Annotated in this window: 50 protein-coding genes, 2 riboswitches and 1 other annotated feature (1 of these 53 running past the window's edge); of the genes, 39 read left to right on the forward strand and 11 right to left on the reverse strand. The window is 30.5% G+C overall.

Annotated elements, in window-relative coordinates; all coding sequences use genetic code 11:
• Nucleotides 1-108 precede the first annotated feature (108 nt).
• The 3 genes from AACQ14_RS05480 to AACQ14_RS05490 all read left to right on the forward strand — a co-directional run bounded on the left by AACQ14_RS05480 (nt 109) and on the right by AACQ14_RS05490 (nt 1388).
• The gene (locus AACQ14_RS05480; protein WP_193774740.1) at nt 109-273 is read left to right on the forward strand and encodes a hypothetical protein; all 165 of its coding nucleotides are present in this window, start codon (nt 109-111) and stop codon (nt 271-273) included.
• 185 nt (nt 274-458) lie between these two features.
• Nucleotides 459-1175, forward strand: a complete 717-nt coding sequence (locus AACQ14_RS05485) for an N-acetylmuramoyl-L-alanine amidase (RefSeq protein WP_339362572.1) — start codon at nt 459-461, stop codon at nt 1173-1175.
• A 3-nt stretch (nt 1176-1178) separates the two neighbouring features.
• Nucleotides 1179-1388 carry a hypothetical protein gene (locus AACQ14_RS05490; protein WP_339362573.1) on the forward strand — a complete coding sequence of 70 codons (210 nt, stop codon included), beginning with the start codon at nt 1179-1181 and terminating at the stop codon, nt 1386-1388.
• Nucleotides 1389-1465: 77 nt separating this feature from the next.
• Here the strand turns inward: AACQ14_RS05490 and AACQ14_RS05495 are convergent, their stop codons facing one another.
• Together AACQ14_RS05495 and AACQ14_RS05500 are read right to left on the reverse strand one after the other, a co-directional pair.
• Complete coding sequence (locus tag AACQ14_RS05495; protein WP_339362574.1) at nt 1466-1885, reverse strand: threonine/serine exporter family protein; 420 nt, start codon at nt 1883-1885, stop codon at nt 1466-1468.
• Nucleotides 1882-2658 (reverse strand): threonine/serine exporter family protein, encoded by a 777-nt coding sequence (locus AACQ14_RS05500; RefSeq protein ID WP_339362575.1) that lies wholly within the window; start codon nt 2656-2658, stop codon nt 1882-1884. The genes AACQ14_RS05495 and AACQ14_RS05500 overlap by 4 nt, the downstream gene beginning before the upstream one ends.
• A 421-nt stretch (nt 2659-3079) precedes the next feature.
• Between AACQ14_RS05500 and AACQ14_RS05505 the strand changes: the two genes are divergently transcribed.
• Both AACQ14_RS05505 and glyA read left to right on the forward strand, forming a co-directional pair.
• A complete protein-coding gene (locus tag AACQ14_RS05505; protein ID WP_339362576.1) occupies nt 3080-4441 on the forward strand; it encodes a sodium-dependent transporter in 1362 nt (453 codons plus the stop codon).
• Nucleotides 4442-4598: 157 nt separating this feature from the next.
• Entirely contained in the window at nt 4599-5831 is a 1233-nt protein-coding gene (glyA, locus tag AACQ14_RS05510) for a serine hydroxymethyltransferase (protein ID WP_339362577.1), read from the forward strand.
• A 287-nt stretch (nt 5832-6118) separates the two neighbouring features.
• On the opposite strand, the gene AACQ14_RS05515 is transcribed toward glyA, so the two are convergent.
• The 3 genes from AACQ14_RS05515 to AACQ14_RS05525 form a co-directional block, all read right to left on the reverse strand.
• Nucleotides 6119-7621 (reverse strand): TraB/GumN family protein, encoded by a 1503-nt coding sequence (locus tag AACQ14_RS05515; RefSeq protein WP_339362578.1) that lies wholly within the window; start codon nt 7619-7621, stop codon nt 6119-6121.
• Between the two features lie 132 nt (nt 7622-7753).
• On the reverse strand, nt 7754-8389 hold the full coding sequence (locus tag AACQ14_RS05520) for a lactate utilization protein (RefSeq protein WP_339362579.1): 636 nt from the start codon (nt 8387-8389) through the stop codon (nt 7754-7756).
• Between the two features lie 101 nt (nt 8390-8490).
• Nucleotides 8491-8658 (reverse strand): hypothetical protein, encoded by a 168-nt coding sequence (locus AACQ14_RS05525; RefSeq protein WP_339362580.1) that lies wholly within the window; start codon nt 8656-8658, stop codon nt 8491-8493.
• 204 nt (nt 8659-8862) lie between these two features.
• Between AACQ14_RS05525 and ku the strand changes: the two genes are divergently transcribed.
• From ku to AACQ14_RS05560, 7 genes are all read left to right on the forward strand, one after another.
• Nucleotides 8863-9693 (forward strand): non-homologous end joining protein Ku, encoded by an 831-nt coding sequence (ku, locus tag AACQ14_RS05530; protein WP_339362581.1) that lies wholly within the window; start codon nt 8863-8865, stop codon nt 9691-9693.
• 18 nt (nt 9694-9711) lie between these two features.
• Nucleotides 9712-10656 (forward strand): non-homologous end-joining DNA ligase, encoded by a 945-nt coding sequence (gene ligD, locus AACQ14_RS05535; RefSeq protein WP_339362582.1) that lies wholly within the window; start codon nt 9712-9714, stop codon nt 10654-10656.
• Nucleotides 10649-11542, forward strand: coding sequence for a non-homologous end-joining DNA ligase (ligD, locus tag AACQ14_RS05540; RefSeq protein WP_339362583.1), 894 nt, complete (start codon nt 10649-10651; stop codon nt 11540-11542). The genes ligD (AACQ14_RS05535) and ligD (AACQ14_RS05540) overlap by 8 nt, the downstream gene beginning before the upstream one ends.
• A 212-nt stretch (nt 11543-11754) precedes the next feature.
• The gene (locus AACQ14_RS05545; RefSeq protein ID WP_339362584.1) at nt 11755-13002 is read left to right on the forward strand and encodes an EAL domain-containing protein; all 1248 of its coding nucleotides are present in this window, start codon (nt 11755-11757) and stop codon (nt 13000-13002) included.
• 133 nt (nt 13003-13135) lie between these two features.
• Nucleotides 13136-14611, forward strand: a complete 1476-nt coding sequence (gene gltX / locus AACQ14_RS05550) for a glutamate--tRNA ligase (protein ID WP_339362585.1) — start codon at nt 13136-13138, stop codon at nt 14609-14611.
• 104 nt (nt 14612-14715) lie between these two features.
• Nucleotides 14716-14958, forward strand: a binding site (T-box leader).
• A 302-nt stretch (nt 14959-15260) separates the two neighbouring features.
• Nucleotides 15261-16937 carry a 2-isopropylmalate synthase gene (leuA, locus tag AACQ14_RS05555; RefSeq protein WP_339362586.1) on the forward strand — a complete coding sequence of 559 codons (1677 nt, stop codon included), beginning with the start codon at nt 15261-15263 and terminating at the stop codon, nt 16935-16937.
• Between the two features lie 207 nt (nt 16938-17144).
• On the forward strand, nt 17145-18215 hold the full coding sequence (locus AACQ14_RS05560; RefSeq protein WP_423247985.1) for an NAD(P)H-dependent flavin oxidoreductase: 1071 nt from the start codon (nt 17145-17147) through the stop codon (nt 18213-18215).
• Nucleotides 18216-18321: 106 nt separating this feature from the next.
• Here the strand turns inward: AACQ14_RS05560 and AACQ14_RS05565 are convergent, their stop codons facing one another.
• Nucleotides 18322-19650: a methyl-accepting chemotaxis protein gene (locus AACQ14_RS05565; protein WP_339362588.1), complete on the reverse strand. Its 1329-nt coding sequence runs from the start codon at nt 19648-19650 to the stop codon at nt 18322-18324.
• 235 nt (nt 19651-19885) lie between these two features.
• On the opposite strand from AACQ14_RS05565, the gene AACQ14_RS05570 reads away from it, so the two are divergent.
• Nucleotides 19886-20305 (forward strand): hypothetical protein, encoded by a 420-nt coding sequence (locus AACQ14_RS05570; protein ID WP_339362589.1) that lies wholly within the window; start codon nt 19886-19888, stop codon nt 20303-20305.
• A 96-nt stretch (nt 20306-20401) separates the two neighbouring features.
• Here the strand turns inward: AACQ14_RS05570 and AACQ14_RS05575 are convergent, their stop codons facing one another.
• Nucleotides 20402-20737, reverse strand: a complete 336-nt coding sequence (locus tag AACQ14_RS05575; RefSeq protein WP_339362590.1) for a YlbF/YmcA family competence regulator — start codon at nt 20735-20737, stop codon at nt 20402-20404.
• Nucleotides 20738-20908: 171 nt separating this feature from the next.
• Between AACQ14_RS05575 and AACQ14_RS05580 the strand changes: the two genes are divergently transcribed.
• Together AACQ14_RS05580 and AACQ14_RS05585 are read left to right on the forward strand one after the other, a co-directional pair.
• Nucleotides 20909-21169: a hypothetical protein gene (locus AACQ14_RS05580; protein ID WP_339362591.1), complete on the forward strand. Its 261-nt coding sequence runs from the start codon at nt 20909-20911 to the stop codon at nt 21167-21169.
• Between the two features lie 240 nt (nt 21170-21409).
• Nucleotides 21410-22117: an HAD family hydrolase gene (locus AACQ14_RS05585; RefSeq protein WP_339362592.1), complete on the forward strand. Its 708-nt coding sequence runs from the start codon at nt 21410-21412 to the stop codon at nt 22115-22117.
• A 154-nt stretch (nt 22118-22271) separates the two neighbouring features.
• On the opposite strand, the gene nrdJ is transcribed toward AACQ14_RS05585, so the two are convergent.
• The gene (gene nrdJ, locus AACQ14_RS05590; RefSeq protein ID WP_339362593.1) at nt 22272-24629 is read right to left on the reverse strand and encodes a ribonucleoside-triphosphate reductase, adenosylcobalamin-dependent; all 2358 of its coding nucleotides are present in this window, start codon (nt 24627-24629) and stop codon (nt 22272-22274) included.
• A gap of 383 nt (nt 24630-25012) precedes the next feature.
• Here nrdJ and AACQ14_RS05595 point away from each other — a divergent pair, with 383 nt between their 5' ends.
• The 6 genes from AACQ14_RS05595 (at nt 25013) to AACQ14_RS05620 (ending at nt 32657) form a co-directional block, all read left to right on the forward strand.
• Nucleotides 25013-25537 carry a hypothetical protein gene (locus AACQ14_RS05595; protein ID WP_339362594.1) on the forward strand — a complete coding sequence of 175 codons (525 nt, stop codon included), beginning with the start codon at nt 25013-25015 and terminating at the stop codon, nt 25535-25537.
• A gap of 95 nt (nt 25538-25632) precedes the next feature.
• The gene (locus AACQ14_RS05600; protein ID WP_339362595.1) at nt 25633-25779 is read left to right on the forward strand and encodes a hypothetical protein; all 147 of its coding nucleotides are present in this window, start codon (nt 25633-25635) and stop codon (nt 25777-25779) included.
• A 101-nt stretch (nt 25780-25880) separates the two neighbouring features.
• The gene (abc-f, locus tag AACQ14_RS05605; protein ID WP_339362596.1) at nt 25881-27809 is read left to right on the forward strand and encodes a ribosomal protection-like ABC-F family protein; all 1929 of its coding nucleotides are present in this window, start codon (nt 25881-25883) and stop codon (nt 27807-27809) included.
• A 260-nt stretch (nt 27810-28069) separates the two neighbouring features.
• On the forward strand, nt 28070-29581 hold the full coding sequence (locus tag AACQ14_RS05610) for an ABC transporter permease (protein WP_339362624.1): 1512 nt from the start codon (nt 28070-28072) through the stop codon (nt 29579-29581).
• A gap of 13 nt (nt 29582-29594) precedes the next feature.
• Nucleotides 29595-30269: an ABC transporter ATP-binding protein gene (locus tag AACQ14_RS05615; protein ID WP_339362597.1), complete on the forward strand. Its 675-nt coding sequence runs from the start codon at nt 29595-29597 to the stop codon at nt 30267-30269.
• A 3-nt stretch (nt 30270-30272) separates the two neighbouring features.
• Nucleotides 30273-32657, forward strand: a complete 2385-nt coding sequence (locus tag AACQ14_RS05620; protein WP_339362598.1) for a PASTA domain-containing protein — start codon at nt 30273-30275, stop codon at nt 32655-32657.
• Nucleotides 32658-32696: 39 nt separating this feature from the next.
• Here the strand turns inward: AACQ14_RS05620 and AACQ14_RS05625 are convergent, their stop codons facing one another.
• Nucleotides 32697-34058 (reverse strand): aminotransferase class V-fold PLP-dependent enzyme, encoded by a 1362-nt coding sequence (locus AACQ14_RS05625; RefSeq protein ID WP_339362599.1) that lies wholly within the window; start codon nt 34056-34058, stop codon nt 32697-32699.
• A 272-nt stretch (nt 34059-34330) separates the two neighbouring features.
• Here AACQ14_RS05625 and AACQ14_RS05630 point away from each other — a divergent pair, with 272 nt between their 5' ends.
• The 3 genes from AACQ14_RS05630 to AACQ14_RS05640 are packed head-to-tail and all read left to right on the forward strand — an operon-like array spanning nt 34331 to nt 36172.
• Complete coding sequence (locus AACQ14_RS05630; protein ID WP_339362600.1) at nt 34331-35035, forward strand: DUF421 domain-containing protein; 705 nt, start codon at nt 34331-34333, stop codon at nt 35033-35035.
• Between the two features lie 31 nt (nt 35036-35066).
• Nucleotides 35067-35432, forward strand: coding sequence for a DUF4363 family protein (locus AACQ14_RS05635; RefSeq protein ID WP_339362601.1), 366 nt, complete (start codon nt 35067-35069; stop codon nt 35430-35432).
• An 8-nt stretch (nt 35433-35440) separates the two neighbouring features.
• Nucleotides 35441-36172: a class I SAM-dependent methyltransferase gene (locus tag AACQ14_RS05640; RefSeq protein ID WP_339362602.1), complete on the forward strand. Its 732-nt coding sequence runs from the start codon at nt 35441-35443 to the stop codon at nt 36170-36172.
• A 30-nt stretch (nt 36173-36202) separates the two neighbouring features.
• On the opposite strand, the gene AACQ14_RS05645 is transcribed toward AACQ14_RS05640, so the two are convergent.
• Both AACQ14_RS05645 and AACQ14_RS05650 read right to left on the reverse strand, forming a co-directional pair.
• Nucleotides 36203-37654 carry a spore germination protein gene (locus AACQ14_RS05645; protein WP_339362603.1) on the reverse strand — a complete coding sequence of 484 codons (1452 nt, stop codon included), beginning with the start codon at nt 37652-37654 and terminating at the stop codon, nt 36203-36205.
• 9 nt (nt 37655-37663) lie between these two features.
• Nucleotides 37664-37972: a hypothetical protein gene (locus tag AACQ14_RS05650; protein WP_339362604.1), complete on the reverse strand. Its 309-nt coding sequence runs from the start codon at nt 37970-37972 to the stop codon at nt 37664-37666.
• A 255-nt stretch (nt 37973-38227) separates the two neighbouring features.
• On the opposite strand from AACQ14_RS05650, the gene AACQ14_RS05655 reads away from it, so the two are divergent.
• The 15 genes from AACQ14_RS05655 to AACQ14_RS05725 form a co-directional block, all read left to right on the forward strand.
• Complete coding sequence (locus tag AACQ14_RS05655) at nt 38228-40618, forward strand: glycoside hydrolase family 38 N-terminal domain-containing protein (RefSeq protein WP_339362605.1); 2391 nt, start codon at nt 38228-38230, stop codon at nt 40616-40618.
• A gap of 175 nt (nt 40619-40793) precedes the next feature.
• A riboswitch (glycine riboswitch) is annotated at nt 40794-40894 on the forward strand.
• A gap of 3 nt (nt 40895-40897) precedes the next feature.
• Nucleotides 40898-40972, forward strand: a riboswitch (glycine riboswitch).
• Nucleotides 40973-41361: 389 nt separating this feature from the next.
• Nucleotides 41362-42468, forward strand: coding sequence for a glycine cleavage system aminomethyltransferase GcvT (gene gcvT / locus AACQ14_RS05660; RefSeq protein WP_339362606.1), 1107 nt, complete (start codon nt 41362-41364; stop codon nt 42466-42468).
• A 71-nt stretch (nt 42469-42539) separates the two neighbouring features.
• Complete coding sequence (gene gcvH / locus AACQ14_RS05665; protein WP_339362607.1) at nt 42540-42917, forward strand: glycine cleavage system protein GcvH; 378 nt, start codon at nt 42540-42542, stop codon at nt 42915-42917.
• A 29-nt stretch (nt 42918-42946) separates the two neighbouring features.
• Nucleotides 42947-44287: an aminomethyl-transferring glycine dehydrogenase subunit GcvPA gene (gene gcvPA / locus AACQ14_RS05670; RefSeq protein WP_339362608.1), complete on the forward strand. Its 1341-nt coding sequence runs from the start codon at nt 42947-42949 to the stop codon at nt 44285-44287.
• Nucleotides 44288-45742 (forward strand): aminomethyl-transferring glycine dehydrogenase subunit GcvPB, encoded by a 1455-nt coding sequence (gene gcvPB / locus AACQ14_RS05675; RefSeq protein WP_339362609.1) that lies wholly within the window; start codon nt 44288-44290, stop codon nt 45740-45742. It abuts the gene before it with no gap.
• Nucleotides 45743-45766: 24 nt separating this feature from the next.
• Nucleotides 45767-47161, forward strand: a complete 1395-nt coding sequence (lpdA, locus tag AACQ14_RS05680; protein WP_339362610.1) for a dihydrolipoyl dehydrogenase — start codon at nt 45767-45769, stop codon at nt 47159-47161.
• A gap of 455 nt (nt 47162-47616) precedes the next feature.
• On the forward strand, nt 47617-48078 hold the full coding sequence (locus AACQ14_RS05685) for an Lrp/AsnC family transcriptional regulator (protein ID WP_339362611.1): 462 nt from the start codon (nt 47617-47619) through the stop codon (nt 48076-48078).
• A 105-nt stretch (nt 48079-48183) separates the two neighbouring features.
• Nucleotides 48184-49302, forward strand: coding sequence for an alanine dehydrogenase (gene ald / locus AACQ14_RS05690; RefSeq protein ID WP_339362612.1), 1119 nt, complete (start codon nt 48184-48186; stop codon nt 49300-49302).
• Nucleotides 49303-49556: 254 nt separating this feature from the next.
• On the forward strand, nt 49557-50123 hold the full coding sequence (locus AACQ14_RS05695) for a GNAT family N-acetyltransferase (protein WP_339362613.1): 567 nt from the start codon (nt 49557-49559) through the stop codon (nt 50121-50123).
• A gap of 103 nt (nt 50124-50226) precedes the next feature.
• On the forward strand, nt 50227-50844 hold the full coding sequence (locus tag AACQ14_RS05700) for a lactate utilization protein (protein WP_339362614.1): 618 nt from the start codon (nt 50227-50229) through the stop codon (nt 50842-50844).
• Nucleotides 50845-51051: 207 nt separating this feature from the next.
• Nucleotides 51052-52362 carry a xylose isomerase gene (gene xylA / locus AACQ14_RS05705; RefSeq protein WP_339362615.1) on the forward strand — a complete coding sequence of 437 codons (1311 nt, stop codon included), beginning with the start codon at nt 51052-51054 and terminating at the stop codon, nt 52360-52362.
• Between the two features lie 177 nt (nt 52363-52539).
• On the forward strand, nt 52540-53718 hold the full coding sequence (locus AACQ14_RS05710) for an ROK family transcriptional regulator (RefSeq protein WP_339362616.1): 1179 nt from the start codon (nt 52540-52542) through the stop codon (nt 53716-53718).
• Nucleotides 53719-53753: 35 nt separating this feature from the next.
• On the forward strand, nt 53754-55238 hold the full coding sequence (xylB, locus tag AACQ14_RS05715) for a xylulokinase (RefSeq protein WP_339362617.1): 1485 nt from the start codon (nt 53754-53756) through the stop codon (nt 55236-55238).
• Nucleotides 55239-55714: 476 nt separating this feature from the next.
• Nucleotides 55715-56521: a hypothetical protein gene (locus AACQ14_RS05720; RefSeq protein ID WP_339362618.1), complete on the forward strand. Its 807-nt coding sequence runs from the start codon at nt 55715-55717 to the stop codon at nt 56519-56521.
• 308 nt (nt 56522-56829) lie between these two features.
• Nucleotides 56830-57671 carry the beginning of a discoidin domain-containing protein gene (locus AACQ14_RS05725; protein WP_339362619.1) on the forward strand. Its footprint extends 1834 nt past the window's final position, so only the first 842 of its 2676 coding nucleotides appear in the window; its start codon is at nt 56830-56832; its stop codon lies beyond the right edge, outside the window.

A 57671-nucleotide genomic window follows, 5' to 3' on the forward strand; every position in this document is an offset into this window, starting at 1 on the left:
ATGGTAAAATATTATTTATAAGTAATATGTAAAAAGATAATTAGTTTAATAACGTCTAAAAAAGGACAAAATATATACTAGAATGATTGTCAGAAAGAGTGAGGAACAATGAAAAGTACGTATTACACAAGAAAATTAAAAGAATCTAGGAAAGAGCAGGGGTTGTGCATTGATTGCAGTAAACCACATAGTACAGGATATCTAAGATGTCAAGAATGTTTGGACAAACAAGCAGAGTATGCAAGAAAAAAAAGAAAGAAAGTAAATTCCTAGACTAAAAGGCAGTGTATGTAATTATTTATGTACAGTGCCTTTTTTTAGTATGAAAAAATATACAATTAATGCTATGGTATAAACGGAATTTCTTATAACGTTCACTTTCTCTTTTTCATAAGCATATAATGAATTAAGTACTATAAAACACTTAAGAAGAAGAATTAAGAAAGTGAGGTGAAAAAATGGCTAATTATAAAATTATTTGGAAAGGAAATGACAATACTAATAAGTCTACTAGGAGAGGACATGCCCCTAAAATAATTGTTAATCACATAACAGAAGGGTCAGCAAAATCTACTATAAATTGGTTTACTAGTTCCGGTAATACAGTATCATCAGCACATTTTCTTGTTACTAAATCAGGAGAGATATATCAATTTGTTAAGATCGAAGATAATGCATGGGCTAATGGAATTAGTTCACAAAACAGAAAATATTCTACTGCTTCTATTGTGAAAGAGATGGGAGTTAATCCTAATTGGTATTCAGTTTCTATAGAACATGAAGGAATACATAGGATGACACAAGGAAAATTGACAGATAAACAGCTGGCGGCAACCATTTGGTTACATCAATATATAATAGATTATGTTAAAAGAAAATGGAATGTTGATATACCTTTAGATAGAAAACATATACTCGGGCATTATGAAATTGACCCAAGAAGGAAACCAAATTGTCCAGGAGAAAAATACCCTTTTGATCAAATTATACAAGCATTGAATAATAAAAATACCTTAACTGATATTAAGGGGCATTGGGCAGAACAATATATAAATGAGGTTGTTTTACAAGGTATAATGTCTGGGTATCCAAATGGAGAGTTTAAACCTGATGAAAAAGTATCTAGAGGGGAACTAGCAACAGTTATAGCTAGATTACTTAAAAAGGAGGTGTAGTAGATGAAAAAAGAAATTCTACGAAGGTTAACAAATACCAAAGTAATTATTAGTATAGCTAGTACAATTGTTATGATACTTGTTGCGGCAGGTGTAAAAGTTCCTAATGAAAATGTGATGATTATTGTTGAAGGACTATGCACAATAGGGATTATACTAGGGGTACTTAATGATAAAGGAATGGAGACAGAAAAGTGGGACGACAAGGAATAATTATTGATAAATATTATATGGACATACTATAAAACTAATTATAATATATTGAACTTGAATTTATTAAGTTCAATATATTATTTTTTCATTCGTGGAGATTTTGTTACAGAAGCAACCAAAAAAACTGCTACAGCTATAGCACATGCCAGTTCAATAGCCTGTATACCATAGTATGTAGACATATCATAATCTTGAATAACAATATTATAGATTGCCTTATATAATATTGCTCCTGGAACCAAAGGGATGATACCTGCAATTAAATATACTGTAACTGGTGTTTTTCTTATTTTAGATAATATATGGGCTATAATACTAATAGTTAAAGCTCCAAGGAATGTTGAAAAAATAATGGAGTCTATATTTATTGTCAATAAATAAACAAGCCAACCTATAGCTCCGTTAATACCACAATAAAGTAATTGATTCTTTGAGATATTAAAAATTATTGAGAAAAACAAAGTTGCAAAAAAAGCTGCTATTACTTGAATAATCATATTGCTATACCTCCAGATAACAAATAATATAGTTTCAGAACTACTCCTACACCAGTTGCAATGGATGCTGCTACAATTAGAGCTTCAACACCTCTCGATATACCAGATAATAAATTACCTTCAATAGTATCTCTAATTGCATTGGTAAAAGCAACACCTGGAACCAAAGGCATGATGGAACCAATAATTATTAAGTCAAAATTTGTTCCTAGAGGAATAAATTTAGTAAATAAAATAGCAATCAGTGCAATTAAACAACCACCAACTATATCATAAAAGAATTTATATATATTCAACTTCTTGAATAATATATCTATAATAGCTAAGTTGGCACCGATAAAGGAAGATACAATAAAATCCTTAAGATTTCCACTGAAAACTGTTGTAAAAAAACCAGCTGCCAAACCAGTAGCTATGATTGTGAGCATATTTGAATAAGCTGGTTTTGATTTAACTTCAAGTAATTTTTCATAAGCTTCTTCTATAGTAAGTTGATTGGTACAATATTTTCTGGAAATATCGTTAGTAAGTTCTACTTTGGATAGATGGATAGTTCGTTTATTAACCCTTTTTACATATGTAATCATTTCAATTGTTGGATCGTCTAGAGTGGCAAATATTCCTGTCGGCGTAACAAAGGATTCAATAACCTGAAAATTAGTTGTTTTCAATATTCTATTTATAGTATCTTCAACTCTATAAGTTTCAGCACCATTTCTTAACATGATCTCTCCTGAAAGAATAGCTGATTTGAAAATTAGTTTATAGTTCATATGATCACCTTATAATTATTCCTTTATAATAAAAATTAGCTTATTTTTTGATATTTTATATACAATCCAGCTGTTAATCTAATCAAATACATTGTACACTATACTTAAGCGGGTATCAATTCAATATTCAAAATTATAATAAATAATATCTTTAATAGGAATTAACAATATTTAGTAAATCTTTTATAATGATAATTTAAATAAAATTAGTATTTTTTTTAACATAAATAGGATATACTTATTTTATCTTAGAATAAGTGTTTATATGTATCTTTTTTATATTACTATATTAATTACACTATTTACAAATGGTAAAAAAGCACTAATTGAATAGGCAAATATAACTAATTGACTTGCTTTTGTTTGTTATGTAAAATTCAAAAGACGTAACTTTATAATTGCAGAGAGGAAAGTGTATACATTGAAGGATAATAATGTTCAGAGAAGTCAATGGGGAAGTAAAATAGGTTTTATACTAGCAGCTGGAGGATCAGCTGTTGGTTTAGGAAATATATGGAGGTTTCCATATCTAGCTGGAGAAAATGGTGGAGGAGCTTTTGTACTTATTTATTTAATAACTGTAGCAATAATAGGGTTCACATTAATGCTTGCAGAATTTACTATTGGAAGATACTCTCAGAGTAATGCAGTTGGAGCTTTTAAAAATATTGATAAAAGATTTGGTTTTATAGGATTCATTGGTGTTATAGTTGCATTTTTGATTATGGGTTTTTATATGATTGTTGGTGGATGGTCATTAGCATATATTTTTAAGGCTATTACAGGAACAATTAGTTCAACAGACCCTAACTTTTTATCTAATTCATTTAATGAGTTGGTAGTTAATGACTTTCAACCAATTTTTTGGGGAGGCATATATATAATTCTTAATATTGTCATAGTTTCATCAGGTATAAATAAAGGAATTGAAAAGGCTAGTAAAATCCTTATGCCTGCATTATTTGTAATTATGATAATACTAACTTTTAAAAGTTTATCACTTGAAGGAGCTATGGCGGGTGTTGAATTTTTTATTAAGCCTAACTTTAGCGAGATAACACCAAAAGTAATACTTAACGCAGCGGGACAAGCATTTTTCTCTTTGAGCCTAGGTATGGCATGTATGGTTACTTACGGAAGTTACTTAAATAAAAGTGAAAATTTGGTTAAGAATGCAATAATAGTTCCATTGCTAGATACATCAGTAGCCATTATGGCTGGATTTGTTATTCTTCCAGCAGTTTTTGCATTTGGTTTTACACCAGAAGAAGGACCAAGTCTTGCATTTGTTACTATTCCAGCAGTATTCACTACAATGGGAACTAACCTTGGAATTATATTCTCAACATTATTCTTTATATTATTGACTATAGCTGCTATTACTTCGTCTATATCCCTATTAGAAATACCAGTTGCTTACTTAATAGAACAACGAAAATGGACCAGAAGAAAAGCCGTTATTATAACTAGCATAATTGTATTTGTAATGTGTATATTTTCGTCATTATCAAAAGGCAGCTTAAGCCATGTAATGATTGGTGGTAAAAGCATATTCGATCTATATGGTTTTCTAACTTCCAATATATTACAACCATTCGGTGGATTGATGATATGCTTATTTGTCGGTTGGATATTAGGTAAGAAAAAAGCATTGAATGAAGCTACTAACGAAGGTACTGTCAAATTTAGATTAGCTAACTTTTGGATCTTTTTATTGAAGTATATCATACCTGTACTAATTTTCCTTATATTCTTATCAGGGCTAGGTGTTTTCAATATTTAGATATTTTCTGATTACTATTAATGAATGTTAAGTTAGGTATTTCATAAATTCATAAAAAAAGGAAATAAATCAAATATACTAAATGCGTATTCCAATATAGATTAACTTATGCTATAATGATTTCATTGATTTACTAAGTAAAAATGGAGGTATGTAGATGTATACATTTGATGAAATTAAAAGCGTTGATCCAGAATTAGCTAGTGCACTGGACAAGGAAATAAACAGGCAAAGGGATAACATTGAACTTATAGCTTCAGAGAATTTTGTATCAAAAGCAGTATTAGCAGCAATGGGAAGCCAGTTAACTAATAAATATGCAGAAGGTTACCCAGGTAAAAGATATTATGGCGGTTGTGAATGCGTAGATATAGCGGAAGATCTAGCAAGAGACAGAGTAAAAGAATTATTTGGTGCAGAACATGCTAATGTTCAACCTCATTCTGGTGCTAATGCTAACTTAGCTGTTTATTTTGCAGTACTTAATCCTGGTGATACTATTATGGGTATGAATTTATCACATGGGGGACACTTAACACACGGAAGTCCAGTTAATATTTCAGGTAAACAATATAAAATCGTACCATATGGTGTAAACAAAGAGGGTTATATCGATTACGATGAACTAATGAAAATTGCAAAAGAAAGTAAACCAAAACTTATTGTAGCTGGAGCAAGTGCTTATGCTAGAACAATAGATTTCAAGAAATTTAGAGAAGTAGCTGATGAAGTTGGAGCTTATCTAATGGTAGATATGGCACATATTGCAGGATTAGTTGCTGCAGGACTTCACCCAAGCCCAGTACCATATGCGGACTTTGTAACATCTACAACTCATAAAACATTAAGAGGACCAAGAGGCGGACTTATCTTATGTCCTGAAAAATTTGCTAAGATAATTGATAAAGCTATATTCCCAGGTATCCAAGGTGGGCCTTTGATGCACGTTATAGCTGCAAAAGCAGTCAGCTTCAAGGAAGCCTTATCAGAAGACTTTAAAAAATATCAGCAACAAACAATCAACAATGCTAAAGCTTTAGCAGAAGGTCTAACTAAAAGAGGGTTTAATCTTGTATCAGGGGGAACAGATAACCATCTACTATTAGTTGACCTTCAAAATATGGACTTAACTGGTAAAGTTGCAGAAAAATTACTAGATGAAGTATCAGTAACATGCAACAAAAACACAGTACCATTTGACCCTAAGAGTCCATTTGTAACTAGCGGAATAAGACTCGGAACACCTGCTGTTACAACAAGAGGAATGAAAGAAGAAGATATGGATACCATCGCCGAAATCATATATCTAGCACTCAGCGATTTCGAAAACAACAAAGAAAAAGCACAGAACCTAGTAAAAGACCTAGTAAAAAAATATCCACTATACTAAAAATAAATAATATATAATATATCAAAAAGCTCAGTGCTAACCCCACTGAGCTTTTTTCTATTATGAAATACATATCAGTATTTCATAAACAAATCACTTATGAAAAATAGTTGACCATACACTCATGATATTAAAAAATAACGGGCATAAAAAAGTGGTATATGATTCGTTTTACACAGACCGTTCCTTTGGAGTAAGGCAAGTAAAACGAATCATATACCACTAATATAGCCATACGTTAGTCTCAAACCACAAAACTAACTATTTTTTATAACTCACAACAAAAGCTATTTTATCTGTTCAACACTATAACCTTCATCCTCTAACTTCTTAACTATCCCTGCATTAGTTACCATATGACCAGCTCCAACTATTACAAAATAAGTTTTTTCACTATCATCATTAAGATAACTTAATACACTTTCATACATATGATCATTTCTATCAATCCAGAATTTCTTAGTAAATTCATCAGTAGAATTTTCATCATATGCTACTGTTTCTTCTAATTCTCCAACATTTCCTGTTCTCCAAGATTCTAACATTCCAGCTATCGTATCAACATTGTCCATTGAATCAACAGCAGGATCAGTTTCTTCATTATCTTCTGCTTTTTCTTCAGGTTTAGTCAATACACTCTGTAAAAATTGTTCTTGGAACTCTGAATCAAATGATTCAAATAAATCAGTTTGGAATTTATAGCCTTCAATTTCAATTATTGGTTTTCTGAATAAAGCCTTGGACATAAAATAAACATCTACACCAAGTCCTGCTTGGATTGATTGTTCAGCAGCTTGTAGATTTTGAATAGTAAAGGCTGCACTCCAAGGTTTTAATAAATCATATTGCTCTTTTGTAACCACGCCAAAACTCTTCATTGCTTCTTCATAAGCTTCATAAGTTTCTTTTGAAACATGTTGGGCTATAGTAGTTCCATCAGAATATACCATTTTTTGCTGCATATAAGCAATTCCTTCTTGGCTATCTAATAAATTAACCTCAACAGCTAAAGCATCAGATGAATCAAAAGCTTCTAATATGTCATCATTCATTGGATAAATACTTGAATCTGCTATATGTATTGAACCTAGAAGATAAACTGTATTTTTTCCACCGCTAACTTTCCAAAAAGCACCTTTTGCAGCTCTATCAGATTTTTGAATAGCATAATAATAAGCTCTTCTTGTTAAGGACAAAAGTTGTTCTTTAGTACAATTATTTTCAAGTCCTAGCTTATTATTACCGATACCATTTAGAAGGTTATTAGAAACCAAGTATTTGACACCATTAAGATTATCATCCATTGATGAAATATCATCAAAAGAAAGTGAATAATCCAGTTCATAGTCGAAAGTTGGTTCAGCTTTTTTGATAACATTATATAGAACGTTTACAACATCTTTTCTTGTAACGACTACATTCATATTATCATCTAATAAAAATACGTTAAATAATTTGTAAGCAGCTTTTTGTAAAGCGATATCATCAATTGTTATATTTTCATCAGATACTGTTTCGCCAGTTAGTTTTTCATATAACTTAACACCTACAGTATATAATTCTCTATAAGTTACATTTGATTGATATTGCCCAAACATAGATATATCAATAATATCATAGATACTTAACATCTGAACATCTTCTAATGCCCATATGCTAGGTTGTTCAGGTTGCTGCTGCTTGATTGGTGCAGGATTTGCATAAGCTACTTGAAAATTGTAATTGATTGATACTAAACAAAGAACAAGTGACATACACAAAATAGTAAATAACTTTCTTGGTTGTTTCACAAAAATAACCACCTTTCTTATAATGCCTAGAATAACTATGTATATGTTTACTGATTGATATTATCATACATATATATCTATGTCAATATCTAGAAAGATTTCCAAAAAATATAAAAAAAGAATAAATATACATCAATATCCTAATTCTTCTCCAACAAGAATAACTTTAATTCTATTAGGTACTCGTGACATTCTTGTTATAACTGTTTGGCAACAGATACAATCATCACTAAGGCAATCACTGCATTTACCTGTGATTGAACATGGTGTATTCTTATTTAATCTAACTGTATTGATAGGTGAAGCTTCATTTCGGACTCTTTTTAATGCAGCTTCTTCATCTAAAACAACCTTATTCATTCCAGCAACAACAATTACATTACTAGGACCATATATCAAAGCAGCAAGCCTATTGCCATTACCATCTATATTGACTAATTTTCCATCAAGTGTAATAGCATTGGAACTCATAAGATAATAATCAGCAGATAGAGCCTGATGATAAATTTTGGCTGCTTCTTCATTATTATTGGCAGTACTTCTATCTAATAGATTATAATTACCATTTTTAAGAGAATCAAGTAAATCAATTTCATGTAAAGTCATTGAACCACCCCATGAAACTGTAGAACCATCATTTAATAATTCAAGAATTTTATCTTTTGCCAGTTGTTTGTTTTCACAATAATAAGCTTCAATCCTTCTTTTCTGAAATTGTTTTATCAGATTCTTACTTGTGTTTTCATAATATTTTTTTCTAGGTGTCATTACCTTCAACTCCTTAATATGTATTTTAATGACTTTTATTAATTGTAGTATACCATTTAAATCAGCAATAGTCATTATAAAATAGACTAAAAAGTATTTAATTACATATCAAGAATTTCTTTTATTTTATCATAATCAGGGAGAGTTTTTGCTTCTTCTTCGGTGATTCTTTTAAAGCCTAATTTCAGATAATAATCAAGTTGTTTTTCATTAGTCAGCATCAGTATTTTACCTTTTTCATCGTATACATATATTTCGTTATAAATCATACAAATCTCCTTTCTTTACAATATAAGTTAATAATCTATTATTAAATAATATGATTGAGATTGTATGAATTATTACATTAGCTTTTACAAATAATAAAGTAATCAACAATAGGAATATAGCATGATTTTCAATATAGAATATTGTTATCAGCTTATTAAAAATTATTATATTTTGAATAAAATTCTATGAAAGGAAGACGATAAATGCATACTATGTGGAAAGGGTCAATTAGTTTTGGCTTAGTTAATATACCAATCAAAATGTTTGCGGCTACTGAAAATAAAGATGTTAGATTTCGATATATTCATAAGGAGTGCAATACTCCTATTAAATATAAAAAAATTTGTCCCACATGTAACAAAGAGATTGCAGAAGAAGATATAGTAAAAGGATTTGAATATGAACCAGGTCATTTTGTAATTATAAGTGATGAAGATTTGAATTCTGTTAAAAATGAAATCAACAGTAAATCCATTGAAATAGTTGATTTTGTAAAACTTTCGGAGATAGATCCAATATATTTCAATAAAACATATTACCTTGCTCCACAAGATATAGTGGGAAAGGCTTATAAACTCCTTAGAAAAGCTATGGAAGAAACAGGGAAAATAGCTATTGCAACTATAACTATTAGAAATAAACAATCTTTAGCGGCTCTTAGAGTATACAAGAACGTACTTGTAATGGAAACTATATTCTATCCAGATGAAGTACGTCCCATTAGTCAGGTACCAGGTTTACCAGAAGATGAGCAAGTTGATGAAAAAGAACTTAATATAGCTAACCAGTTGATTGATAATCTAACAGCTAAGTTTGAACCAAATAAATACAAAGATGATTATAGAGAAGCTATGATTGAATTAATTAACAAGAAAATCTCCGGCAAAGAAATAAAAGTAACCAAAGAAGCTCCAGAGAGAAACGTAATAGATCTGATGGAAGCACTGCAAGCTAGTTTAAAAGAGACTAAGACTGGGAAAGTTAAACCACCTACAAAGAAGAAAAAAACTACAGCAAAGAAACAGACAAGTTAGTTAGAGAGGTTTTTGATTATGGAATTAATAAAACCCATGGAACCTATTTTATCTACAGAAATAATTGAGGATGATGACTTCATACATCAAATAAAATGGGATGGTATTAGAGGTATTACGTATATAGACAGTGGTGCTTACAAGGTTTTTACTAAGAATGGTAATGAAAGAACAGATTATTATCCTGAATTAAATGATATAAATCAACTTTTTAATGGTAAAAGAGGCATTATTGATGGTGAAATCATAGTTCTTGATGATAATTTACGCCCAACTTTTAATTATATACTTAATAGAGAAAGAGTAAGAAATCAGACTAAGATAAAATATTATGCAGATAAATATCCAATAAAATATATAGTTTTTGATATATTATTCTTAGATGGTAAAGACTTAAGAAGTCATCCCTTAGAAGATAGAATAGAGATTCTCCATAGAACATTAAGTAAAAGTAGTATAATAACGATAACGGATTCATTTGATGATGGAGAAAAATTATATAAATTGATGGAAGAGAAAAATTATGAAGGTATAGTATCCAAAAATATAAAGAGTAAATATATAGCTGGTAAAAAACATGATATGTGGTATAAAACTAAAATATTCAAAAAGATGTTGACAGCTATTGGCGGTATACAATTAGGTAATGGTAAGATAAAATCTCTATTATTGGGGATATATAGTGAAGGAAATATTTTTTATATTGGTAATGCGAGCATAGGACTCAAGGAATCTGATCTTAACTTGCTAAAAGAATACATGAGCGTAATCAGTATGGATAAAAGTCCATTCACTAATATAGATAAAGCTAAAAATGTTATATGGATAAAACCTATTTTAACTTGTTGGGTCAGTTTTTTAGAGTGGACAAATACCAACTCTTTACGGCATCCAAAGATAATAGGGTTTAGTTCAAAAAAAGCTACAGAAGCTATTGGAGAGGAGTATACCTATCGTGGATAAAATAATTATGGTAGACAATAATAAAATAAAAATATCAAATCCACATAAAATATTATGGCCAGAGCTTGGTATAACAAAAGTGGACTATCTGAAATACTTAATATATATAACACCATATATTATAAAACATGCAAAAGATAGATTTCTGACTACTATCAGATATCCAGACGGTTATGATAAAAAATTCTTCTATCAGAAAAAAGTTCCAAGTTATGCTCCAGAATTTGTTGACTCGGCTAGATGGAAAGATGGAAGTGAGTATATCAATCTTAATAAACAAGCTACTCTTGTATGGCTTGGCAATTTAGCTTCACTTGAATTTCATACAACCTTCAACAGAATACAAAAACCTTTTTCACCTACTAATCTAGTATTTGACCTTGATCCATCAGAAGGACAAGTTTTTGAACAGGTTATTGAAGTAGCTTTGAAAGTATATGATACTCTAAATAAGCTTAAAATTACCAGTTATGTAAAAACTTCTGGCGCAACTGGATTACAGATATATATACCTATTGGGGAAAAGTATGATTACAACGAGGCTAGGCAGATCAGTAAATTTTTCGCTGAGTATTTTGCAAATAAATACCCACATATCATAACTATAGAAAGACTAAAAGAAAAAAGAGGTAAAAAATTATATTTTGATTATCTACAGATGTGGGAGGGGAAGAGTATTATTACACCTTATTCCCCAAGAGCTACGAAGTATGCTTCTGTTTCAATGCCAGTGAAGTGGGAAGAAGTAAAAGCAGGTATTAAGCCACAAGATTTTACTATATTCAATGCCTTGGATAGGATAAAAAGGGTAGGGGATATTTTTGAACCTCTGCTAGATAATAGAAATGTTGAAAGCTTTAGCTCCATACTTCAACAAATAAAATAAAAGAGCAATAATAATAATTATAGAAGACTATAACAATTTGTTTACAATATGAAAGTTAATTGATATAATTAACCTAGTTAAATTTAGCATATTGCTATGATGGATAAACAATTTTTAGTTGAATAATTGCGATTTAATAACTTAATAACGTAATAGAACGAGGAAAATAGAATTTTCCTATATTGACAAAATATAATTTAGGGGCAATTATAATGAATAACATTAGTATTACAGATATCATAGAACAGGAAAGTATTGATATATTAATGCAAGTCATTTTATCACCTCATGAGGATTTTGCTGTTGGTATTGAAGCTCTGGCAAGAGGAGTTGATCCTAACACTAATACAAGTGTTAATCCTAATGAATTATTTCGACAAGCGAGAATATGCGGACTCACTGTTGAATTAGATAAATTATGTGTAAGAAAAGCAATACAAGAATTTACACATATATATAATAAAAATAAAAGTACTTTATTATTTATAAATATTGAAGATAGCTTTATATCTTATTCAATTACTTATGATTATTTGACCCAGTGTGCAGATGAATATAATATTCCATATGAAAACATTGCAATAGATTTATGTGATTTTGATTTATACTCAGTAAAAGAGATAGAGCTTTTTATTGAAAAATATAGAGCAAAAGGCTTTTACATGAGTATTGATGATATGGGTAAAGATTATTATAATCTTGATAAGATATTATTGATTAATCCAGATATTATTAAAATCAATACTTTTTTACTTCAAAGTCTGGAAAGTGAACAGTATAGAAAATACTTATTGAAATTCATATCTTCCATAGCACATGAGATGGGAATGGTTGTAGTCGCAAAAGGTATAGAAAACGACAAAGACCTGGATTTTTTTATTGAATGTGGAGCTCAGTTTGTTCAAGGCTATTATATAGCTAGACCCAGTAAATTATCTTCGAGTAAAATTGATAATATAATACATAATTTTAAACGAAAAGATAGTATGGAAGAATATTATTTCAAAAATAAAGTTGATAGTAATAGAAGTACCATGATAAACATTATAAATTTTATGAATAATATAAAAGAACAAATTGACGGTGTTGATATCGGGCATGAGGAAGATAATTTCAAACAAATATTTGATGAGTATTCTTATGTTGAGAATTGCTGGATACTGGATATGAAAGGTATTCAGGTTAGTGATGCCTATATTAATAAAGATAATTTTAGAACAAGAAATTCTTCAATATTTAATATTTCCAAAAAATCTATGGATTTCTCTAAAAAGGAGATTTATGAAAGGTTAGTTAATACAATCTTAGATGTTTGGATAACAAAACCATTTCATTCACTACTGACTAACAACATATGTTTAGGAGTTTCCAAGTACATAGTAGATTCAAAAGGTGAACAATATATATTATGCCTTAATATCAACATTAATAGGTTTAATATGGTTAGAGATTCAGTTTGACAAGAAATATTATATTATATGATAAAATTGGATATATCTAGTTGACTTATATAAAAACTTAATATAATATTATAGCTAAATGAATTGATATAAATATTGATAGAACACATCAATAAATAATGGAGGCAGTAACATGGAAAAAGTTAAAATCAGAACTAGGTTTGCACCTAGTCCAACAGGTAGAATGCATGTTGGTAATCTTAGAACAGCTCTATATGCTTATTTAATAGCTAAGCATGAAGATGGAGATTTTTTACTTCGTATAGAAGATACAGATAGAGAACGATATGTGGAGGGTGCTTTAGAGATTATTTATAATACTCTAAAAAACACTGGGTTAATACATGATGAAGGACCTGACAAAGATGGCGGTGTAGGACCATATGTTCAAAGTGAGAGACAAGCACAAGGGATATATCTAAAATATGCAAAAGAATTAATAAATAAAGGGGAAGCATACTATTGTTTCTGCGATAAGGAAAGATTAGACGATTTACGTAACAAGGCAGAAGAAGCAAAAGAAACTTACAGATACGATAAACATTGTTTGAGTCTATCAAAAGAAGAAATAGAAAAAAAACTTGCTGATAATGTACCATACATTATTAGACAGAATAACCCTGCTACTGGAAGTACATCATTTAATGATGATATATACGGAACTATCACTGTAGATAATTCAGAGTTGGATGATATGATTTTAATAAAGTCAGATGGTTATCCAACATATAATTTTGCTAATGTTATTGACGACCATCTAATGGGAATAACCCATGTTGTAAGAGGTAACGAATATTTATCATCTTCACCAAAGTATAATAGATTATATGAAGCATTTGGTTGGAAAGTACCTACTTATGTACATTGTCCTCTTATTACTAATGAAGAACATCAAAAATTAAGTAAAAGAAGTGGACATTCATCATATGAAGACCTTATAGAACAAGGTTTCCTTGCCGAAGCAATAGTTAATTTTGTTGCACTTTTAGGATGGAGTCCCAGATCTAATGAAGAGATATTTACAAAAGAAGAACTTATAAAGGAATTTGATTATAAACATATTAATAAGTCTCCAGCTGTATTTGATATGACAAAGTTCAAATGGATGAATGGGGAATATATCAAAAAAATGTCAGATGATAAATTCCATGAAATAGCTTTACCTTATATGAAGAAGGTTGTTACAAAAGACTATATTGATCTTAGAAAGATTAGTCCTTTGATAAAATCAAGAGTAGAAGTATTAACAGATATACCGTCTCATCTTGACTTCTTTGAAGAATTACCAGATTATAATATTGATTTGTATAATCATAAAAGAATGAAGACTAATCCGGAAAACTCATTAGAGAATTTGGAAAAGCTTCTTCCAATATTAAAAGAGCAGGAGCAATTTGATGTAGATAGCTTACATGAATCTGTAATGGCTTTCGTAAAGGAATTAGGCATCAAGAATGGTCAGATGTTATGGCCTTTGAGAACTGCGTTATCAGGAAAAGCTATGACACCAGGGGGTGCTTTTGACTTAGCAGATATATTAGGTAAAGAAGAATCTATAAGAAGAATTGAAGCTGGAATAGATAAATTAAAAAAAGAAATAAATAGATAGTTTATATATGACACTGTATAAAAATACTAATAAATTAAAAAAAATACATTTTTAATATTGACAAATGAATAAATTGATGATAATATATTAAAAAATTGATATGTAAAAAGACTGTGAAAAGGAATAGTAGATATTTGGATTATTACAGAGAGCTATTGGTTGGTGTGAAATAGCATTTGATAAATATTGAACTCGCCTTGGAGTTGCTCGCTGAAAGTTTAGTAGGAGGAGACGGAACCCAACCGTTAGATTGGCAGGATATCGGTAAATGTTACCTGTATCTATAGGATTACAAATTTGTTTTTGTAAAGAGTGGTTTGCGATAAATTATACCTTTCGTCTCTTTTGACGAAAGGTTTTTTAATTTATATACAACATTTTTTACAGGTCTATTCATATTAGGCTGCTATTTACAAACATTTTTGTTAATTATCATTTACTATATCCATCTGAGTGTATTTCTACCAAGAAATAAATAAGAGTGGTACCACGGACCTTCGTCTCTTGAATCAAGAGCTGCAGGTCCTTTTTTATTCTTATAGAAAAGATTTGCTAATTAAGGAGTAGCCTTTTTTCTTGTCTTATAGGTAAAAACGTTGAGTAAGTTTAGTTAATTTGACAATAATAATCATTTAGAGGAGGAATTGGAATGAGTTTTAAAAATTATAAAAAATATGAACCTGTAAAATTAGATGATCGTAGGTGGCCTTCAAATACAATAAAAAAAGCACCTATTTGGTGTAGTGTTGACTTAAGAGACGGTAATCAATCGCTTCCTATACCCATGAATGTTGAGAAGAAAACAAAGATGTTCTATCTATTAAAAGAAATGGGCTTCAAAGAGATTGAAGTTGGTTTTCCTTCAGCTTCAAAAGCTGAATTTGATTTTACACGTAAATTGATTGAAGAAAATATGCTAGATGATGATATGACAATTCAAGTTCTTACACAAGCTAGAGAAGAACTTATCAAAAAGACTTTTGAAGCTATAGATGGTTGTAAGAGAGCTATTGTACATGTATATAATTCTACATCAACATTACAACGAGAAGTAGTATTCAAAAGAGATAAAGAAGCTATTATTGATATAGCGGTAAATGGAGTCAAATTAATAAAAGAATGTGCTAAGAAAAGTAATGTTAAAGAAATTATTCTAGAATATTCACCAGAAAGTTTTACTGGAACAGAACTTGATTACGCATTAGAAATATGTGAAGCTGTTATAGAAGCTTGGGAGCCAACAGAAGAAAATAAGATAATCATTAATTTACCTGCAACAGTTGAAATGTCAATGCCTAATGTCTATGCTGACCAGATTGAATGGTTCTGCAGAAATATTAGCTGTAGAGACAGTGTTATCATAAGTGTCCATACTCACAATGATAGAGGAACAGGTGTTGCTGCTACTGAACTTGCAATGTTAGCTGGAGCAGACAGGGTTGAAGGTACTTTATTCGGTAATGGTGAAAGAACAGGTAACTTAGATATGTTGACAGTTGCCATGAATCTATATTCACAAGGAATTGATCCAGAATTGAATATTGATAATATCAACCATATAATTAACGTATATGAAGAGTGTACGTTACTAAAAGTACACGAGCGTCATCCTTATGCAGGGGAATTGGTTTATACAGCTTTTTCTGGTTCACATCAAGATGCTATAAAAAAAGGTTTGGATGTCTATAATCAAAACGAAAATAAATACTGGGAAGTTCCTTATCTTCCGATTAATCCTTCAGATATAGGTAGAGAGTATGAAGCTATCATCAGAATTAACAGCCAGTCTGGAAAAGGTGGTATTGCATATATTCTTCAATCAGAATATGGCTACAAATTACCTAAGAAGATGCATCCGGAAGTAGGTAAGTTGATACAAGGTGTAACTGATAGAACAGGAAAAGAATTAAATCCTCAAGAAATATTTGATATATTCAATAATGAGTATTTTGTGCAAGATAGCATCTTATCACTAAATAGATTTGAAAGTATAATTGAAGATAAAGATACTAAGAAAAAAGATGTAAAAGTAACCGTTTCAGCAGAAGTAACTTTTAGAGGTGAAACAAAACAGGTCAAAGGTGTAGGTAATGGTCCAATTGCAGCGTTTGTAAAAGGTATAAGAGAATTAGATATAGAACCATTCAAATTAGTTGAATATGAAGAACACAGTATGAATGGTGGTGCAGACGCTCAAGCAGTTGCTTATATAGGACTTATAAATGAAAAAGATGAAGTGAAATTTGGTATAGGAAAAGATTCAAATATTAATCTAGCTTCTATAAGAGCTTTGATCAGTGCAATAAATCGTCATATGAAGAACTAATATAGTAATACCTATAGAGAGAACATTAAAAATGTTTAATCTATAGGTATTTTTTTTGCCTACATAGTCAATATTATTATATGATTGCGATAGCAATAATCCAAGACGTAGTTTTTAAAATCACATATTGACTTGACAATATTATTAAAATGGATTATACTTTGATTATCAAAATATTTGTTTGTCAAATAATATGACTTTAGGAGGATGACTGAATTGAATATACCAAAGCTGAAAATCGGAGATTTGAATATTAAATTACCTATTATACAAGGTGGTATGGGAATAGGCGTATCAAAGGCTAATTTAGCTTCAGCAGTAGCTAATGAAGGTGGTATTGGAGTTATATCAGGTGTTCAGATTGGATATACAGAACCAGATTTTTTAACTAATACATTAGAAGCTAATGTGAGAGCTTTGAAGAAAGAGATAAAAAAAGCAAGGAGATTAAGCAAAGATGGTATTATTGGTGTTAATTTAATGGTAGCTATGACTAATTATAAAGAATATGTAAAAACAGCAATTAATGAAAAAATTGATATTATTATATCAGGTGCCGGCTTGCCTATGGAATTACCTAAGATTGTAAAGGGAAGCTCTACCAAAATCATTCCTATTGTATCATCCAGCAAAGCAGCTAGAATCATACTTAAGCAATGGGAAAAATATAACCGTCTACCAGATGCTATAATAGTAGAAGGAGCTAAGGCTGGTGGACATCTAGGCTTCAAGGCAAAAGACTTAATATCTAATACATGTAAAAGTTTAGAAGAGATAGTGAAAAATGTTTTAAGTATGGTATCTCCATATGAGGAGAAATATAATAGAAATATACCTGTTATAGCAGCAGGTGGTATTATTGATGGAAATGATATAGGGAAAATCTTATCAGAAGGAGCACAAGGTGTTCAAATGGGAACTAGATTTGTTGCTACAAACGAATGTGATGCATGTGATAGTTTCAAAGAAGCCTACATTAATTCTACAAAAGATGATATATGTCTTATTAAAAGTCCCGTAGGTCTTCCTGGTAGAGCTATTAATAACAATTTTATATGTAAAACACAAAAAGGAAAAATACCAATCAAGAAATGTTTTTCCTGTCTTCATACCTGCAATCCAGGAGAAACACCATATTGTATTTCAGAAGCATTAATAAACTCTGTTCAAGGAAAAGAGGGATTGGTGTTCTCAGGTAGTAGAGCAAATGAAATTAAAGAGATTATATCTGTGAAAGAATTAATGGATAAATTAAAAAATGAAATAGATTTGTATTGACATATAAAATAAGGGGTGTTGGATAATACATTTTTAACGTCAATATCAAGGAAGATAGCTCAACCTAGTCTATCTTCCAGAACTTGTTGACATCTCTAAAAATGTATTATTCGACAGCCCCATTTTCATGGTTGCCTAATTTGAAATGATTAACTATTGAGGATAATTCATTGATAAGCATATAGATTGAATCTATCTCCTTGCTTATTTGTTGAGTTTGTGTAGCTTGGCTTTCAGAACCAGCGGCCACTTCTTCGGTAGATGCTGCATTGGATTCTGCTAGTTCAAATATTATAGCTATTTGTTCTAGTACTTCATCCTTATATTTAATCAAGCTTGTACTGTTAGATTTTATACCAGTAACATATTGTTGTGACATTTCAATGGAGTTATTTATATCATCAAATTTCTTCTTAGTTTCCGTTAACATTTCCATTTGAGATTTAACAGTTTTACGAACTAATTTTGTTTCTTCATAAGCAGTATTTGATTTTTCTTGTAGCATTTTTACAATTTCATCTATTTGAGCAGTTGATGTAGCTGATTGTTCAGCCAATTGTCTTATTTCGTCTGAAACTACTGCAAAACCTTTACCATGTTCGCCAGCTCTGGCAGCTTCAATAGCGGCGTTTAAGGCAAGTAGGTTAGTTTGTTCTGCTATGGAAGCGATAAGAGTTGTAACTTGACTTATTTTTTCTGCATTTTCATTGGTTTCCTTAACAATTTCATATACACTTTTAGTAGAGTTAGCACTTTCATAACTTTTTTGTAATAATGAATCTAGAGAACTATCTCCTTCATCAACAGCTGAATTGATTTCGTTGAATGAGTCTAATAGATAGTTTATAATATTAAGATCTTCATCAATAATTTTTCCAAGAGTATCTATGGTTTGTTGCCCTTTTTCTACGTTAGCAACTTGAGATGAAGAACTTTCAGCTATGTGTTCTACAGCTCCTGACATCTCTTCAATACCTGTCAATATTAATTTAGAAGAATCATTTATAAGATTAGAAGAATCAGATAATCTATCGGTATTTTCCTTGATTTTCTCAATATAATCAGCAAGACTATTTCTAAGGAGTGCAAAAGACCTTAATAAATTACCGCTTTCATCTTTGGTTTTTAAAACTTTATTGTCTAGTGAAAAACTAAGATCTCCTTTAGCTATGGAAAGAGCATTTTTGCTGATAGTATTAATAGATGGTGCGAGTTTGAAGACCAATCTATAAAGAACAAATAATGTGATTAGTAGATTAGCAACAGCAGCAGCTAAAAATATGTATCCAAGATTAGTTAGTTGGGTTGTGTTAATAATTTCTTCGGCATTATTATATTTTGTAATCAAAATAATAGAGAAGCAAATACCGGCAATTGATAGAATTGAGCTAATTATTAAACTTAGTGTAAGTAATTTTCCTTTGATTTTTTTCAAAACTGTCACCTCAATTAGATTTTTTGTTTTTGCTAATTTGTAAGTTTATTATTAAAATAAATTCCAAATTTTCCCTTAGTATTTAGTATAACATATTTTTTATCTAAAACCTATATTTGAATCAAATTATTACAAAAAAGTTAATAATCATAAATATAAATAATACTAATTATTCTATCACTATGATAATTATTAACATATATTAATATTAGAAATAATTATAAGGAGTAATCTGATGGAGAAGATTTACAGTTTTGATAGCGTTAAGGAGAAAGATGACAAAAAAAATCGTATTGCACCAGCAAAACCCAAATACCCTGATGATATGTATGATATGGACGATATGTATGATATGGACGACATGTATGATATGGAAGATATGGATGACATGAACGATATGGATGACATGGCACAGATGATATCCATGAGACAAATGAATCAAATGCCTGCAATGAATCCTATGATGATGAGAAATCAAATGATGGCAATGTATGATTTAGCTAATATGGCAGCAATGGCAATGTATAGTATGAACGCAATGGCAATGTATAGTATGAATCAGATGTATAATATGAATAGGATGGCTATGGATAGAATGATGTACGATATGGATGAAGATATGGATGAAGATGACGATATGATGGATATGGATTAAGGCGCTAATAATAAGCGCCTTATAACTTACAATCTTTATATTTATTCATGCTCAATGAATTCAATGTATCACCTTTTGACATTAACATAGTATAGTTTATATATTCAGTTCTTTGTCAATGGATTCTAATATTGTCATATTGGACTGATATATCATTTCTTGAACTTGCTGCATAGCTTCTGCGTAATCTTTTATTATTGTTCTACTTGAAATTCTTTCAAAATTGTCTGCGATTTTTTTCATTTCAGCTTCCATTTGATTTGGAGGAAGATTTCTTTTATATAAGTTATCCTGTTCAGATTGGAAATTTTTTATCATTGCTGTCAAATTTCTATCTTGCAAAATCCGGTTTTTTAGATTCTTTGCATTTTTGAATTCTGGTGTGCTTTTAATTAAGCCAATCATTTCCATAGTTTTTTTTTCAATACTCAAATATGCCACCTCATAAATATTTTATTTGTGATTACAATATATTCGTAGAACCATAAAATATGATAAATAAATATTAAGCTTAGAATTATAATAAATAAAATATACAAGTATCCAATAAAAGTTGTTCTACATATAATGATATAAGGTACTTGTTACTAGGTAGGTGGAAAAATGAGAGAGGAAAATATTAATGATGTTCTATCATTATTATCATCTTATATTTTTAAAGATTGTAATGAACTTGGAGTCATTACCTTAGGACAAATACATAGTATCATTAATATATTGGTAAAAGCTAACATACCTTTTACACTCATTCTTAATGAAGGTACTAGAAGGGTCGCTAAAAGTGCCATTTTCACTATAAGCATTACACCTACATTTGAAATAAGAAAAATATTTCAATTTGAAGAGGGAAGGATTGTCATATAGAAGTATTTCTAATGCAAAAAATAATTCATACTGAAGTTCATTTAGAATAGATAGCATCCTAACTTACATGGTTATAAATATAATAAAAAATAAATATAACAAAGTATTTTTTTAAATTCCCTTAAATTATTATTGATTTATTGGGATTTTTTTTATATCATTGATATAAACTATCTTTAATTAATTAAGGATTATAGGTTGCCTAAAATAATCTAAATATTTTTTGTAAGGAGTACAAGAATGAATACGTTTCTATTTGATTTAGACGGTACATTATTACCATTAGAAGAACAAAAATTTGTTAAAACATATTTTGATGAAATGCACAAAGTATTTGAGGATATCATTGATAAAGAATTGTTTATAAAATATGTATGGGCTGCAACTGATGTCATGAGAAAAAATGAAGAACAGAAGACTAACATGGAAATATTCATGAATAAGTTTGAAGAATTAGTTGGTGATGAAATTGATGAATATAAGAATAGATTTGACGATTTTTATGATAGGGGCTTTTTAGAGGTTGAAAAAGCAGTATCAAAAAATGATTATTCTGTTAAATGTATCAATATGCTTAGAGATAAAGGGTATACTGTTGTTCTAGCTACTAATCCTTTATTCCCACTGAAGGCAATTCACCACAGAATTAATTGGGCTGGACTCAAAGAGACAGATTTTCATCATATAACATCTTACGAGACTAGTCACTTTTGTAAACCATGTGTAAATTATTATGAAGAAATATTGAGTTGTATTAATAAAAAACCTGAAGAATGTATAATGGTTGGAAATGATGTACAGGAAGATTTGGTTGCAGGGGAATTAGGTTTAAAAACATATTTATTGGAAAATCATATAATCAATAGAGATGAAGAAGATATCATTTGTACCTATAGAGGTAAATATGAGGATTTATATGAATTTGTAGATAGTCTGCCAGCAATCTAGATTAGTAGGCTGGCTAACTATAAATCTATGTGATAATAAGCTTAAGTAATATAGAGTCTGTTTAGCCATTTAGACTGTTAAACAGACTCTATATTACTGGGCTATGATACATAAAATGTATGTGAGACAGCCTACATAATTATATTGTAGTATATTATCTTATTGGACAAACTCCGTTGTCACAACTGGAATCACCAATGTCAAAATTAATCTCTTCTTTTTCATATTTACTTATAAGACTAGGTAAAAAAGGTCTTAACTTAGCAGTTCTTTCATTAAATTCTTCCTCTTCTATAGCCTCATAAGGCAATAGCTTGTAAAAGTTGCCATCTAGTGATAAGAAAGATAATGCTACAATACTATCCCAGTTATTCCATACCCATTCTTCGACTTCATCCCATTCATGATCTCTTACATGTACCGTAATAGAACAGTTATGATCTACATAGTGTTCCATAAATAGTTGATAATTCTCTAATTGTTGAATTGCTGTAACATCATATTTGGTAACTCCTTTTGGAGCTTTTACAGGAAATTCTATTACCTTGGTAGTGCATGACTTATAATCTTGACCAACTTCTGGGAAAATAGGGTATTCTAATTCTTCACATACTTTTACTAACGGATCGTCACTGTTTATTCTAATTCTCCTGATATAATATGGAGAATGTGAGTAGTGAACCCCACTGGATACAGTTGGCAATTGACTTAGGGTTCCTTCAGGTTTGATTGTTGTTACTAGTAGAGGTTCGTTTTCGCCTATTTCACCAGCATATTCTTTGGCAGATGTTTTTGCAATTTCTCTTAATTCTTTAAGTAATTCTCCCTGTTCTTTTGTAGTAAGCCCAACTGCATTAACCATATCTTGCCATCCAGTCAAGGAACAGCCTAATAGTTTATCTCTTTTATGAATATAATTCCATCTAGGAATCTCTAATTCTGTACAAGTCATTCTATATCCAGCTCTTGCTGACAATTTTTGTGCCTCATATAGACCATCATAATCTAAAGTGTTATCTTTGTTTATGAAAGAGAATACATTGACGGTAGTTAGATTACATAATCCTTTTGAATCAAGTAAAATCTCACCGCAAGGATTGACACCATTCATATTGGGTCTTCTTTTCTTACCAGCAGCTTCATTAACCCATCCAGGTTCTCCAGAATAACGCATTTGCTCTAACTGCCAATGTAATTGTTCTCTAGAGGGTTTTTCTCTATAATAGATGGAATTATTACTCATTTGACGGTGAATAATATCTTCGTCTACAATCCATTGACCATCAATTTGTTTATATAGATTATTTTTTGCTTCAATAGCTTCTTTATCATCTGGATCTACAAGTACAATCTCAGCAGTTCTTCTAACACCGCCTACAACTACATTTTCGCCAATGATGTTAGCTATATCAAGGCAATCAATTGGAAGAAGTTTAGTATAATCTTCTCCGTTCAATACACCACGTTTTTTGATTATTTTAGTAGCTTTAATAAACATGTTTTTCAAGCTGGAGTGACCGCTGGCTGTACCACCGAAGGTCTTAAGTTTTTCACCTTTTGGTCTCACGTGATTATAATTAATTATTATAGTATTTATTTTACGGTATTCGTTACTATATAATACTTTTAGATAAAAATCTATCGCTTGAACCCATCCTTCTTTGCTATCACCTATAATAATTTTAGCAGTATTGTTATGGTTGAATTCTAAACTTGTATTGTCTTCCCTTAGATGTATTGGAGTAGGGGTATAATCTTCATGAATAATATCAAATTTAGTTCTAATCTTTGGTAACTTAGCAATATCGTCTTTTAATATTCTAATACCTACTCCAGAGCCTATCATTAACAGGTAAAACAAATCCTTGAATGCATCAAAGTCATCAATAATCGTAAACGAACAATTATAATTGGACATAGGATAATTCTTAGCAACATCAGTATTACCTACCCAAAAAGTACGTCCGGATAAGAATTGTCTTAGATTAAAGATATTATCATATAATTTTTCTGCTTCAGCTTTTGTAGTAGGGACTAGACTGCAATTGTATTCTACAGCTCGTCTTACGGTTTCCCACCAATATTCACGTCTTTTTTCTTCAGGAAGCCATCTAGAGTATGTTCTATAATAAACAAAAGAGCCTAATTGTTTCATTGGGTTTGGGCGATGCTTGTAGCGGCTGACAAATTCTTCTGACAATATCCTCCCATCGGTACGTTTGCTTCTTTTATCTCTTGTCTTATCTCTTTCATATCTATAGAGTATATATCTTTTTGCAGCATCCTTTCTAGGAGAGTCCATTAAGGATTCTTCAACCAAGTCTTGTATTATTTCAACTGATACGGGATTATTGTATGTATGTAATTTTTCTTCTGCTTTTTTAGCGATAGTTTCAGCTAATACATTATCAACACTTGCCTTAGTTTCTGACATCGATAATAATATAGCTGTAATAATTTTATTGACATCAAAATCCGCGATGGAGCCATTTCTTTTCAATACTTTTATCATTATTATTCATTCCTTTCGTCTTTTTATCTTAACACTTATATAAAGTTAAGTATTTTATAGCTGGATTAAATTGTTATTAATCTTTTATGTATATTATTTCTATTAAGCATAAACATTAACCATATTAATAAATTAAAAATTATATATATAATCTATTTAGCTTAATACACCAACAGTAACTTTGAACACATTATGTTGTGGTTGGTAGCTTGATAATATACAATATATTGTATCAGCAATAGAAATATGTGTCAATTAAAAAATGCTTATATATGGAATTTATTCTTAAAAATACTTGTGAAGTGATGGACATTACTTTGATTATCGGATAAACTAATAAAAGATACATAATAAAAATATATAAGTAATGAGGGAGAATTAAGATGAGTTTTTTATATGGGGATATATGTACATGGTGCTCAATCATATTAATTATTGCATTAGTTATATTGAGCATATCAAAAAAGATGCAAAAGATGAAAATTGCTGTAAATATTATTCTGTTTTTTTACGGTTTGCTAGGTTCTTTTACTTTACCAAGCTATCTAATGGTTAGACTTGGTAGATCACATAGAGTAGATAAAGATTTCATAAAGTGGGCTTCTGTAAAATTTTATGACTATTCTTTGGTATTAGCAGCTATAACACTTATAATATTGGTTCTTGCTATAGTGATATTTATTTTTAGTAAAAGGGTGATTTCAGATAATCTGAAATTTATCATGGTATTTGGACAAATATCTTTAATTGTAATAGGTTTTCTTCTAGGATTAAATACAATTAATAAGAGATTTGACGTTGCAATATTTATATTGAATATGAGTTATTTCAATGCCTTAGTATTATTTGGAATTAACATATTTGATAATTTGACTAGAAGAGTATCTTATGATAAAATAAATAACTGATAAGCAGTATTATTATATTTGTCTAACCTAGTTAAGTAAAGAAGGATTTAATGTTAGAAATATAAGCTTATAATTAAGAAAAGGTGTGTTAAAAAATGACTCAATCAACTGATTTATGGATGGTATTTAAAAGAAATATAACAGCAATTTTAGATGGTCCTACTACAAGTGCGTCCATTTTTAAATATCCATTATACAATAAGTTAGTTGAAGGATGTATGTATGAGAATACTGATACCTAGATAAGGTAAGCAAGTATAGCATATATAGATATGATTGTTTATTGATCCTAGACTAATGTCTAGGATTTTTTGCGTTTAAAAATAAATTAAAATTGAAAGGTATGATTACAATGATAGAATTGGGGATTAATAATTTATCAAAGAGTTTTGGAGCTAATAAAATATTTGAAAATGTTGGTTTTGATATAAAAACAGGAGAAATAGTTGGATTGATTGGCAGAAATGGAACAGGTAAGACAACCATAATGAAAATTCTTATGGGGCATGAGGACTATGAAGGTGAAGTTTTCTATCGTAAAGGCGTCACTCTAGGATATCTTGACCAAATACCTGTCTTTGAAGAAGATTATAGTGTTAAGGAAGTACTTTATCTTGCATTTAAAGATGTATATGATATTAAAAAGAAGATGATGAAGATTGAACATTCATTGACTAATGAGGATAATGATATTGATAAACTCATGAAGGAATACGGTCAGCTTCAAGAACGATTTGAGCTTCTAGGAGGATATGACATTGATGAGAAAATGAGTAAGGTAACAATCGGACTTCAAATATCTGACTCCATACAAAAGATGAAGTTTGCTAATCTAAGTGGTGGTGAAAAATCTAAAATTATGCTTGGTAAGATATTATTGGAAAAACCAGAGTTGTTGCTTCTTGATGAGCCCTCCAATCATCTTGATTTAAAATCAATTGAATGGTTGGAAGAGTACTTGAAAGAGTATAAAGGTTCAGTATTGATAATATCTCATGATAGATATTTTTTGGATAGAGTGGTTAATAAAATAGTTGAATTAGAATATAATGGTGCTTCAATATATCATGGTAACTACACATATTATCTAATGGAAAAAGAAAGACGGTTTATTGAAGCATACAATAGATATAAGGAAAACCAGAAGAAAATCAATAAGATGGAAGAGCAGATTAAAAGGTATCGTATCTGGGGAAAAATGCGTGACAGCGATAAAATGTATGTTAGAGCCAAAGAATTGGAAAAAAGACTTGCTAAAATGGAAAAATTGGATAAACCTGTTTTGGAGAAAACTAAAATCAAATTGTCTAGTAAAGGATTTGATAGAACAGGAAAAGAAGTTTTGATATTAAAAGAGGTTGAAAAAAGTTTTGATAACAGAACACTGTTTTCAGATCTTAACCTGACATTGTTCTATCAAGATAGTTTAGCTATACTTGGTGATAACGGTACAGGTAAATCCACATTGATAAAGATTGTTATGGAAGAATTAGAAAAGGATAAAGGCAGTATAAAATATGGTTCAAACATAAATATTGGATATCTGCCTCAAGAAGTTAAATTTGAAGATGAAAATACATCTATACTTGAAGCCTTTCAATATAAGTATAACATCACAATAGGAGAAGCAAGAACAGAATTGGCTAAGGTATTATTTATTAAAGATGACGTATTCAAAAAAATTAATATTTTATCTGGGGGAGAAAAAAGTAGATTAAAATTATGTATGCTCATGTACGAAAAAGTTAATTTCATGATATTAGACGAACCAACGAATCATTTGGATATTGATTCAAGGGAAATCCTAGAAGAAACATTACTTGATTTTAAGGGTACTATATTATTTGTATCTCATGACCGTTATTTTATTAATAAAATAGCTACTAAAATAGGGGAAATAGAAAATAAAAAATTAGAATTCTATAATGGAGATTATGAATATTATAAGAATGAATTCCTGAAAAAAGCTGATAGCACTATCATGAAAAGGGAACAAGTAAATAGAAGTAGTAATAAGAATTATAATCGTAAAAGAGTAGATGATAATGAAAATATTATAAAAAGAAAAAAGAAGCAATTAGAATCAATAGAAATAGAGATTGAATCATTAGAAACATCTATTGATGAATTAGAAATAGAGATGTTTGAAAATAGTACAGATGCAGGTAAACTTAATGAAATATCCGTTGAACAAAATGAAAAGAAAGAAGCACTAAATAAACTTCTAGAAGAATGGGAAAGTATCAGTGAAGACATTGATAGTTTAAGTTAGGTGCGTTTTCAACAAAATAGGCTGTTCGTAATGTTTTATGTAAATACCTTTTTAGGAATATTACGTAAAAAAATTATGATACAGTCTAATTTTTTGAACAATAATCATTGTGGATAATCTATTTTTATAGTAAATGACTTATATTACTATAGTGTAGAATCATCACATAATTTCACATAATTAATACATATTATTACCAATATTTATTGGTAGACTTAACCTACTAAATTTGTTAAGGGAGGTTTTAACAAGTGTATTTTATGAAAAGAGCCTTAAAATACATTAAAAACAAGAAAGGTAAAACTTTGTTACTAGGTATTATTTTCTTAATAATAGCCAATTTTGTTCTGGCAGGATTGTTGGTTTATAATGCCACTGTAAAAGCACAAGAACAGACAAGAATAAGTATTGGTGCAGATGTAAATTATATTATTGACAATGAAGGCATTATAGAAGATTCATTAAAAGGAGTACTCAATAAAGATGATTCATCAATAATTAGAGCCAGTTTTATGGGAGGGGTTACTACTTCTGAAAAACTAACAGAGAAAGGTGGTCCTACATACAGCAATATTATGAAAGTGGTTGATTCGGAATATGTAGACAGCTATGATATATCATTATCTTTTGAGGCTGATATCCAACAACTAGAGTCTTATACTCAAGATACAGGAGGAGCTAATGCTTCTAATCATATTTTTGATATAAAGCTATTCAGTGATGTTGCACCATCTGATTTTGATAATGGTAGTGCAGAATTGGTTGAAGGAGAATTTCCATCCATAGATCAAATTAATTCTGGTGAGAATGTTGTACTTGTTGAAGAAACAATAGCTTCCAACAATAACTTGAAAATAGGTGATACAATAACTAATACTGTTTCAGTACTAGATTATGAAGATGTAGAGTTGGAATTAAAAATTGTTGGAATATATAAAACTAACGAAGAAGTAGACCAAAGATTGATTGGTAGAGGAGGAGCTTCATTATTACCTCAAAACCGTTTATATGTTCCTTTTAATATTCTTAAATCCATAGGTCTATCAGATGAAGAATTAGAACATTTATTAATCACATCTAATGTTATTCATTTAAAAGATCCCTTATATACTGATGAATATAAAATAGAAGCAGAGAACAAAATAAAATTCAATTATGGTAAATTAGATGCTAATGATGATTTATACGACAGCCTAATGGGACCTATTGAAAAATTGGGTGTCATTGCAAAAATCATGGTTATCATTATTGCTGTTGCTGGTGCTGCCATAATAGGGTTAATTACTGCGCTTACTGTAAATGAACGTAAAGAAGAAATAGGTATCATGTTAGCTGTAGGTGAAAGTAAAATAAAAATAGTGATGCAATTTGTAATAGAAGTAACAATAATAGCAATTATTGCATTTATACTATCTTCTTTTACCGGTTCTGTTATTGGAGAAAAAATAAGTTCAACAGTATTAGAAAGTGATATTATCAGTAGCTCTGATAATAATAATAGAGGATTTATGATGAGATCCGCAGGGCAATTTAGTATGGGTAATAGTAAATCAGTAAATACAAGAGGTAATCAAGTTGATATGAACACTAATAGGACACAAAAAAATGATAAGCTGTCATTAGAAAATAATAAAGTAGATATAAATTTTGATATAACCGCTTTAATTCAATTGTTTGGTTTAGGTTTACTTATGTCCATAATAAGTACCATAATACCTTCGCTATATGTTATGCGATTCAATCCAAAACAGATTTTAATTAATAGGACTTAAAGGAGATGAGAGAATGTCCATATTAAGATTAGAAAATATATCTTATGGATATATTGATGGTAATAATAAAAGAATGATTCTAAATAATCTAGATTATACTTTTGAAAAAGGAAAATTTTATTCTATACTAGGACCATCAGGAAGCGGGAAAACAACTTTACTGGCAATTGCAGGTGGATTAGAAAAAGCACAAGAAGGAAATGTCTATTTTGAAGGTAAAAATATTAATGATATAGGACTTGGAAAATATAGAAGAAATAATCTATCTTTTGTGTTCCAACAGTTTAATCTAATTCCATATCTTACAGCTGTTGAAAATGTAGTCAATGTAATGGAAATAACCAATAACCAGGTTCCAAAACCTCATTATACCACTGCCTTAAATTTACTTAACCAATTTGGCATAGTTAAGACAAAAGCTGAAAGAAGCATATATAAGCTATCAGGAGGAGAGCAACAGCGTGTTGCTATAGCTAGAGGACTTGCAACTAATGTTGACTTAATAATGGCTGATGAACCTACTGGGAATCTAGATACTGCTACTGAAAAAGAAATAATCAAGATATTAAGGATGTTAGCAAAAGAATATAATAAATGTGTTATTGTTGTTACTCATTCAGATAGTATAGCAGGTCTTAGTGATATTCAGTTGAAATTAGTTGAAGGTAAGCTTACTGAAAGGATGTAGCACATGGATAGTAATAAAAACAAGGATATATTCAAAGATGGATTTAATTTCAATTTAGATGAGGAAAAGGAATTAGAAACTAATGAAGAGGTTCATAATAATAATGAAATAGAGAATGAATCTAAGATAGAAAATAATATTATTGAAGAAGACAATAGTGTCAAAGATGATAATCATAAAAAGGATTTTCTAGCTAATCTAAACGAAACTAGAAATGCTAGTTTTCAACAAGAAGAATTTACATACCAAAAAACCAGTAATTATAAGAAGTGGATTGTACAAATAATTATATTAGTAATTGCTGTAATAAGTATATATTTAATAGTTAATAGAAAAACAGAATTGATAGATTTTTCTAACATGTTGTATGAAGATGCAGCAGCATGGGCTAATGATAAAAACATTATACTTACTTATGAAGAAGAATACAGCAATGAAATACAAGATGATTATATTATATCTCAAAGTATAGAACCGGGAGAAAAGGTAGGGAAAGATTCAACTGTAAAATTATCCATTTCAAAAGGTAAAGATCCTTATGAAAAGATTGCAGTTCCAGATTTTGATACTAGCTGGTCCAAAACAAGTATTGAGAATTGGATAGAGCAGAACGGTATTATTAATTATAAATTCAATAATATTGAAAGTGAAGAAATACCATCTAATTATTTGATATCATATGAGTTGATAGGTGCTACGGATGAGACATTTGTGAGAAGTTCTGAAATTGAATTTGCTATTAGTTATACAGAAACATTTGATACAGTAGTCGTACCAGACTTTATTAATAAAACCATGATTGATGTAGATATATGGGCAAAAAATAATAATATGGAATATACTTATTCATACGAGAAAAGTTCCTTATATGATGAAGATATCATAATCAATCAAAGTGTTAAGTCTGGAGAAGAAATGGATGTTAATGAGGTATTTTCATTCGTCATATCAACTGGAGATGAAAATGAGACAATAATAATGGAAAACTTTTTGAACAGAACTATTATTGATGCTGACATATGGGCTAAAAATAATCGAATAAGATATACTTATTCTTACGAATATAGCGATATATATCCAGAAGATAGTATCTCATACCAAAGCATAAAAGCTGATGAAGAAATAAAAGAAGGAGATACAGTAAGATTTATCATTTCAAAAGGTACTGAAGAAGAAGAGGAAGAAATCATAGTTATGGATAATTTCCTTAATAGGGCATTACTTGATGTAGATATATGGGCTAAGAGCAATGGAATAGACTATAATTATACTTATGAATATAATTCTATTTACGAAAAGGATAAAATAATGTATCAGAGTATTCCTGATGGAGATGAATTATTAGGTGATGAGGTACTAAATTTTATCGTTTCTAAAGGGGAAGAAATAGTTGTTCCAGATTTCAGTGAATTAACAGTAGCTGAAGCTAAAGAATATGATGATAACTCAATAGATGTTAAAATCATAGAGAAATATGTTAAGGACACCAGAGAGGGAGAATTTTTATCCCAATCCATCAGGGCAGAAGAAGTAGTTGAAGAAGGAATGGAGATGAGGGCAGAATATTCTCTTGGAGATAGAATAACTGTACCTAGCTTCATAAATGAATTGAAGCAGGATATAGAAGAATGGATTGAAGAAGCAAATGATAATGGGGCAAATCTTGATTTGATTGTTAATGAACAAGCAGGAACAGGATTAGAATATGGGAAGATAATATCTCAGAATATTTATAATGATGATATTGATCTGTCTTCTGATATTGAAATTACAATATCATCAGGCTTAACAGTTCCATCGTTTGTAAATATGAGTAAGAGTGAAGTAAGTAACTATTCACAAACCAGTGACCTTAATGTAGAGGTTGTGGAAATATATCAACAGGGAACTAGTGCAGGAAAATTTATTTCACAATCAATTGAAACTGGAACTAAAGTCAATAAAGGTACTTATGTCACAGTTTATTATTCTTTGGGCGATACCATAAATATACCTAAATTTGTTAATAGATCTGTCACTGAATTACAAGAATGGGTTGATGAACAAAATAATAAAGGTGCTCAGTTAACAATAACTAAAACTGAATTACATATTAATGATTTAGATTATGGATTGATTTTTTCTCAAAATATATATAACCAATCTAATGCAGAATTGGATACTAATATTGAGGTTGTAGTTTCTCTAGGAGAACTATATAGTGTGATTAATTTCTCGGAATACTCAGTTAGTGAAATAGAAGATATTGCTGAAGAGAATGACTTGACAATTATTTTTGAAACTGTTAAAGATTCATCATATAGCAGTGGCAAGGTTATTAGTCAAGAGCCTGAAAGTGGAGAATTAATTAGTAAGAAAGATTTTATTAAAATAAGAATTGCTGAATAATACTATAGAGGAGCCTCATAGGCTCCTCTATTTTCTATTTTAATATCTAGCAGAACTGGAAATTTCATGATGTTTAGAAGGGTATTTTTTTAAGTAATATGATTTGTTTTTTACTATTTTTTCGATTAGTTCTATCAATATGTCAACTTCTGAATAATCATTATACAAACCAAAGCTAATTCTAACCATGCCAGGACGTGGATAACGAGGATTTCTTTGCAGTTTATTTATATCATTTTTGGTTAGGTATAATAATTTTTGCACATAAGGTTGAGCACAGAAGCATCCACTTCTTACGCTTATACCGGCTTCTTTTGATAAAATATTGGCTACCATAGAATGATGAAGTCCTTTTATATTGAAAGTAATGATACCTATCCTATTATCACAATTATTTTCATTACCGTATATGACAACGTCTTTAATGCTATTTAATTTATTTAATGTATATTCAGTTAAGTTTAATTCCATGTTTTCTATGTTATGCATCCCTAATTTATTCATTTCCATTAATGAAGCATTCAGGGCAACTACTCCCATGATATTAGGGGTCCCTGCTTCCTCTTTATATGGTACATCATCCCACATAACACTTTTGGGTGTAACTATTTTTACAGTCCCTCCACCAACCTGAGTAGGAGAACCATACTTGAAAACATTCTTTGGACCTATAAGGACACCTGTACCAAAAGGTGCGTATATTTTATGACCAGAGAAAACCAGATAGTCAATATGATCATTTGAATAAGCTGGTTTCATGTCTATAGGTGAATGAGGAATAAGCTGAGCACCGTCAATAAGGATTTTGGCTCCGTACCTATGTGCCAGCTTTGCAAATGCATGAATATCAGTTTTGTATCCAGTAACATTAGAAGCACCAGAAATGGTTACTAATCTAACTTTACCATTATACTTTTTAAGCTTTTGTTCACAGTCTTCTAGAGATAGACTTCCTTTATGGTCCAGATTAATATAGTCCATGTTGAAATTTTTTCTCCATGGCAGATCATTGGAATGATGTTCCATGAATGAGGATAATATTATCCCATTATGAATGACTTGTGATAATTTATTGGAAATTTTATTAATAGCTTCAGTAGTATTCTTAACAAATATGACTGTAGAATAGTCCCTATCCATGTTAACAAAATCAGCTACAGTTTTTCTTGTAGCATCGTATATCTCTGATGATAGATTAGATTTATAGCCAGTTCCACGATGTATAGATGAATACCATGGGGCAAAATCATTTACCGCTTTCATAACAGATGTCAATGGTGGTGTAGTTGCAGCATTATCAAAATTAATTTCTTTGGTGTATTTACCATTAGATAAAGGAATTGATACGTCAGTACCTACTACAAGATATTTATAATTTGGTTGAGAAGAGTAGTAATGCATAAAAATCCACCTCATTTATCTATTACTTCAATCCGCAATAGAGTCTATACCTATTACGGATTGAAGATCTATAAAAATATCAATGATTAACTATATTAAAGCTAATCATTAATAATCAAAATAATATCTATGTTAGATAGTAAAAACCTTTTTTAATATAATATGCCATCTATTTGAATACGTGAAGAAAATGTAAACCCACTTATTTTTGCATTGTAAGTTATAACATATTATTCATGGAAATAGTAAATACTAATATAGGAGGTGATAATTTGAATGAGAGTCTTGTAGTCATTGTAAGAGGTGTAATTGGTTTCTTTTCATTGTTAATATTCACACGTCTACTAGGAAAACAGCAAGTTAGTCAATTAACTTTATTTGAATATATTTTAGGAATAACTATTGGTTCTATGGCGTCTACACTTACTACTGATTTAAGTTCTTCTGCATGGCCCCATTGGGTAGGATTGGTGGTATGGGTGACACTGGTATTCTTAGTTCAGTTACTTGCAATTAAATTTCCTATAGTATCAGAATACATTAATGGAAAACCTAGAGTGTTGATAGCTAATGGGAAAATACTTGAAAAAAATTTAAAGCAATTGAGATATAGCTTATTTGAATTATTAGAACAGTTAAGAATAAATAACATTTTTGATATTAGTCAAGTTGAATTTGCAATACTAGAGACTAATGGACAATTAACAGTATTAAAAAAATCGCAATTTCAAACTTTAACTCCAAATGATATGAATATATCAACTGATTATATAGGACTTAGTAAAGAGCTAATCTATAATGGTGTTATTCTAGAGCATAATCTTAATAAAGTTAATTTAGATGAAAAGTGGTTAATTGATCAATTAAAAACTAGAGGAATTAAGAGTCCGCTAGAAGTTTATTTAGCTGTACTTAAAACATCTGGAGAGTTATATATTGATTTATATAGAGATCATGTAGATGACAAATTAATATAAAATTGGTATAATATGAAAGGAACATTATTAAATGAAAAAGATGATAATAATCACATTTACTTGCATAATTCTAGGAATATTTATATTAATAATGAATTCTGGTGGTTTCTTAAAAAAACCCTTCGGTGAGGATGATGATGTAGAAACCTTGCTCAAGAATTTAAATGAAGATATAGTTAATAGTGATTGGGAAAAAGGCCTAGAAGATATGGAAAAGTTAAAAGATGCATGGGATATGGTGGATAACAGAGTCCAATTTAGTGTTGAAAGAGATGATTTGATGGGTATTGAACTATCTATAGCTAGGCTTATGGGTTCAATCCGTGGTGAAAACAAAGACCAATCTTTAATTGGATTTGAAGAACTAAAATTATATTGGAACAACTTAGAAAAGTAGGTGAATAAATGAGTTTTTATAAAAGTATATCTAAATCTTATGATAACATATTTCCTTTGAAAGAAAGCATGGTTAATTATGTCCTAGGAAGTATTTCAGATTATTCATCATGTAGATTATTAGATATTGGGTGTGCTACTGGACATATGGCTGGAACTATTGCTGCAAAAGGTGTTGAAGTCGTAGGAATTGACCTTAATTCTGAAATGATAAAATACGCAGCGAAAAATTTTGAAGAGGACAATATATCCTTTCAAGTTATGGATATGTTGAAAATAGAAGAGAAATTGGGGAATAGTAGTTTTGATATCCTTACTTGCTTTGGTAATACATTAGTTCACTTGACTAATGAAGAGGAAATCTTCGAAGCTTTAAAGAATATGAAGGCTGTTCTAAAAGCTAATGGAAAGCTTTTGATTCAGATATTGAATTACCAGTATATCTTAGATAAAAGTATTAAAGAGTTACCGATTATAGAAAATGAGTTTATCAAATTTGAAAGATTCTATTCTGAACAAATAAGGGATGAAAGATTAATTTTTGAGACAAGATTAACTATAAAAGATACAGGAGAGATAATTTCAAATGAAATATACCTCTATCCTTTATTGGAAAAACAACTAAATACTTATCTTGAAAAACTAGGATTTCGAAATATTAGGTTCTATAAGAATTTTAATAGAGAACCTGTATCTTATAATCATCTGCCTTTGATTGTAGAGGCGACATTAGGTGAATAAAGATACAGGTGAAAAAGAGTATTATAATATTTAATTAACTGATTTATTGTTATCTTTGTATTTTTTGTTATTTCTTTTGATTTCAATTATAGGTTTTCTAAGGAGTATATTAGAAAGAGCTTTTCCATTATAAGGAATGAGAGGCCATGTATATCGCATACCACTGAAGGTTTCGGTCGTTCCGATAATGATAAGTATGATTATTATACCGGCAAAAAATCCATATGCATTGAATAAACCAGTCAGCAATAATAGGAATAGTCTAAACAAACGTATTGCTAGTGCAAATTCAATGCTTGGAGAAGCAAAGGTGCATATTCCTACAATCGCCATATACAATATGGTTTCTGGTATGAACCAACCTACATCTACAGCGAATTGACTAAGAATCAAACCACCGATTATACCTAGAGAAGTAGATAAGGTATTAGGGGTATGAATTGATGCAATCCTTAACATATCAAGACCTATTTCTAATATGATGAATTGAATGAATAAAGGTATGTTACCAACTTCTTCTGGGCCAACAAACTTTAATGCTTCAGGCAGATACGATGGGTTTAATGCAAACATTAGCCAAAGCGGTGATAATACTGTTGCTATCAAAATGGACAAAAACCTTATCCATCTTATATATGTTCCTATTAACGGATTTTGATAATAGTCTTCCGAATGTTGAGTGAAATGAAAGAATGTTGTAGGAAGCAATATTACACTTGGTGATGTATCTACTATAATAGCAATATGACCTTCGAGTAGATGAGCTGCAACAACGTCAGGTCTTTCTGTAAAACGTACTTGTGGCATTGGGTTATACCATTTTTTCTTTATTAAAAGTTCTTCAAGAGATTTTTCAGCCATGATAAGGGATTCAACTTGAATATTATCGATTTTTTTATGGAGATCATCAAGTAATTTGTCGTTAACCAAATCTGCAATATAACCAATCGACACATCTGTTTTAGAACGTTTTCCGATTGTAGTCATTTCAAAGATTAATCGAGAATCTCTTACTCTTCTTCTTATTAATGCAGTATTGAATATCACTGTTTCAACTAATCCATCACGAGAACCACGTGTTACTTTTTCAAGATCCGGTTCTTCTGGACCTCTTGCAGGATAAGATCTAGCATCAATTATTATACCCTCAGATTGATTTTCTAATATTAAACCAACTGCTCCTGATAGTACAGAATCTCTAATAGTATCATAATCATCGAAGGTTTCAACTTCTATATATCCTATATGACTTGATATCCATTGTTTCAAATCATTTATAGTTGTATTCTGTGAAGGAAGGTTTTGAAGGTTTTCTAGTAACCATAACATTATATCGTCTTTTGCAAATCCATCTATAAAGACAAGATATCCTTTTGTATTGCCAAAAGTAATATCTCGTCCAATGATATCAAAACTTTTTTTGATAGGTAGTATTTTATTGATCACATCTATATTTTTTGTCAGGTTTTTCGATAATCTCATTATAATCTCCTATCCTAAGAATTCAGGTTTTCTTGTGTGGTCAGAGCGAACAGCTTTTTGGAGTATAGTAAAGTCGAATTGGTCAGGATTAAGGTTGAAATCACATGGGAATTTGGTGCCACAATTTTCACATTGGATGTATTGAAAAGAATCTCCATTTTCCCTAGTATCAAATTCAAAAGATACATTCTTATCATTTTGCGGTATATTATTATCACCTGTACCTATTTTATAAGAATAGGTGAAGGTAGCTTGATGTTTTGCCATTAAATTAGTAGAATTACAAACAGGGCAACGTATAGAATTATTTAAATTCATTGAATCACTTCCTCGATTAATTATTTTATATAATCATATAATAAGTATTACCAATTTCTAAGTCATATATGTTGTTTTAGCAAAAAAGTAAAATAAGGACAAAATATTTATAAAAAAATAAGTATAATATGTAAATTAACAAGACAAAATAAAACAAAAAATAAACAAGAATAAACAATATTTTGTAGAAGTATTAGTATATCATTATTTGGAAGTATATTATTAATGGTACAAGGTTAAGGAGGCTTTTATACTATGCTAGATAGAAAATGGACCATGTATATTCTACATCATTCACACACTGACATCGGTTATACTGATTTACAAGAAAGAATTATTTATACTCATGTTGATTACATCAAGTCGGCAGTAAATACAATCAAAGAAGGCTATAAGAATGGAACAATCGATAAAGACTTCAAGTGGAATTGTGAAACATACTATTGTGTAGAAAGATTCTTAGAGGAAGCTACAGAACAAGAGAAAAATGATTTCTATGATGTAGTAAAATCTAATAATATTGGATTATCTGCTACGTATTTGAATTTTAATGATTTAGTTGATAAGGAAGTATTAAACAAAAGAACAAAAGAAATGGTTGATATTTTTGGTGAACAGGGAATTGATGTAAAAGTAGCCATGAATGCAGATGTCAATGGAATTTCTCTCGGAACATTTGATGTATTATTGGATAATAATATCGAATTTTTATTTACTAACATTCATACTCATCATGGAATGTACCCTCTTTATCAAAATCAAAAACCTTATTATTGGGAAAATAAAGATGGTAAAAGATTATTAGTATTCAGCGGAGAACATTACAATTTGGGTAATGCTTTAGGTATAATCTATAACAAGAACATTAATTTCATGACAGAAAACTATTTCGGCAAAACTCAGCCTCAAAATCATATTGATGCACTTAAGCATAATATAGATAATTATCTTGAACAATGCGCTGAAAATGGATATGATTATAACTTTATTCCTGCCTGTGTATCAGGTGTGTTTAGTGACAACGCTCCACCAAATACAGATATTATAAGAACTATAAAAGAGTTTAATGATGTCTATGGTGATGAGATTGAACTTCAAATGGTAACAGTGCAAGAATTCTATGATAAGATTAAAGACCAAGTAAAAGATGCACCAGTTTATACAGGTGATTTAACAGATTGGTGGGCTAATGGTGTGGGAAGTACACCATATGCAGTAAAACACTACAAAGAAGCTCAAAGAATGTACCATTTATGTAAAAGATTAGATAAAGATGGTGACATAAGTAATGAAAAATTAGTAAGAGAAGCAGAAGACAACATGTTACTATTTGCTGAACATACTTGGGGTCATTCTTCTACAATTACTAATCCTTATGATACAATGGTGCAGAATCTAGACATTAGAAATATAAGCTATGCATCTAAGGCACATGAGGCTTCAGCTAAAGATCTTAATAGAATTACTCATAAAAAAGGTGACAAACTTCGTTATTATGATCTAAGTGGTAAGATAAAAGCAATTAATCCATCCAATACAAGATGTAAAAGCATTGTAGAATTCTATATAGAAGTATGGAAATATCAAGGTGTCAAAGTTATTTGTGAATCTACAGGTGAAGAAATGAAGGCTCAGATGTCTTCTCATCCAAGAGGTGTTCTAATCAGCTTTGTAGACACTTTTGAAGCTAATGAAGAAAAAGTCTATAGTTATGAAGAAGTTCTTCAAAAAGAAATTGTTAATACAAGAGTTGCTTATGTAGGAGCAGAAAGAGTCAAAGATATCGTTAATGATTACGATACAACAAATTATAAAATTCCTTATGGCATAGAAAATGATTACTTCAAAATATCTTATGAAATAGGTAAAGGAGTAACTTCCTTCTACAATAAGGTTGATAAGGTTGAGATGCTAAAAGATGGAGATAGTGCATTCTTCACTCCTATCTATGAAAAAACACCAGTAAAAACAGATGTATATGAAGAAAGAAGATTATTAGGTAGAAATATACGTGGTCTTCATGCAGAAAAATATATTGGAAAATTAGTTTATATTAAGATCATTGATAATGGCGAGATATTTACAACTGTTGAACTTATATATGAATTGGAAGGGACTTATTTTAGTTCTGTAGTTATAAAACTATATAATACTCTACCAAAATTAGAGTTTAAATACAAAATAGCCAAAACATTATCTACAGATATTGAAAGTGTATATCTACCATTAACACTTGATAATCTTGATGCAACAAAATATATTGATAAAAGTGATGCTGTCATGAGACCAGGTATCGATCAGATTCCAGGTACTTGTATGGAATATTATCTTGTTGATAATGGCTTGATATATGAATCAGACAAGAATACTATCTTAATCCAAACAAAAGACACACCACTTATATATATGGGAGAATTAAAACATCATCCAATAGTTCTTTGTGACAACAAGGAAGAGAACAATAAAAGAGATGTGTACTCATGGATTATGAACAATACATGGGAAACTAATTTCAAAATGGATTTATCAGGTATAACTGAATACTGCTATACTCTAGACCTTGTTGAAACAACTAATGCACGAGAAAGCTTTAATAGAATGAAAGATGAAAGTTTTGGTATAATCACCTTTATGATTAATGATTAGCGATCAGGTGTTTGCTTTTATTAATATTTATTAATATATTTTATAAAAACACTTGAAAAATTTCTGATAATACATTAATATGAAGTTATAAATGATGAGTGTAACTTATTAAACTCATTAACATATATATTAGTATATAATATGATTAAAAGAATAATTAAATAATGAATCCTATGGGAAAATTGCGAGAGATACCTATTTAAGGAGCCGAAGAAGCAACATAGAAATAGCCATATTTCTATAGAATCTTTCAGGCAAAAGGATCGTAATTGGATGGGAATTCTGGAAAGCTTTTTGAAAGCACCGAAGGAGCAATATCTTAATGATAGAATCTCTCAGGTAAAAATACAGGATAAGAGGCATTTACATTAAAATGCTCTCTTATCCTTTTTTATATTTAATTATACTATCCAATAATGCTTAAAAGGTATGGCTAGATTACCGAGCGAAGATAGTATAGGGGAATATGGAGCAGTGAGCCAGGACGGCGAACTCAGCTTTTTAAACATGGACGTTTAATTAGCTGACGAAATATTCCCCTATACTATCTGAACGACTGTTATGCTATATGGTTTTTAAATCATAATACTAATATATTCTATATAAGTCCAATTAAATAATTGTTATATAGCGGCAATTATTTATATCTATTAGACTTATGAAATCAAGAAAAATATATTGAGCTTATTTAAATTGGGTGTATAGATGCTTAAGTTCAATATATAGATTAGGGAGGTTTACATATGGAACAAAGTAAAAGAACAGCTTTATACAATACTCATAAGAAATATAATGGAAATATAGTTGATTTCGCAGGTTTTGAACTTCCATTATATTATGAGAGTATTCTTGAAGAGCATAATGCTGTAAGAAATAATGCAGGGATGTTTGACGTAAGTCATATGGGCGAAGTTACAGTTAAGGGAGAAGAGGCAGAAAAATACATACAGAATCTAGTTACCAACGATATATCAGTTATTACTGATAATGGAGTTATGTATACACTTATGTGCTATGAAAACGGTGGTGTAGTAGATGACTTGTTAGTCTATAAATATAATACCACTGACTACCTCCTTGTCATTAATGCAAGCAATATTGAAAAAGACTACAATTGGATGGTAGAGCAAAAAGGTTCATTTGATGTTGATTTAGAAAATATTAGCGATGATGTAGCAGAAGTTGCACTACAAGGACCAAAAGCACAAGAAATACTCCAAAAATTGACAGACACTGATTTACAGGCAATCACATTTTTTAGATTCAATGAGAACGTGTTAGTCAATAATAACAAATGTATTGTATCAAGAACAGGATATACAGGAGAAGATGGTTTTGAAATATATACTTCTCTAGACAATATAGTCAATATATGGGAAGCAATAATGGAAGCTGGTAAAGATGAAGGATTAAAACCTGCTGGGTTAGGTTGCAGGGATACACTTAGATTCGAGGTTGCATTACCTTTATATGGAAATGAAATAGATAAAGACATAACTCCATTAGAAGCATCTTTAGGATATTTTGTAAAATTAGATACAGATTTTATAGGTAAAGATGTGTTGATTAAACAAAAAGAGCAAGGACTATCAAGAAAACTTGTGGGTATTGAATTACTTGGAAAAGGTATAGCTAGACATGGTTATGATATTTTATCACCTGAAGGAGATAAGATAGGGGTTGTTACTACAGGTTATCAATCACCATCAGTAGGTAAAACTGTAGCTCTTGGTTTAATTGATATAGATTATACAAAAATGGGTACAGATGTAAGTGTTAAGATCAGGAAAAAACAAGTACCAGCTAAGGTAGTAAGCAAAAAATTCTACAAGAAAAATTATTCCAAATAGTTAACAAAAGAGGCTATGCCTTGTTTATATCTACACTAAATAATATAAAATAAATTTAGGAGGAATTAACAATGAAAATTATGGAAGATTATTATTACACTAAAAATCATGAATGGGTTAAAGTAGATGGGAATACTGCAATAATAGGTGTGTCAGATTACGCACAACATGCTATGGGTCAAATAGTTTATGTGGAATTACCAGAAGTAGATGATGAATTCGCTAAGGAAGATGCATTTAGTGTTGTAGAATCAGTAAAAGCTGCATCAGACATATATATGCCTGTTGGAGGTACAATAGTAGAGGTTAATGAAGATTTGGATGATGAGCCAGAATTAATTAATACTGACCCATATACTAATTATATCTGTAAGATTGAATTAGCTGATGAAAATGAAATAGAAGATCTTATGAATGCAAAAGAATACGAAGAGTTCTGCGATAAATAAAAATTAATATGTAAGGAGGTAGGTAGCTTATGTTTCCATATTTACCACATACAGAAGAAGATATAAAGAGTATGTTAGAAGTTATAGGGGTAGAGAGCATAGATGCTTTATTTGATGATGTTCCTGAGAAAATAAGGTTAAAGGAATTATTGAAGATTAATAAACCAATGAGTGAATTAGAAGTAAGTCAGTACATGAAAAAGTTTGCTGACAGTAATAAAGGAGTAGATGATTTGGTATGTTTCTTAGGAGCAGGAGCATATGACCATTATATACCATCTATTATAAAACATATAACTTCACGTTCTGAATTCTATACTGCTTACACTCCATACCAGCCTGAAATCAGTCAAGGTACATTACAGGCTATATTTGAATATCAAAGCATGATATGCGAATTGACAGGTATGGATGTAGCCAATGCTTCATTATATGACGGTTCTACTGCTACAGCAGAGGGAGCACTTATGGCATGTGGAGCCACAAGAAGAAATAAAATTGCTGTTTCTAGGACTGTAAGTCCAGGTACAAGAAAAGTTTTAGAGACTTATACAAAATATAAGGGAATAGAACTTATTGAAATAGAAGAAAATGATGGCGTTACTGATATAGATGATTTAAGAAATAAGATGAATAAAGATGTTGCAGGAGTAATTGTTCAAAATCCTAATTTCTTTGGAATTATAGAAGATATGAGTGAAGTAGAAAAAATTACCCATGATTCAAAAGGACTGTTAATGATTAATGCAGACCCAATATCACTGGCTATTCTAAAAACTCCAGGTGAATATGGTGCTGATATAGTTATTGGTGAAGGGCAAAGTCTAGGTAATCCACTTAATTTTGGAGGTCCATATCTAGGATTTATTTCCTGTACTAAAAAATTGATGAGAAAACTTCCAGGCAGGATAGTAGGTCAGGCAGAAGATGTAAATGGAAAAAGAGGTTTTGTGTTGACTCTACAAGCTAGAGAACAACATATAAGACGTGATAAAGCAACTTCCAATATTACATCCAACCAAGGTCTTAACGCTCTTACTGCGGCGATATATCTTAGTACTCTTGGTAAAGAAGGATTAAAAGAAGTAGCTTACAATTGTCTTAAAAAAGCTCATTATGCTGCTGAACTAATAGGTAAGTCCAGTAAATACGAACTCAGGTTCAATAAACCATTTTTCATGGAGTTTGTGGTTAAGAGCAGTATAAAACCTGAAAAAATTAACAAAGAGCTTCTACATAACAATATTCTTGGAGGTTATGAATTAGGAGGGGATTACAGTAATTATAATGATGATATACTCCTATGTGTAACTGAGAAAAGAACAAAGAAACAAATAGATGATTTAGTAAACATAATGGAGGGGATGTAAATGATAGAATATGATAAATTGATTTTTGAGGTATCAAAAGATGGTAGAAAAAGTTATAGCCTTCCAGAGTGTGACGTACCTGATATTAACATAGAGGAACTTATTCCAACTGAGTTTCTTAGAAAAGAAGATGCACAGCTGCCACAAGTAAGTGAAGTAGATGTAATACGTCATTTTACGTTGTTATCTAATAAGAATTTTGGTGTAGATACTGGATTCTATCCTCTTGGTTCTTGTACAATGAAATATAATCCTAAGATAAATGAAGATATGGCTTCCCTTGATGGATTCACAAAACTTCATCCTTTACAGCCAGAAAGCACAGTTCAGGGAGCATTAGAACTAATGTATAACCTACAAGAAAGTCTACAAGAGATAACAGGTATGTCAAAAGTTTCTTTACAGCCTGCTGCAGGGGCTCAAGGAGAATTGACAGGACTTATGATAGTTAAGGCATATCATGATTATAATGGTAATCATAATAAGAAAAAAATCATTATCCCAGATTCTGCACATGGTACTAATCCAGCTAGTACTAGCATGGCAGGTTTTACATCTGTTGAAATTAAATCAAATGACAAGGGAATTGTAGATATTCAGGCGCTAAAAGAAGTATTAGATGAAGATGTTGCAGGACTTATGCTTACTAATCCTAATACACTTGGTCTGTTTGAAAAGGATATTCTCACTATATCAGAGCTGGTTCATGAGGTAGGAGGGTTACTATATTATGATGGTGCCAATATGAACGCTAATATGGGAATAACACGCCCTGGGGATATGGGATTCGATATTGTCCATCTTAATCTGCATAAGACATTTTCAGCACCTCATGGAGGAGGAGGACCAGGCAGTGGACCAGTTGGTGTCGTTAAAGAATTAGCTCCATTCCTTCCAAGGCCAATAGTTGAGAAAGAAGGCGACGATTATACTCTTAAAAATGATATAGAAACATCTATAGGAGCAGTTAAAAACTTCTATGGTAATTTTGGAGTGCTTGTAAAAGCTTACACGTATATTCTAACTATGGGTGGAGAAGGCTTGAAACAGGCAAGCAGATTAGCAGTACTTAATGCTAATTATATGAAGGAAAGATTAAAAGTAGATTATATATTGCCAGTTGATGAGGTATGCAAACATGAATTTGTTTTAGGCGGATTAGGAGAAAATGAAGGTCACGTAACAACATTAGATGTTGCCAAGAGACTTATGGATTATGGATATCATCCACCTACAATATATTTTCCCCTTATAATAGATAATGCTTTAATGATAGAACCTACAGAAACTGAAAGCAAGGAAAATATGGATGGTTTTATAGATGCACTTATCAAGATAAAAGAAGAGTCCATTAGTAATGCAGAGGAATTGAAAAAAGCTCCATTTAAAACTTGTATCAGAAGATTTGATGAAGTTACAGCAGCTAGAAAACCAATATTACGCTACACAAAATAATCTTAATAAATGGGAGGTGGATCAATGAAGGATATTATTGTAATAGGTGGTGGACCTGGAGGTTATGTGGCAGCCATAAGAGCCGCTCAGCTTGGCGGGAAAGTTTGTATAATCGAGAAGGATACATTTGGTGGTACTTGTCTTAATAGAGGCTGTATACCTACAAAAGCTCTATATAGAAATGCTGAGATAATAAATACCTTAGGTAGAAGTGAACAATTTGGTATAGACATAGAGAGCTATAAAATTAATTATAAGAGCGTACTAAAAAGGAAAGATGACATAGTAGATAAATTAGTCAGTGGTGTTGAAAAGTTATTGAATGATAACGGTATTTTGATAATAGATGGTACAGGTATAATAAAAGACCAGCAAACTGTAGAAGTTATCAAAACAAACGGTGATACAGTGATTATAGAAGGAAAAAGTATAATAATAGCAACAGGTTCAATGCCTGTAAAACCTCCTATTGATGGAATCTGCGAACCAAATGTCCTTACAACCAAAGAAATATTGGAGTGTGAAGAGATACCAGAAAAATTAGTGATTATAGGCGGTGGCGTTGTTGGTATGGAATTTGCTAGTATTTTCAATGCTTTTGGGTCACAAGTTTCTGTAATAGAGTTTCTGCCTAATATTTTAAGTGGTGTGGATATAGGTATTTCAAAACGTTTTAAATCAATGGCAAAGAGAAAAAATATTGATATCATGAATAATTCAAAAGTCAATAAGATTATTAGTGATGACAATAAACTGCAAGTATGTTACGAAAGCAAAAATAAAGAAAAGATAGTAGAGGCAGATAAGATATTGGTTGCAGTAGGAAGAAAACCTAATCTGGAAAACATAGGTTTAACTGAAATCGGTATTGATTATGATAGTAAGGGTATCAAAGTTGATGGAAATAATGAAACATCTGTAAAAGGAATATATGCTATAGGGGATGTAAACGGTAAGATAATGCTTGCACATGCGGCTTCCTATCAAGGGATTGAAGTAGTCGATCATATAATGGGTGTTGGCTCAGATGAAGAGTCTCAAGTGGTACCAAGCTGTATATTTGTTTTTCCGGAGATTGCTTGTGTAGGTATGACAGAACAACAAGCAAAAGAAGAAAACATTAATGTGAAAATTGGCAAATTCATGTTTTCAGCTAATGGAAAAGCAATGGCTCTAGGAGAAGATGAAGGATTTGTTAAGATTATTGCAAGTGAAGAAGACGATGCAATATTAGGTATGCATATATTAGGACCTCATGCATCTGATTTAATACATGAAGGAGTTTTAGCCATACAAAATGGTTTAAAGACTATGGATGTTATTAAGACAATCCATGCTCATCCAACTCTTGGAGAAGCTATACACGAAGCAGCCTTAGATACTCAAAATAGGGGAATACATATAATGCCAAAGAAATAATGTTAAGCAATAATGAATAAATGCTTTATTAAATAAAAGAAAATACATCTGTATATTAATAATAATTAACAGATGTATTTTTTGACTTTTAATATAATTAGTTTACATATTTGATGTATGTTACTTAGTTAATTTATTATCAATGTAAATATAAATAAGCCAATCAAAAAAATGGAAAAAAATATTAAAGATGAATATTTAAATCACAAAAAATATTACTGAATTAAATCAAAAATATTTAAAAATGGTTTTCCATAGTATATACTGACATTATAAGACATTTCACATATTAATTATTCAGGTATAAATACATATATACAAGAATTATTTTGTTAAGTATCATGACTGAACTTAAAAATTACTAATAGAGTTTGTAATACGTGAATATATTATACTCAGGGAATAGGGTGCAAAAAAGAGTTACTGCCAATATAATTATTAGAAAAGAGGGTTATATGGATTCGATTGATATTAGTATTTTAAGATTATTGCAAAAAAATGCAAGATCCACTGTTTCAGAAATAAGCTCCCAGATCAATTTGTCTATATCAGCTGTAAGTGATAGGCTGAAAAAACTTGAATCCGGAGGTATCATAGATCAATATACAACAATTATCAACCCTAATTATCTGAATAAAAGATTGACAGCAATCATGTTCATTGCTATTGATAGACCTAAGTATACTGATGATTTTATTAACTTTATCAAGGAAACAGATGAAATACTTGATTGTCTGTATATAGCTGGTGAATATGATTATTCATTAAAGATTGTTACTAAGGATACGTTTTCTCTAGAGCAACTATTGAATAAAATAAAAGCAATTGAAGGTATCAAAAAAACTAAAACAAACGTAGTTTTATCTACAGTCAAGAATGCACACTCAATTATTCCATCAATGGAGACGTCAAAATAGAAAATATTTATTAATATCCTGTTGGTAGTATACAGTTGTTAGCTAATACCGATTACAGCTACATACTGTATAATATATATAAATTATTTAAGGAGGAGGAAATTTATGATTATAGGTGTATTAAAAGAAATTAAAAACAATGAAAACAGAGTAGGATTAACTCCTGCAGGTGTAAGTGCTCTAGTAAAAAATGGTCACACTGTATATGTTGAAACTAAGGCAGGGCTTGGCAGTGGTATCACTGATGAAGAATATGTTGAAGCTGGTGGGGTTATAAAAGAAAAGAATACTGATATATTCGATACAGCAGATATCATAGTAAAAGTAAAAGAGCCTTTAGAATGTGAATATGACCTATTCAAAGAAGGTCAAACACTATATACATATCTACATCTTGCTCCTAATGAGCCTCTTACTAAAGCTTTACTTAAGAAAAAAGTTACTGGTATAGCTTATGAAACTGTTGAAGAAAAAGATGGTTCTTTACCATTATTGGTTCCTATGAGCGAAGTAGCAGGAAGAATGTCAACTCAAGTTGGTGCACATTTACTTCAAAAGTATAATGGTGGAATGGGTGTTCTACTTGGTGGTGTTCCAGGAGTTTTACCAGCAGAAGTTGTTATTATAGGTGGAGGAATCGTTGGTACCAATGCAGCAAAAATGGCTTTAGGTCTTGGTGCTAGAGTAACAATACTTGATATCAATGCTCATCGTCTTGCGCAATTAGATGATATATTTGGCGGAAGAGTTTCAACACTTATCTGTAACGATTATAATATCTGTCAAATGGTTAAAAGAGCTGATTTATTAATTGGTGCTGTACTTGTAAAAGGTGCGAAAGCTCCTAAGATAGTAAAAGAAGAAATGGTTAAGACAATGAAGAAAGGTTCTGTTATAGTTGATGTAGCTATTGACCAAGGTGGTTCTATAGAAACTATAGATCATATAACTACTCATGACAATCCATGTTATGAAAGATATGGAGTTATTCATTATAGTGTAGCCAATATGCCAGGAGCTGTTCCAAGAACTTCTACTTATGCTTTAACAGGTGTAACTCTTCCATATCTTGTAAAAATGGCTAATAAAGGTGTGAAAGAAGCTTTACTTGAAGATAAGAGATTATTATTAGGTCTTAATACTTATGATGGAAAGGTAACTTATGATAATGTAGCAACAGGATTAAATCTAGAATATTTTGATCCTGAAACTTTATTGAAATAATAAATCAATAAAAAGGGGCTGTCTCATTATACATTTTTTAGATAATTAATTGCCAGTAAGATAGATATTGATTAGCTGTTTTACTAGGTCATCTTTAATAAAATGTATTGTGAGCAGTTCCTTTTTGTTATAACAGTATTGTCTCTTAACATATTGAAAATTATATAACAAATTTGATATTGATATAATATTTGTTTTTATATCATATTTAATATTAATATGTTATAATTAAATGTAAGGAGGCGAAAGCAGTAATGTATAAAAAACCGTACATAGTAAGTGATAGATTAATACTAAGGTTAGCTGAAAAGGATGACACAGATGAAGTATATGAATATCACTTAAGGAACAAAGATTACTTGGCTCCATTTGAACCGGAACATAATGACAGATATTATACAAGAGAACGCTGGGGAAAATTAAATCAAAGAAGTCTAAAAGATGCTGAAGAAGGTAAAGCTATAAGACTATTCATTTTTAGAAAAGAAGATAATAAAAGAGTTATTGGAGAATTGAATTTTGAGTTTATCATGAAAAAACCTATGTGTTCATGTGAAATTGGATATAGTATGGATGAACATGAACAAGGTAAAGGTTATATGACAGAAGCTGTGAAGTTAGGTACTGATTATGTGTTTAGAGAGCTTAATCTTATGAGAATCAGCGGAGGCTATAGTAAGAGCAATGAAAAAAGCGGTAACGTTATGAGAAAAGTGGGTTTTGTAGGAAATAATTTAATAAAGAATTATATGCTGATTAATGGAAAATGGGAAGATATAATATTTTGTTACTTATATAATAATAATTGGAAGGATAAATAGGAGGCGAATTCTTTTATTAATAATCAGTTGAAGTGTTGTTAATAATTTGATTTCTAAATGAAATGGATGAATTTATAAAATAATGCTTAGGAGGAAGGTTAAAATGGACAATGTAACAAAAGAAGTAATCATTGATAATTATAAGCAAAGAAATATTAAGGCAGAATTTTATAATACAATAGAAGAGACGAACCAAAGAATATTAGAATTAATACCACCAAAATGTTCTGTTGGAGTTGGACATTCCAATACTCTAGAACAAATAGATGTGATTAATCAACTGAGTAATAGAGGAAATGAAGTTATAGATAAGACATCAGCAATAAGTGAAAAACAAATCAAGGAGTTCAAGAAGGAGTCCCTTACTGCAGATTGGTACATATGTGGAAGCAATGCTGTTTCAATGGACGGGCAGATTGTAAATATTGATCATAGTGGTAATAGAGTTGCAGCTCTTATGTACGGACCTGACAATGTAATTCTAGTTATTGGTGTTAACAAAGTAGTTGGTACTCTTGATGAAGCAATAAACAGAGCCAAGAATATAGCTGCTCCCAATAATGCAATAAGAGCAGACTACAAGCCACCTTGTGTTTATTTGAAGAAATGTGTGGATTGTACATCTAGCGAGAGAATATGCAATTACCTTACAATCATACAAGGTCAAAAAGATAAAGATAGATTGAAAGTGTTAATTGTAGATGAGGAATTAGGATATTAGTGAAGGAAATTAAGGTAAATATAGGGGACATATTAACGTTAAAAACGGATTATATGATAGTCCCCTAAAAACTTTTTAATATGGATTGAAAAAGTTTTTTTGATATGCTATAATTTACTTAAATTAAAAAAACAATTCAAATTATATTTTTTTGGGAACTTTTTAAAGTGATTTTAAAAACTATAAGAACATAAAGGAGAAATGAAAATGAGTTATTTCAATGTAGAAAATGTTAAATATGAAGGATCAAAATCTAAGAATCCATTATCATTCAAGTATTATAATAAGGATGAAGTTGTTGCTGGTAAACTAATGAAAGAGCATCTTAGATTTGCTATGAGCTATTGGCATACTCTAGCAGCAAATGGTTCAGATCCATTCGGAGTAGGCACATATGTTAGAGCATGGGATGGGTTAGAAGGAATGGAACTTGCTAAAGAGAGAGCTAAAGCAGGTTTTGAATTAATGCAGATTCTTGGGATGGAGTATTATTGTTTCCATGATGTAGATGTTGCTCCAGAAGGAAAAACTTTACAAGAAACATTGGATAATCTTGATGAAATGGTGGATTACCTAGAAAAACTTCAACAAGAAACAGGTGTAAAATTATTATGGGCTACATCTAACATGTTTAGCCATCCAAGATTCGTACATGGAGCTGCAACTTCATGTAATGCTGATGTATTTGCTTATTGTGCCGCAAAAGTTAAAAAGATGCTTGAGGTAGCAAAACGTCTTGGTGCTGAAAACTATGTTTTCTGGGGTGGACGCGAAGGATACGAAACACTACTCAATACTAACATGGAATTAGAACTTGACAACTTAGCTAGATTCTTAAAAATGGCTGTTGAGTACGCCGAGGAAATAGGATTCACTGGACAATTCTTAATTGAGCCTAAACCAAAAGAACCTACAAAGCATCAATATGATTTTGATACTGCTACAGTACTTGCGTTTTTAAGAAAATATAACTTAGATGGATATTTCAAGATGAACATAGAAGCTAATCACGCAACATTGGCAGGACACACTTTCCAACATGAACTTCATACTTGTCGAATTAATGATGTACTTGGAAGCATTGATGCAAATCAAGGTGATATCCTGCTTGGATGGGATACTGATCAATTCCCAACTAATATCTACGATAGCACTTTAGCTATGTATGAAGTACTTAAAAATGGAGGAATCGCTCCTGGAGGATTGAACTTTGATTCCAAATTAAGAAGAGGTTCATTTGAGTTGGATGATTTATTATACGGTTATATCGCTGGAATGGATAATTTTGCAAAAGGTCTATTAGCAGCAGCTAAACTATTAGAAGAAAACGCTCTTGAAGAATATGTTGATAAGAGATATAAGAGCTATACACAAGGTATTGGAAAAGATATCGTTGATGGAAAAGTTGGTTTGAAAGAGTTAGCAGAATATGCTCTTGAAAATGATCAAATCGTTAATGAATCTGGTCGCCAAGAACTATTAGAAACTATAGTCAATGATTATATCTATAATGCATAAACATATATCTTAATTCTATAAGTATGTTATAATCATATAATAAGATTTAAAGAAGTAAGTATGACTATATTCACTACAGGATAATAAATGTTAATTATACTATTTTGTAGGGGTAGTCATACTTAACTGTTTTTATTAATCATAGCATACAATAAAGATAACAAAGATGGTGATTATATGATATTGCTTAATACAATAAATCAACAAATAATTAAAGAAACCAATAGAGCTAGAATACTGAAGTTGATAAAAGAGAAAAAAGAGATAACAATCAAGGATATTGCAAAAGAATTAGGTACAAGTATTCCCACAGTAATCTCTAATGTCAATGAGTTAATAGAGATAGGTATAATCAAGGAAGGCGGTGTAGCTGAATCTTCGGGAGGCAGGAAACCAGTTCTAATAAGATTTGTACCTGAATCCAGATTAAGTTTTGGAATAAATATATCTCCTAAGAGAATCAGTATAGCCTTAATGAATCTTGATGCAAAGATTTTAGTTGAAAAATCAACAGAATATAATGATTCCTATTCGTTTGACAAGATTTTATCAAGAACAAAGGAAATTATTGAATCCATAATTACAGAAAATGAAATTGATAGAAATAAAATATTAGGTATTGGATTTTCTTTACCGGGAATAGTAGATGAAGAAAATCTAATTTTAGAAAATGCACCAAATATAAATGTAAAAGGATTTGACTTTAGGCCCTATGAGAAGTTTTTTGGGTTCCCTGTATATATTGAAAATGAAGCTAATGTTGCTGCTATAGGTGAATCAGAGCTAGGGATATCTTCGCATTATAACAATATGGTTTTCGTATCAATCACAGAAGGTATCGGTACAGGAATAATTATCCAAAACACACTATATAAAAGTACAAACAAAAGAGCTGGAGAATTTGGACATATGAGAATTACTGATGACCAGATAAAATGTAATTGCGGTCGTACTGGCTGTTGGGAAATGTATGCTTCAGAAACAGCTTTATTAAAAAGATATAATGATAAGTCAACTACAAAAGTTAGTACAGTAAGTGAACTTATCTCAAAAATCGAAGAAAAAGACATTATAGCATGTGAAGTTTTTAATGATTACATCAGATATTTGGCTGTGGGTATAGAAAATATTATACTTACTCTGTCTCCAGAAAAGATAATCATTGGAGGAAAAATCAGCAAGTATCATAAGTTATATGAAAAGAACTTGGTAGAGTATATTAATAGAGAAAGTATATTATATCCTATTGAAGAATCTATAATTGGTTATTCAATATTAAAAGGACGTGCATCAATACTTGGAGCTGGTTTATTGCCAGTCTATCAATTAATCAGGACAGGAGCTACAACGTTATAAATAAGATTATCAAAACAATAGAGGAGTGATTTATAATGTTTTTAGGCATAGACCTTGGGACATCTTCGGTTAAACTTATTGCTGTTGATGAAAATGGGCATATATTAGGTGAAAGCGTAAGAGATTACCCTATATATTATCCAGAATTAAATTATGCAGAACAAAATCCAGAAGATTGGTGGTCTGCTACAAAAGAAGCACTGAAAGAAATTGTTGATAAGATAGATGTTGAAGTAGATGAAATAGAGTCCATAGGTCTTAGCGGACAGATGCATGGGCTTGTTATATTAGATGAAAATGATAATGTTCTCAGACCTGCACTATTATGGTGTGACCAAAGAACCAAAGAAGAATGTGACGAGATAACGGAACACTTTGGAAAAGATAAATTAAGAGACTTGACAGCTAACAAAGCCTTAACAGGATTTACAGCCCCTAAAATCCTATGGGTCAAGAAAAATGAACCTGAAATATTCAATAAAATAAATAAGATCATGTTACCAAAAGATTATATAAATTATAAACTTACAGGAAATTTCTCAACTGATGTCTCAGATGCATCAGGTATGCTACTAGTAGACGTAAAAAATCGAACATGGTCAAAAGAAGTTCTTGATTTCTTAAATATCAAGGAAGAAATGCTGCCAAAACTATACGAATCATCTGATAGCGTAGGTAATTTAAAAGACGACCTAAAAAAAGAAATAGGTATCACTTCAGATATAGTCGTAGCCGCTGGTGCTGGTGACCAAGCAGCAGGAGCAGTAGGAACTGGAGTTGTAGAAGAAGGTACAATCTCAGTGGCATTAGGTACCTCAGGAGTTGTCTTTGCAGCCCACGATAAGTTTGCTGTTGACGATGAAGCTAGAGTACATTCATTTTGTCACGCCAATAACAAATATCACAGCATGGGAGTTATGCTTTCCGCAGCTTCATGCCTAAAATGGTGGGTAGAAGAAGTTAACAAAAATATATCCTTTGACGAATTATTAAAAGAAGCTAGTGAAATAGAACCAGGAAGCAATGGACTTATATTTCTACCATATCTAATGGGAGAAAGAACCCCTTATCCTGACCCAGACGCGAGAGGATGCTTTATCGGTCTCACCATCACACATACAAGAGCACATATGACAAGAGCTATACTAGAAGGTGTATCCTTCGGACTAAGAGATTCCCTTGAAATACTTAAAGAACTAGGTGTACCAATTAAAGAAGTCCGAGTATCAGGGGGAGGAGCCAAAAGTGATCTATGGCGACAAATATTAGCCGATATCTTTGATTGCAATATCAATACCATTAACACCAATCAAGGACCTGCCTTAGGAGGTGCTATACTAGGATGTGTAGCAACAGGCAAATACGATACTGTTGAACAAGTATGCAACAAATTAATTAAAGTCACCAATACAATAAAACCTATAAAAGAAAATGTTAAGCAGTACAACAAAACATATGAAATTTACCATGAACTGTACAGTACCCTAAAAAATACTTTTAATAAATTAAGCAAAATATAGTCTTTAGGATTACTGTTTAAGCTCTAGGATACTTGTTAGATAATTCTCTAAGAGGAATCCTAGAGCTTTATATTATATTTTTTTTGGATTTTATTAATCCTAATATAAAAACAAGTAATAGCCCAACAGTTATATAATAAAGAAGAAAAAGTTTTTGAGATTATATTGACGAATACTTAAAGCAAAATAGTATATGTATATGTGGAGTAGTGAGGCAGGACGCCGAACCCAGCTTTTGCAGGACGAGCAAGTAGCTGGCGAAACATATACATATACTATTTTGCAATAACCAAGTCAGAACAAAACACTCTTTCTGACTTACTTGCACTAATATATCTTACATCCAATTTTTTAATTGACTTCCCATTAACAAAGGAGTAAAATTACTATAATTATGTAATTTATGATATTACATGAAATACATAATAAATTACATATATATTGACTAAAATATAAATAAGGCAAGGAGGTATTCAATGAAATTTCTAAATAGATTAGAAAGAAAACTAGGTAGATTTGCAATAAGAAATCTAATGTTATATATAGTATTATGTAATGCTTTTGTTTATATCTTTATGAGGTTTTCTCCTATACAAACCACATTAAACTTAGCACTAATACCACAATTAATAAAACAAGGTGAAATCTGGAGACTAGTTACTTTTGTATTCTTTCCACCTACCACCAGCATGTTCTTCTTAGTATTCGTATTATACTTTTACTATATGATTGGCAGTACCCTAGAACATGAATGGGGAAGCTTCAAGTTTAATATCTATTATTTATTAGGAATCATAGGAGCTATAGTAGGAGCCTTCATAACAAATATACCAGTGGTTAGTTCCTTCTATATTAATTTATCATTGTTCTTAGCATTTGCTAGACTCTATCCAGATTACCAAGTATTATTATTCTTTATTATACCAGTAAAGATGAAATGGTTGGCATGGTTAGATTGGGCATATTTCGCTTATATAATATTAATGGGTAATTCTTCAGCCAGATTAGCAGCTATAATGGCACTAATTAATTTCTTTATATTCTTTGGAAAAGAAATAATTACTGGAACAAGAAATACCACAACCAGTTATTATAGAAAAAAACAATATAATGCAGGATTAAATAGTAATAAAAAAGCGTATGTTCATAAATGTACTGTTTGTGGAAGAACTGAACTTGATGACAAAAACTTAGAATTCAGATATTGTTCAAAATGCCATGGCTATCATGAATATTGCATGGACCACCTTCATGATCATGAGCATATCAAAGAAGATAATTAATTTAAAATAATATATATTATTGAAATAATATAAAGATAAAAAACATAGAATAAAAATATCCAATTAAATCTTGGAGTTTTTATTCTTTTTTTGTCTGTTTCTATAAATTTACTTTCTTAATGTAATATATTTCCTTATTTAACTAAATATAATATTGTTTGCTGTTTGTATACTTGTGCAATAAGTTGGTTTTATGGTATATTATAAGTGAATATGTGTAATATTATACTTGTATTAACATATTTTATTTAAAAAGAGTTGTATTTGTTTGGTGTCTACAATTCTTAAGATAAAAAGGAGGAGCACATATGTTAAAAAAAGTATTCAGTAAATCATTTGCTACAATTTTAATTGCTGCCATGATGGCAACTATGGTATTTAATCCTATTAAATCTACAGCACAGGGTATACCATCAATTACGGTATCTAAGACTAATGTTACACTAAACAGTTCACTAGAAGTTACAATAGAAAATGGAAGCCTTAGAGATGATGCGTGGGTTGGATTATATGAGATTGACGTAACACCAGATGGTGACCCAACATCAATTTGGTGGAAGTATTTATCTGAGGTAGGCGTTAATAATGGTAATGGAACATTTACATTAGATTTATCCAGTATAGGCAGTGACAGATTCAGACCTTCTGCTAGGTATAAACTTGTTCTATTCAATGATGACATAGGAGGATATCCTATAGATGCAAGTGTGAATTTCAACCTAGTAGATGATATCAGAGAAGGTGTTGGAGATTTAGAAGTACTAGTAGTGAGTGATGTACATATTGGAGATTCTATAGCAAAAGAAAAATTCAAGAAAGTATTAACTAGATCAGAGGAACTATTGACCAATATGGATGGAATACTTATAGCTGGCGACTTTACAAATGCTGGTGATAGTGGCGAATACGATAATTTTATGGAAGTTTATAATCAGTATGCTCCTCAAAATGCTTTAAGATTATGGGTAATGGGTAACCATGATTATTGGAATGGCTTATTACCTGTTCATGCACAAGATAGATTTGAAAGCAAAACAGGTGAGAAAATACATTCTCATAAAATATTAGAGGGATATCATTTTATACAAGTAAGCACAGAAGGTAGAGAAACACATGGTAAATTCACCGATTCATTGAAATTTTGGTTAAA

Source organism: Vallitalea maricola (assembly GCF_036985595.1).
GTDB lineage: Bacteria > Bacillota > Clostridia > Lachnospirales > Vallitaleaceae > Vallitalea > Vallitalea maricola.

Excerpts from the sequence above, each read along its gene's own strand:
- AACQ14_RS05480 (WP_193774740.1), top strand. The coding sequence starts at position 109 with ATGAAAAGTACGTATTACACAAGAAAATTAAAAGAATCTAGGAAAGAG.
- AACQ14_RS05500 (WP_339362575.1), bottom strand. The coding sequence starts at position 2,658 with ATGAACTATAAACTAATTTTCAAATCAGCTATTCTTTCAGGAGAGATC.
- AACQ14_RS05610 (WP_339362624.1), top strand. The coding sequence starts at position 28,070 with ATGAAAAGAGCCTTAAAATACATTAAAAACAAGAAAGGTAAAACTTTG.
- lpdA (WP_339362610.1), top strand. The coding sequence starts at position 45,767 with ATGAAGGATATTATTGTAATAGGTGGTGGACCTGGAGGTTATGTGGCA.
- AACQ14_RS05580 (WP_339362591.1), top strand. The coding sequence starts at position 20,909 with ATGAGAGAGGAAAATATTAATGATGTTCTATCATTATTATCATCTTAT.
- xylB (WP_339362617.1), top strand. The coding sequence starts at position 53,754 with ATGTTTTTAGGCATAGACCTTGGGACATCTTCGGTTAAACTTATTGCT.
- xylA (WP_339362615.1), top strand. The coding sequence starts at position 51,052 with ATGAGTTATTTCAATGTAGAAAATGTTAAATATGAAGGATCAAAATCT.
- ligD (WP_339362582.1), top strand. The coding sequence starts at position 9,712 with ATGGAATTAATAAAACCCATGGAACCTATTTTATCTACAGAAATAATT.
- gcvH (WP_339362607.1), top strand. The coding sequence starts at position 42,540 with ATGAAAATTATGGAAGATTATTATTACACTAAAAATCATGAATGGGTT.
- gltX (WP_339362585.1), top strand. The coding sequence starts at position 13,136 with ATGGAAAAAGTTAAAATCAGAACTAGGTTTGCACCTAGTCCAACAGGT.
- AACQ14_RS05570 (WP_339362589.1), top strand. The coding sequence starts at position 19,886 with ATGGAGAAGATTTACAGTTTTGATAGCGTTAAGGAGAAAGATGACAAA.
- ku (WP_339362581.1), top strand. The coding sequence starts at position 8,863 with ATGCATACTATGTGGAAAGGGTCAATTAGTTTTGGCTTAGTTAATATA.
- AACQ14_RS05545 (WP_339362584.1), top strand. The coding sequence starts at position 11,755 with ATGAATAACATTAGTATTACAGATATCATAGAACAGGAAAGTATTGAT.
- nrdJ (WP_339362593.1), bottom strand. The coding sequence starts at position 24,629 with ATGATAAAAGTATTGAAAAGAAATGGCTCCATCGCGGATTTTGATGTC.
- AACQ14_RS05525 (WP_339362580.1), bottom strand. The coding sequence starts at position 8,658 with ATGATTTATAACGAAATATATGTATACGATGAAAAAGGTAAAATACTG.
- AACQ14_RS05490 (WP_339362573.1), top strand. The coding sequence starts at position 1,179 with ATGAAAAAAGAAATTCTACGAAGGTTAACAAATACCAAAGTAATTATT.
- AACQ14_RS05595 (WP_339362594.1), top strand. The coding sequence starts at position 25,013 with ATGAGTTTTTTATATGGGGATATATGTACATGGTGCTCAATCATATTA.
- AACQ14_RS05520 (WP_339362579.1), bottom strand. The coding sequence starts at position 8,389 with ATGACACCTAGAAAAAAATATTATGAAAACACAAGTAAGAATCTGATA.
- AACQ14_RS05645 (WP_339362603.1), bottom strand. The coding sequence starts at position 37,654 with ATGAGATTATCGAAAAACCTGACAAAAAATATAGATGTGATCAATAAA.
- AACQ14_RS05635 (WP_339362601.1), top strand. The coding sequence starts at position 35,067 with ATGAAAAAGATGATAATAATCACATTTACTTGCATAATTCTAGGAATA.
- AACQ14_RS05720 (WP_339362618.1), top strand. The coding sequence starts at position 55,715 with ATGAAATTTCTAAATAGATTAGAAAGAAAACTAGGTAGATTTGCAATA.
- AACQ14_RS05620 (WP_339362598.1), top strand. The coding sequence starts at position 30,273 with ATGGATAGTAATAAAAACAAGGATATATTCAAAGATGGATTTAATTTC.
- AACQ14_RS05650 (WP_339362604.1), bottom strand. The coding sequence starts at position 37,972 with ATGAATTTAAATAATTCTATACGTTGCCCTGTTTGTAATTCTACTAAT.
- AACQ14_RS05700 (WP_339362614.1), top strand. The coding sequence starts at position 50,227 with ATGGACAATGTAACAAAAGAAGTAATCATTGATAATTATAAGCAAAGA.
- AACQ14_RS05695 (WP_339362613.1), top strand. The coding sequence starts at position 49,557 with ATGTATAAAAAACCGTACATAGTAAGTGATAGATTAATACTAAGGTTA.
- AACQ14_RS05640 (WP_339362602.1), top strand. The coding sequence starts at position 35,441 with ATGAGTTTTTATAAAAGTATATCTAAATCTTATGATAACATATTTCCT.
- AACQ14_RS05560 (WP_423247985.1), top strand. The coding sequence starts at position 17,145 with ATGACTGAATTGAATATACCAAAGCTGAAAATCGGAGATTTGAATATT.
- AACQ14_RS05710 (WP_339362616.1), top strand. The coding sequence starts at position 52,540 with ATGATATTGCTTAATACAATAAATCAACAAATAATTAAAGAAACCAAT.
- glyA (WP_339362577.1), top strand. The coding sequence starts at position 4,599 with ATGTATACATTTGATGAAATTAAAAGCGTTGATCCAGAATTAGCTAGT.
- leuA (WP_339362586.1), top strand. The coding sequence starts at position 15,261 with ATGAGTTTTAAAAATTATAAAAAATATGAACCTGTAAAATTAGATGAT.
- ald (WP_339362612.1), top strand. The coding sequence starts at position 48,184 with ATGATTATAGGTGTATTAAAAGAAATTAAAAACAATGAAAACAGAGTA.
- AACQ14_RS05625 (WP_339362599.1), bottom strand. The coding sequence starts at position 34,058 with ATGCATTACTACTCTTCTCAACCAAATTATAAATATCTTGTAGTAGGT.
- abc-f (WP_339362596.1), top strand. The coding sequence starts at position 25,881 with ATGATTACAATGATAGAATTGGGGATTAATAATTTATCAAAGAGTTTT.
- gcvPA (WP_339362608.1), top strand. The coding sequence starts at position 42,947 with ATGTTTCCATATTTACCACATACAGAAGAAGATATAAAGAGTATGTTA.
- AACQ14_RS05600 (WP_339362595.1), top strand. The coding sequence starts at position 25,633 with ATGACTCAATCAACTGATTTATGGATGGTATTTAAAAGAAATATAACA.
- AACQ14_RS05585 (WP_339362592.1), top strand. The coding sequence starts at position 21,410 with ATGAATACGTTTCTATTTGATTTAGACGGTACATTATTACCATTAGAA.
- gcvPB (WP_339362609.1), top strand. The coding sequence starts at position 44,288 with ATGATAGAATATGATAAATTGATTTTTGAGGTATCAAAAGATGGTAGA.
- gcvT (WP_339362606.1), top strand. The coding sequence starts at position 41,362 with ATGGAACAAAGTAAAAGAACAGCTTTATACAATACTCATAAGAAATAT.
- AACQ14_RS05655 (WP_339362605.1), top strand. The coding sequence starts at position 38,228 with ATGCTAGATAGAAAATGGACCATGTATATTCTACATCATTCACACACT.
- AACQ14_RS05495 (WP_339362574.1), bottom strand. The coding sequence starts at position 1,885 with ATGATTATTCAAGTAATAGCAGCTTTTTTTGCAACTTTGTTTTTCTCA.
- AACQ14_RS05485 (WP_339362572.1), top strand. The coding sequence starts at position 459 with ATGGCTAATTATAAAATTATTTGGAAAGGAAATGACAATACTAATAAG.
- AACQ14_RS05615 (WP_339362597.1), top strand. The coding sequence starts at position 29,595 with ATGTCCATATTAAGATTAGAAAATATATCTTATGGATATATTGATGGT.
- AACQ14_RS05685 (WP_339362611.1), top strand. The coding sequence starts at position 47,617 with ATGGATTCGATTGATATTAGTATTTTAAGATTATTGCAAAAAAATGCA.